The organism is Sphingobacterium sp. B29 (assembly GCF_001952815.1).
Classification (GTDB): domain Bacteria; phylum Bacteroidota; class Bacteroidia; order Sphingobacteriales; family Sphingobacteriaceae; genus Sphingobacterium; species Sphingobacterium siyangense.
The window spans coordinates 1211101-1268771 of record NZ_CP019158.1; the positions used below are offsets into that span (position 1 = coordinate 1211101).

General features: G+C 39.8%; 50 protein-coding genes and 1 other RNA gene (2 of these 51 only partly in view). 32 read left to right on the forward strand and 19 right to left on the reverse strand.

What is annotated here, in order from left to right; genetic code table 11:
• The 3 genes in view from BV902_RS05100 to BV902_RS05110 are tightly spaced (at most 50 nt apart) and all read right to left on the reverse strand, a layout consistent with a single transcriptional unit that may run on beyond the window.
• On the reverse strand, positions 1-1569 hold the 5' portion of the coding sequence (locus BV902_RS05100; RefSeq protein WP_157625888.1) for a SusD/RagB family nutrient-binding outer membrane lipoprotein. The gene continues 12 nt to the left of window position 1, outside the view; only the first 1569 of its 1581 coding nucleotides appear in the window; its start codon is at positions 1567-1569; its stop codon lies off the left edge, out of view.
• Positions 1570-1588: 19 nt separating this feature from the next.
• Positions 1589-4813: a SusC/RagA family TonB-linked outer membrane protein gene (locus BV902_RS05105; RefSeq protein WP_075991032.1), complete on the reverse strand. Its 3225-nt coding sequence runs from the start codon at positions 4811-4813 to the stop codon at positions 1589-1591.
• A gap of 50 nt (positions 4814-4863) precedes the next feature.
• Complete coding sequence (locus BV902_RS05110; protein ID WP_075991033.1) at positions 4864-6030, reverse strand: ROK family protein; 1167 nt, start codon at positions 6028-6030, stop codon at positions 4864-4866.
• A gap of 228 nt (positions 6031-6258) precedes the next feature.
• Between BV902_RS05110 and BV902_RS05115 the strand changes: the two genes are divergently transcribed.
• Both BV902_RS05115 and rpsO read left to right on the forward strand, forming a co-directional pair.
• Entirely contained in the window at positions 6259-7470 is a 1212-nt protein-coding gene (locus tag BV902_RS05115) for an acyltransferase family protein (RefSeq protein WP_075991034.1), read from the forward strand.
• 104 nt (positions 7471-7574) lie between these two features.
• Positions 7575-7853, forward strand: coding sequence for a 30S ribosomal protein S15 (rpsO, locus tag BV902_RS05120; protein ID WP_046674145.1), 279 nt, complete (start codon positions 7575-7577; stop codon positions 7851-7853).
• Between the two features lie 211 nt (positions 7854-8064).
• Here the strand turns inward: rpsO and BV902_RS27225 are convergent, their stop codons facing one another.
• The gene (locus tag BV902_RS27225) at positions 8065-8307 is read right to left on the reverse strand and encodes a hypothetical protein (RefSeq protein WP_139144929.1); all 243 of its coding nucleotides are present in this window, start codon (positions 8305-8307) and stop codon (positions 8065-8067) included.
• A gap of 170 nt (positions 8308-8477) precedes the next feature.
• Here BV902_RS27225 and pnp point away from each other — a divergent pair, with 170 nt between their 5' ends.
• Both pnp and BV902_RS05130 read left to right on the forward strand, forming a co-directional pair.
• Entirely contained in the window at positions 8478-10664 is a 2187-nt protein-coding gene (gene pnp / locus BV902_RS05125) for a polyribonucleotide nucleotidyltransferase (protein ID WP_075991035.1), read from the forward strand.
• Positions 10665-10748: 84 nt separating this feature from the next.
• Positions 10749-11696: a hypothetical protein gene (locus tag BV902_RS05130; RefSeq protein ID WP_157625890.1), complete on the forward strand. Its 948-nt coding sequence runs from the start codon at positions 10749-10751 to the stop codon at positions 11694-11696.
• 72 nt (positions 11697-11768) lie between these two features.
• Here BV902_RS05130 and BV902_RS05135 read toward each other — a convergent pair whose 3' ends face one another.
• The gene (locus BV902_RS05135; RefSeq protein WP_070563528.1) at positions 11769-12095 is read right to left on the reverse strand and encodes a DUF493 domain-containing protein; all 327 of its coding nucleotides are present in this window, start codon (positions 12093-12095) and stop codon (positions 11769-11771) included.
• 77 nt (positions 12096-12172) lie between these two features.
• Complete coding sequence (locus tag BV902_RS05140) at positions 12173-14455, reverse strand: GH92 family glycosyl hydrolase (RefSeq protein ID WP_075991037.1); 2283 nt, start codon at positions 14453-14455, stop codon at positions 12173-12175.
• A gap of 147 nt (positions 14456-14602) precedes the next feature.
• Between BV902_RS05140 and BV902_RS05145 the strand changes: the two genes are divergently transcribed.
• On the forward strand, positions 14603-15613 hold the full coding sequence (locus BV902_RS05145) for a LacI family DNA-binding transcriptional regulator (RefSeq protein ID WP_075991038.1): 1011 nt from the start codon (positions 14603-14605) through the stop codon (positions 15611-15613).
• Here the strand turns inward: BV902_RS05145 and BV902_RS27965 are convergent.
• Positions 15603-16046 carry a methionine-R-sulfoxide reductase gene (locus BV902_RS27965; protein ID WP_410528650.1) on the reverse strand — a complete coding sequence of 148 codons (444 nt, stop codon included), beginning with the start codon at positions 16044-16046 and terminating at the stop codon, positions 15603-15605. The genes BV902_RS05145 and BV902_RS27965 overlap by 11 nt on opposite strands.
• Positions 16047-16512: 466 nt before the next feature.
• Between BV902_RS27965 and BV902_RS05155 the strand changes: the two genes are divergently transcribed.
• The 16 genes from BV902_RS05155 to BV902_RS05230 all read left to right on the forward strand — a co-directional run bounded on the left by BV902_RS05155 (position 16513) and on the right by BV902_RS05230 (position 33815).
• Positions 16513-17775 carry a cytochrome c3 family protein gene (locus BV902_RS05155; RefSeq protein ID WP_070563536.1) on the forward strand — a complete coding sequence of 421 codons (1263 nt, stop codon included), beginning with the start codon at positions 16513-16515 and terminating at the stop codon, positions 17773-17775.
• Positions 17776-17812: 37 nt separating this feature from the next.
• Positions 17813-20827, forward strand: a complete 3015-nt coding sequence (locus tag BV902_RS05160; protein ID WP_075991039.1) for a TAT-variant-translocated molybdopterin oxidoreductase — start codon at positions 17813-17815, stop codon at positions 20825-20827.
• A 29-nt stretch (positions 20828-20856) separates the two neighbouring features.
• The gene (nrfD, locus tag BV902_RS05165) at positions 20857-22341 is read left to right on the forward strand and encodes an NrfD/PsrC family molybdoenzyme membrane anchor subunit (protein ID WP_046674137.1); all 1485 of its coding nucleotides are present in this window, start codon (positions 20857-20859) and stop codon (positions 22339-22341) included.
• 6 nt (positions 22342-22347) lie between these two features.
• The gene (locus tag BV902_RS05170; RefSeq protein WP_075991040.1) at positions 22348-22884 is read left to right on the forward strand and encodes a DUF3341 domain-containing protein; all 537 of its coding nucleotides are present in this window, start codon (positions 22348-22350) and stop codon (positions 22882-22884) included.
• Positions 22868-23506 carry a c-type cytochrome gene (locus BV902_RS05175; RefSeq protein WP_286833372.1) on the forward strand — a complete coding sequence of 213 codons (639 nt, stop codon included), beginning with the start codon at positions 22868-22870 and terminating at the stop codon, positions 23504-23506. Before BV902_RS05170 ends, BV902_RS05175 begins: the two co-directional genes overlap by 17 nt.
• A 19-nt stretch (positions 23507-23525) precedes the next feature.
• Complete coding sequence (locus BV902_RS05180) at positions 23526-24761, forward strand: quinol:cytochrome C oxidoreductase (RefSeq protein WP_075991041.1); 1236 nt, start codon at positions 23526-23528, stop codon at positions 24759-24761.
• A gap of 43 nt (positions 24762-24804) precedes the next feature.
• Positions 24805-26142: a cytochrome c oxidase subunit II gene (locus BV902_RS05185; RefSeq protein WP_075991042.1), complete on the forward strand. Its 1338-nt coding sequence runs from the start codon at positions 24805-24807 to the stop codon at positions 26140-26142.
• Positions 26143-26170: 28 nt separating this feature from the next.
• The gene (locus tag BV902_RS05190; protein ID WP_172462307.1) at positions 26171-28042 is read left to right on the forward strand and encodes a cytochrome c oxidase subunit I; all 1872 of its coding nucleotides are present in this window, start codon (positions 26171-26173) and stop codon (positions 28040-28042) included.
• A gap of 41 nt (positions 28043-28083) precedes the next feature.
• Positions 28084-29163, forward strand: coding sequence for a COX15/CtaA family protein (locus BV902_RS05195; RefSeq protein WP_237241971.1), 1080 nt, complete (start codon positions 28084-28086; stop codon positions 29161-29163).
• 73 nt (positions 29164-29236) lie between these two features.
• Positions 29237-30142, forward strand: a complete 906-nt coding sequence (gene cyoE, locus BV902_RS05200; RefSeq protein ID WP_070563553.1) for a heme o synthase — start codon at positions 29237-29239, stop codon at positions 30140-30142.
• A complete protein-coding gene (locus tag BV902_RS05205; RefSeq protein WP_075991043.1) occupies positions 30142-30723 on the forward strand; it encodes a cytochrome c oxidase subunit 3 in 582 nt (193 codons plus the stop codon). The genes cyoE and BV902_RS05205 overlap by 1 nt, the downstream gene beginning before the upstream one ends.
• Positions 30724-30732: 9 nt before the next feature.
• Positions 30733-31467 carry a cytochrome c oxidase subunit 3 gene (locus BV902_RS05210; protein ID WP_075991044.1) on the forward strand — a complete coding sequence of 245 codons (735 nt, stop codon included), beginning with the start codon at positions 30733-30735 and terminating at the stop codon, positions 31465-31467.
• A 26-nt stretch (positions 31468-31493) separates the two neighbouring features.
• Positions 31494-31871: a cytochrome C oxidase subunit IV family protein gene (locus tag BV902_RS05215; protein ID WP_075991045.1), complete on the forward strand. Its 378-nt coding sequence runs from the start codon at positions 31494-31496 to the stop codon at positions 31869-31871.
• Positions 31872-31880: 9 nt separating this feature from the next.
• On the forward strand, positions 31881-32609 hold the full coding sequence (locus BV902_RS05220; protein WP_075991046.1) for an SCO family protein: 729 nt from the start codon (positions 31881-31883) through the stop codon (positions 32607-32609).
• A gap of 7 nt (positions 32610-32616) precedes the next feature.
• The gene (locus BV902_RS05225; protein WP_075991047.1) at positions 32617-33162 is read left to right on the forward strand and encodes a DUF420 domain-containing protein; all 546 of its coding nucleotides are present in this window, start codon (positions 32617-32619) and stop codon (positions 33160-33162) included.
• Positions 33163-33359: 197 nt separating this feature from the next.
• Complete coding sequence (locus BV902_RS05230) at positions 33360-33815, forward strand: ABC transporter ATPase (protein ID WP_075991048.1); 456 nt, start codon at positions 33360-33362, stop codon at positions 33813-33815.
• Positions 33816-33941: 126 nt separating this feature from the next.
• Here BV902_RS05230 and mtgA read toward each other — a convergent pair whose 3' ends face one another.
• On the reverse strand, positions 33942-34628 hold the full coding sequence (gene mtgA, locus BV902_RS05235; protein WP_237241973.1) for a monofunctional biosynthetic peptidoglycan transglycosylase: 687 nt from the start codon (positions 34626-34628) through the stop codon (positions 33942-33944).
• A gap of 216 nt (positions 34629-34844) precedes the next feature.
• Between mtgA and mutS the strand changes: the two genes are divergently transcribed.
• The gene (gene mutS / locus BV902_RS05240) at positions 34845-37451 is read left to right on the forward strand and encodes a DNA mismatch repair protein MutS (protein WP_075991050.1); all 2607 of its coding nucleotides are present in this window, start codon (positions 34845-34847) and stop codon (positions 37449-37451) included.
• A gap of 201 nt (positions 37452-37652) precedes the next feature.
• Here the strand turns inward: mutS and BV902_RS05245 are convergent, their stop codons facing one another.
• Positions 37653-38810: a hypothetical protein gene (locus BV902_RS05245; protein WP_075991051.1), complete on the reverse strand. Its 1158-nt coding sequence runs from the start codon at positions 38808-38810 to the stop codon at positions 37653-37655.
• 97 nt (positions 38811-38907) lie between these two features.
• On the opposite strand from BV902_RS05245, the gene BV902_RS05250 reads away from it, so the two are divergent.
• The gene (locus tag BV902_RS05250; protein WP_075991052.1) at positions 38908-39615 is read left to right on the forward strand and encodes a tRNA1(Val) (adenine(37)-N6)-methyltransferase; all 708 of its coding nucleotides are present in this window, start codon (positions 38908-38910) and stop codon (positions 39613-39615) included.
• Positions 39616-39618: 3 nt separating this feature from the next.
• The gene (locus BV902_RS05255; protein ID WP_075991053.1) at positions 39619-40113 is read left to right on the forward strand and encodes a metallophosphoesterase family protein; all 495 of its coding nucleotides are present in this window, start codon (positions 39619-39621) and stop codon (positions 40111-40113) included.
• Positions 40114-40253: 140 nt separating this feature from the next.
• Here BV902_RS05255 and BV902_RS05260 read toward each other — a convergent pair whose 3' ends face one another.
• Positions 40254-40589, reverse strand: a complete 336-nt coding sequence (locus BV902_RS05260) for a MerR family transcriptional regulator (RefSeq protein ID WP_046674120.1) — start codon at positions 40587-40589, stop codon at positions 40254-40256.
• Between the two features lie 188 nt (positions 40590-40777).
• Between BV902_RS05260 and BV902_RS05265 the strand changes: the two genes are divergently transcribed.
• Entirely contained in the window at positions 40778-41113 is a 336-nt protein-coding gene (locus tag BV902_RS05265; RefSeq protein ID WP_075991054.1) for a hypothetical protein, read from the forward strand.
• A gap of 164 nt (positions 41114-41277) precedes the next feature.
• Here the strand turns inward: BV902_RS05265 and accD are convergent, their stop codons facing one another.
• From accD to dprA, 5 genes are all read right to left on the reverse strand, one after another.
• Entirely contained in the window at positions 41278-42120 is an 843-nt protein-coding gene (gene accD / locus BV902_RS05270) for an acetyl-CoA carboxylase, carboxyltransferase subunit beta (RefSeq protein ID WP_075991055.1), read from the reverse strand.
• Between the two features lie 222 nt (positions 42121-42342).
• Positions 42343-42440: signal recognition particle sRNA small type (gene ffs, locus BV902_RS05275), an RNA gene on the reverse strand.
• A 306-nt stretch (positions 42441-42746) separates the two neighbouring features.
• Complete coding sequence (locus BV902_RS05280) at positions 42747-42974, reverse strand: DUF6814 family protein (protein ID WP_075991056.1); 228 nt, start codon at positions 42972-42974, stop codon at positions 42747-42749.
• A complete protein-coding gene (locus tag BV902_RS05285; protein ID WP_075991057.1) occupies positions 42967-44472 on the reverse strand; it encodes an MFS transporter in 1506 nt (501 codons plus the stop codon). The genes BV902_RS05280 and BV902_RS05285 overlap by 8 nt, the downstream gene beginning before the upstream one ends.
• Positions 44473-44559: 87 nt before the next feature.
• Positions 44560-45678 carry a DNA-processing protein DprA gene (gene dprA, locus BV902_RS05290; protein WP_075991058.1) on the reverse strand — a complete coding sequence of 373 codons (1119 nt, stop codon included), beginning with the start codon at positions 45676-45678 and terminating at the stop codon, positions 44560-44562.
• 87 nt (positions 45679-45765) lie between these two features.
• Here dprA and BV902_RS27230 point away from each other — a divergent pair, with 87 nt between their 5' ends.
• From BV902_RS27230 to BV902_RS05300, 3 genes are all read left to right on the forward strand, one after another.
• A complete protein-coding gene (locus tag BV902_RS27230; protein ID WP_157625892.1) occupies positions 45766-45927 on the forward strand; it encodes a hypothetical protein in 162 nt (53 codons plus the stop codon).
• Between the two features lie 13 nt (positions 45928-45940).
• Positions 45941-46174 carry a hypothetical protein gene (locus BV902_RS05295; protein WP_075991059.1) on the forward strand — a complete coding sequence of 78 codons (234 nt, stop codon included), beginning with the start codon at positions 45941-45943 and terminating at the stop codon, positions 46172-46174.
• Between the two features lie 75 nt (positions 46175-46249).
• Positions 46250-46840, forward strand: a complete 591-nt coding sequence (locus tag BV902_RS05300; protein ID WP_075991060.1) for a hypothetical protein — start codon at positions 46250-46252, stop codon at positions 46838-46840.
• Here BV902_RS05300 and rsmG read toward each other — a convergent pair whose 3' ends face one another.
• On the reverse strand, positions 46841-47476 hold the full coding sequence (gene rsmG / locus BV902_RS05305; RefSeq protein ID WP_075991061.1) for a 16S rRNA (guanine(527)-N(7))-methyltransferase RsmG: 636 nt from the start codon (positions 47474-47476) through the stop codon (positions 46841-46843).
• A gap of 22 nt (positions 47477-47498) precedes the next feature.
• Positions 47499-48641, reverse strand: a complete 1143-nt coding sequence (locus BV902_RS05310; protein WP_075991062.1) for a glycosyltransferase — start codon at positions 48639-48641, stop codon at positions 47499-47501.
• Positions 48642-48916: 275 nt separating this feature from the next.
• On the opposite strand from BV902_RS05310, the gene tgt reads away from it, so the two are divergent.
• From tgt to BV902_RS05325, 3 genes are all read left to right on the forward strand, one after another.
• Positions 48917-50047 carry a tRNA guanosine(34) transglycosylase Tgt gene (gene tgt, locus BV902_RS05315; protein WP_075991063.1) on the forward strand — a complete coding sequence of 377 codons (1131 nt, stop codon included), beginning with the start codon at positions 48917-48919 and terminating at the stop codon, positions 50045-50047.
• Between the two features lie 26 nt (positions 50048-50073).
• Positions 50074-51150 carry an LptF/LptG family permease gene (locus BV902_RS05320; RefSeq protein ID WP_075994638.1) on the forward strand — a complete coding sequence of 359 codons (1077 nt, stop codon included), beginning with the start codon at positions 50074-50076 and terminating at the stop codon, positions 51148-51150.
• Positions 51151-51247: 97 nt separating this feature from the next.
• Positions 51248-52159 (forward strand): DMT family transporter, encoded by a 912-nt coding sequence (locus BV902_RS05325; protein WP_075991064.1) that lies wholly within the window; start codon positions 51248-51250, stop codon positions 52157-52159.
• 50 nt (positions 52160-52209) lie between these two features.
• Here BV902_RS05325 and BV902_RS05330 read toward each other — a convergent pair whose 3' ends face one another.
• Positions 52210-55251 carry a VIT domain-containing protein gene (locus BV902_RS05330; protein ID WP_075991065.1) on the reverse strand — a complete coding sequence of 1014 codons (3042 nt, stop codon included), beginning with the start codon at positions 55249-55251 and terminating at the stop codon, positions 52210-52212.
• Positions 55252-55590: 339 nt separating this feature from the next.
• Between BV902_RS05330 and BV902_RS05335 the strand changes: the two genes are divergently transcribed.
• Entirely contained in the window at positions 55591-56883 is a 1293-nt protein-coding gene (locus tag BV902_RS05335; protein WP_216640434.1) for an esterase-like activity of phytase family protein, read from the forward strand.
• Positions 56884-57034: 151 nt separating this feature from the next.
• On the opposite strand, the gene BV902_RS05340 is transcribed toward BV902_RS05335, so the two are convergent.
• Positions 57035-57671, reverse strand: the 3' portion of a protein-coding gene (locus BV902_RS05340; RefSeq protein ID WP_075991066.1) for a glutamate synthase subunit beta. The gene runs 824 nt beyond the window's last position; only the last 637 of its 1461 coding nucleotides appear in the window; its start codon lies beyond the right edge, outside the window — the gene reads right to left on this strand; the stop codon is at positions 57035-57037.

Genomic DNA, 57671 nt, shown 5'->3' on the forward strand with positions numbered 1-57671 from the left:
CCAGAAGATTTTAGTTGTTCTTGTATCGTTTGCTTTAACAGCATCGTAATTAGCACTATTATTTGAAATCTCTTGGGTAGGATACAGTAAACGTTTAGGAGGATTTGCGTAATTAGCCAATCCAGCCACAGGGTATGTCAATACTGGATATCCTGTACGTCTCAATTCAGCCCAAGCTTGTTGTGCCTGTAAGAAACCATAATGTAGCCATTTTTGAGTCCATATTAATTCTAGGTTCTTTGCTTGAGTTGTTGAGAAGCTGATAGTCGACATGTCTACAAAGTCATTGATGACGTCATCTGTAGGTTTTTTCTCTGTTTTCAGTCCTGAAGTATTTAAATTATTTAAATAATAATAGAAAGAAACGGATTGTTTAACAGCGACATCATAAGCATCTTTGGCCGCATTACTTGCTCCCCATCTTAATAGCGCTTCAGCTTTATTGAAATTGGTTTCAGAAGCGGTAATGACAATTCCTGGCAAAGCATTGTTGTCGAAGATAGTTGCCGAATCCAACACAGCGTAGTCTTGATAATTCTTCTCCATATCCGCCGAAGTAAAGGAAATTGGCATTGCTCTATACTCTTTGTTCTGAACGAACTTACCGTTTACTGTTTTTCCAAATTTATCATAAAGTACAGGGATACGTGGATCGTTCGCTGGCAACATTACTTTGTTCAACATATGATCTGTTGCGAATTGATTGGGACCTTCAATCAAGGCCTGTCTCAACGTTCCTGTATAGTTGGTTAGAGGCTGCAATAAGATGTCTTCATTTCTAGGGTTGTAGTTTGCCGTTGCGCCACCATCTGCCAATGGATATTGTGTGGGGTTATTCAGCATTTCGAGTACTTCAGTTCTTGCTTTTGCCTCATCAACAAAAGAAATACGCATCAATAGACGCAGGCGAAGTGAATTGGCATACCTACGCCATTTTGCAACATTACCGCTATTTAAGATATCGTATTTTGAAAAATCAGGATTGGTAGTTGCTGTTGATAAGTACGTGTTGATATTTTTCAATTCGCTGATGAACTGATTGTATAATTCTTTTTGCGCATCAAACTTTGGCTTAATAATCGTACTTGTTGTTGGTAGACTACCGGCTTCACTGAAAGGGATATCTCCAAAGTTGTCAACAAGTTTAGATGCTTCGTCAAACAAAACAATTTTGCCAGTCTGGATAAAGATCTCTTTACTTGCTTTCTCCGCTTCAGGAAGTTCAGCATATGCTTTTTCCATGCTTCTTGTAATACCTAGTACACCAGGGGCATAAAAATCCGTCCAATATGCATAAGAGTAGCTATCGTTCGGCTGATACATGGTATTTGACGGATAAAAAGACGCTGTCTGCGTATATACTGCCTGATTGGACAGGATAAATGTACGGTAGTGGTAATAAGCTGGTCTTACACGATCATTATTTAGCATTTCGGCAAAGAACGCCGGAATATTTGCTTTTGTCGATGCATCTGGGTTTTGAAACTTGTCGTCAAGTTGTGATTTACAGCCGACCATCGTCGATAGGGCCGAAACCAAAGTTAATATAGAAAGAAAAGTTTTTTTCATGATTCTCGTGGGTAAAAAATTAAAAATTAGCATTCAATGAAAAACCGAAACTTCGGGTAGCAGCAGATGAACCAACGTCTACACCTTGTGCCCACCATTTGTTTCCTACTGGAGCTTCAGGATCAAGATTTTTCAATGTGCGGTAGAAGTAGAATAGATTCCTGCCCAACAAAGAAACCTTTAAATTGTTAATTTTAAGTCTTTTGGTGAAGCTGTCCGGAATACGGTAACCAACAGACAATTCTCTTAATTTGATAAAGTTGTTGTCGTATACAGCACCTTTTTCAGTCCAAGAATCTGCACCCCATCCGAAAGTGTTCATGTAGTACTCTGCAGCACTCAAATGCACATCGTTTGCTTTTCCTGTATTGGCGTTAACCCCTTGCAAAGTCACCCCATTTTCGCGGTATGGTAAGGTGTTTTCATATAGACCCGCACTCATGCCGTATTTGAGGTTTTCGGATACCATTTTACCTCCAAAACGATAATCAGCAGTAAAGTCTAACATAAAGTTTTTATAGGTAAATGTATTGGTCCAGCCCCCGATCGCTTTTGGCATAATGTTGCCAGCATATTTGTACTTGGTTTTGTCGATTACATAAAGTCCATCGTCCGAAATCAAGTTATTGCCGTTTTGATCTTTTGCAATGTCATAAACGTAAATATTTCCTAATTTCTCACCCTCTTTTGCGGTAATCTTCAAAGAGTTTTCATCGGCAGAGTAGAATACCAATTCTTCAACACCTGGTGCTAGGGTTTTAACAGTCGACTTATTAAATGAATAGTTCAGTCTAGAATTCCAGGTAAAGTTTTCATTTTGAATTGGCGTACCGTTGATGGAAAGCTCCAAACCGTTATTGGCAATTTTTCCGATATTCAAAATTTGGGAAGTTGCCCCTGTAGAGGCTGGTGTTGTAAGTCCTAAGATCTGATCATCGATATAATTGTTATAGTAACTAACATCTAATCCTAATCTATTTTTTAGAAACTTCAATTCCATACCTACCTCAACCTCATATTTACGCTCAGGACGTAGATTGAGATTTCCATAATTGTTTCTGTAGGTCAATGATGGAACAGCTCCATTTATTGTCAATAATGGATTCTGGTTGTAAGCGATATTTGCTTCGTAGATTGCGGCATCATTACCAACAATACCGTAGGAAGCGCGAAGTTTACCGTAGGAGAACTTATCCGACTTGATATCGAAAGCATCGCTGAAAATAAAGCTACCACTAACGGAGCCATAGCGATAATTATTGTTCGATGAAGGTAGTGTAGAAGAGTATTCAGAACGATAAGTACCGTCTAAGTAAGCAAATCCTTTATAGCCAATATTCAAGGAACCGAAGTAGGCATATTTTAGCATTTCCTTTCTGCTATTTGAAGTTGTTGCCTGCGCGTAACTGTTGCTTAAGCTAAACCAATTTTCTGTGACAAGACCACCTGCTGTACTTGAAGATTGATCATCATAACGTTCTGATCTCGATTGGAAACCTACGCTCGCTGAATAGTCGAAATCAGCATTGATTTTGTTGCTATAGGTTGCCATTACATCACCATACAGAATTGAATAGACTCCTTTTGAAGTAGCAAATCCTCCGGAACTGCTGGTAGTTGAATTGTAAGCTGTTGCGTATTCGTTGTATTGTTTGTTGATGCTCGTTGCAGAAGTTAAGTCATTGCCGATTCTTCCGCGGAGTTTCAGGTGATTTACAACATCCCAGTTTAATGTGGCACTTGTCAAAATCCTATTTTCGGTCTCATCATAACTGTTTTTGTATTGATTCCAAAAATAATCTAAGAGGTTGGAAGCCCGCATCGTGTATTTGAAATCTTCAGGACGTCCTGTTCCAAATTTGGAATATTTGTAGCCATCAGTGGTTTGATACGCATTTTTCATTGCAGACATATCTTCTGTTCTGCTGAAAAATCCGTCAAAACTTCCAAGTACCTGACCCAACAGATAGGTTCTGTTATGGGTGTTGGTATTGATAAAGTTAGCGACGATATCGGTTGATAATTTGTCGCTAAGTTTTAGCGTGCTATTGAGATTGAAGGTATTTCTGTTCTGTTTACTACCAGGGCTTGTACTTTTATAGTCCATTCTGGTCGCACTCAAACGGTAGTTAATTTTCTCTGTTTGGTTTGAGATACCGACGTTAATATTGGAATTGTAGCCTTTGTCAAATACGTCGTAGTAGTTGTTTTCACGTGCTTTGTATTGACGTACCTGTCCGTCCCACCACATAACATCTTCGCCAGTGAATTTTGGACCAAAACTTCCGTAGGATCTATAGTATGGTCTTCTTCCTGATGGAGAATTAGCATCTGTAAACCAACCTTCGGCAGATGCGCCGTTAGCGATGTTTGTCGCGGCATCGTAGCCAGGTCCATAAATATTTTGGAACTTCGGTAAAAAGGCTGCTCTTTCGATTGATCCATTATAGTTGAAGTCAATTCCTAGACCTCTACCTTTTGTGCCTTTCTTTGTTGTAATAACAATTACCCCACTTGCAGCGTCCGAGCCGTATAATGCACTGGCTGCGGCACCTTTTAAGATGGAAATATTGTCGATATCAGCTGGGTTGATGTCCAGCATACCATTACCTCTAATACGTTGATCGTCCCAATAATTATTATTGTTTGCACCAGTCGCACCACCTTGTTGATCGTTACGGATGATGATACCATCGACAACATAGAGGGGTTGGCGTTGATAGTTTAATGAATTGATACCACGGATTTGAACGTTAACCGCACTGGCAGAACCACCCGGAGCAGTGGTAATTTTCACACCTGGGGCTTTACCGTATAGTGCTGATCCAAAGTTGGTGTTACCCGCTTTGGTAATTTCTTCTGCTTTGATATTGCTAACTGCATATCCTAGCGCCTTAGATTCGCGCTTGATACCCATCGCAGTTACAACAACTTCATCTAAAGCTGAAGCGTCCTCGGTTAAGGAGACTTTAATCGATTTAGCGGAAGTAACCGTAATTTCTTGCGTGTGGTAACCGACAATAGAAACACGTAATACTTCTCCCGGAGCGGCTTGAATCGTAAAGGTTCCGCTTGCATTTGTTTGCGTTCCTTTGGCAGTACCCTTAACAGAAACTGTCGCTCCTGAAACAGGACCTTTCGCGTCTGTTACTGTACCAGTAATGGTTTGTTGTGCGTAAAGCGAGGTGGCGCTAAATAGCGTACACAATGCTATACCTGTTGCTTTTTTGTAAAATAGACTCATTTTTTAATGATTAGTATGAATTACAATAAGTAAATGATTAGTGTGGTTATTTATTGAATTAAAATTTTATTGATATGGTTTTCGACTACAATTGCTGCAGTGCCTTTGATTTGTGCGTGTTTGTTTAAAGCTGACATCTGGATATTCGTTGTTTTTGCAATCTCGGGGATACAAAATTCATTGATGGCAATTTGTATTTGCGGATTCAGAATCCTTCCTAATTCTGCACCTCTTCCGCTGACAATAATTTGTTTTGGATTAAGAATATGGATGAGTGTTGATATGCCTTTACCCAGCATGTAACCTATTTTTCCTAAATTATTGATCGCGATTTGATCGCCTACATTCGACGCTTCAATTAAAGCATCTATTTTGTTGAGATTGCTTTTTACGAAGGTGCTGTAAATCGAATATTCGTTATTTTGGATATCAGCTTCCGTGCTTCGAATGGCAGCATCCAACGACGCTTCCACTTCAAGGCACCCTCTTTTTCCGCAAGAACATAAGGTGTTGTCATCCGAAAGTGGGATATGGCTAAATTCTCCCGCAAAACCAGACTCTCCTTTAAAAACGGAGCCATTAATAATAATACCCAATCCTACACCCCAATTTAGGTTGATAATCAGCGAATGATCAATACCCTTAGCCGCCCCAAACTCTTTCTCGGCTATAGCGATACATCTGGAATCGTTTTCTATGACAGTAGATAGCTGATATTTTGCTTCTATGCTATCTTTTATGCGATATAGCGGATGATTATGGGGATAAGATTCATTGACACCCAGCTCGGAGTTTACAAATCCTGGTATGCTAAGACCAATGCCAATTATTTTATTGCTATTGATTCCCGATAATTCTAAAATCGATTCAATTTCACCCAATAGTAAATCAGAAGAATTGCTAGCCTTTAATTCTAAAGGAATATCGCGGTGTTCGATGACTTTTTGCTGATTGAGATCGGTAATGGTAAATGTAGAGAAATGCTGATCGGCTGAAATCGTTAAAATATAAAAATTCAGCGCTGGATTAATTGCGAACTGTAAAGGACGTCTTCCACCAGTGGATTCCGCAAAACCACATTCAACAATTATCTTTTCTTCGAGTAAACGATTGATTATTTTTGTGATGGAAGGTGTACTCTTGGCGAGTTTTTTGACCAACTCTGCAATAGAAAGCGCAGAATCAAAATAAAGGTTTTTCAGTATTTCTTTTTCCATCAGTTTGTGTGGTTTCTAAAAGTTGATTAAACTTTTGTTAAAGATATGTTAAATCGTATATAAGATCAAAATACTTTTTAAAAAACTTTAAAAAGTTACCGTTACGCTTTGTTTTTTTTATTTTTTCTGTAACAATATACCTTCCTGTTTATGCCATTAAATTGTGGATTGCGCATAAAAATGAAGGGTAAATACGTTATATTTACCTTTTAATTATACAATCTGATTATGAAACAACGCTATTACTCCTTGGATGTATTTCGTGGAGCTACTGTGGCACTGATGATTATGGTTAATAATCCGGGTACATGGGCTCATATGTTTGCACCGCTAAAACATGCAGAATGGCATGGATGTTCACCTACAGACCTGGTTTTTCCTTTTTTTCTTTTCGCAGTAGGTAATGCCATGTCTTTTGTTATACCTCGTTTACAGGAGGCTGGACCTGCAGTATTTTGGCAAAAAGTAATTAAACGGACGATCTTGATTTTTGCGATTGGACTTTTCATCAATTGGTGGCCTTTTGTGAAATGGGATGGTGCGGAGCTGGTTTTTAAACAATGGGTGGACGGAACGGATCCGAGCCGGGGAATCCGGATTTTCGGTGTACTCCAACGCATCGCAGTTGCTTATTGTTTTGCTTCGATTTTAGCTTATTATTTTAAAGAAAAAACGATTATCTGGATCTCGGCAATCATACTGTTGTTATATTGGGCAATCTGTGCAATAGCTGGAGGAGCAGATCCCTATAGCTTGGAGGGCTGGTTCGGTACAAAGTATGATATAGCAATCCTAGGTTTACCGCATGTTTACAAAGGGGAGGGGGTGCCATTTGATCCTGAAGGGCTGATGAGTACCTTGCCGACAATTGTTCAGGTTGTCTTTGGCTATTTAGTTGGTGTATTTATTAAAAAGCAAGGTCAGGTGGATTGGCTGTGGACGAAAGTGCCGGCCTCAAGTGAGCCTCATTTTAAATTGCTGGCGGGAATGTTTGTGACCGGATTTATTTTGGTCGTATTGGCTTGGATATGGGCCTTGGGTTTTCCGATCAATAAAAAAATATGGACGAGTTCCTATGTGCTCTATACAACAGGTTTGGCAACCATGACACTCGGTGGTATGATCTGGTTTATTGAAGTGCAGGGTGTCAAAAATAAATTGACACAGTTTTTTGATGTTTTTGGTAAAAATCCGTTATTCATCTTTGTACTGAGCGGTATTCTACCACGCTTTTTGGGATTGTTCCGTATTCCTGATGGCGTAAAAGAGGATGGTACACAAAAATACCTCGACGCTTTTGTCTGGTTTTATAAATATATTTGCGCGAAAGTGCCTGGGATACCAGAAGTTGGTTCTTTTGTTTATTCGCTATGTTTCTTAACGTTGATGTGGGTAATCTGCTATTGGTTGGACAAGAAGAAAATCTACGTAAAGGTTTAGTAGTAGCTGAACCTTTGCTTATTAAATTATTTTGGCAACCGAAGATTTTTGCTATCTTTGCAGCCAATTAATAAAATTTTTAACGCTTTAATATTATTCAGGAAATGTATTTAAGTAAAGAGTACAAAGCTGATATCTTCGCAGAATTTGCTGGATCAGCTACAAACACAGGATCTACTGAAGGTCAAGTTGCTTTATTCACTAAGAGAATTGCTCACTTAACTGAGCACTTGAAAAAAAACAGAAAAGATTTCGGTACACAACGTGCCCTACAAATGTTAGTAGGTAAACGTCGTTCATTATTAGCTTATCTTTACAAAAAAGATATCAACCGTTACCGTGCGATCATTAAAGGTCTAGGTTTACGTGATATTATCAAATAAGCTTTAATACAAAGGTGTTAAGAAAGCCATCCAATTTTTGGATGGCTTTTTTTATTGTGTTTATCGTGCCCGAATTGTTATTGTATTTTTCGCGTCAGCATGGTCGTTTTCTGTTCGTCATGGCCTTTTGTAGTTGTTCAGGACTTTCTTAGGTTAGCGGACGACATTGGCCTATTTATCCCTTACTTCAGTTTCACTATTTAGTCTTTATTTAATCGCTTTTTCCTCGGAGCTTGCTCGCTATTTCTTCGCTTCCAACCGAAGAAGTACCGAACAAGCTCCGAACAAGTACCGAAGAAGCACCGAGGAATCTCCGAAAATGATAGCCATGTTTTATACTTGTCTTATATTGTTTTATACTACGCGACAGGCTAGATTCCTCGTTATAATTGATAAGCCTTTGGAAGCCTTTTTCGAGAAATAAGAGAACTTGAGAAGACTTCAATTGATTCATTGCTTGACAGATTAAGGCGGTTGCTGCCGTATTCCGATGGTTTGATGATTTAGCCTGCTGTTAATTGCACTAATCTTAATATTTTAATTTACCTTTGTGCTGAAATCTAATGTATTTAAAATATTGGCATGCTGCCAACAAGATGAAAAGCATGTCGCAAACAAGATTAAATGAATTACAACGAAATTAAAACGACCATCGATATGGGTAATGGCACCCAGATCGAATTGTCTACAGGTAAATTGGCAAAACAGGCTGATGGGGCTGTAGTATTAAAACAAGGTGATACGATGTTGCTTGCAACAGTTGTTTCAGCTAAAGAAGCGAAATCTGGCGTTGATTTTTTACCCCTTTCTGTAGATTATCAAGAAAAATATGCGGCAACTGGCCGTATTCCAGGTGGTTTCTTACGTCGTGAGGCTAGATTGTCAGATTATGAGGTATTGATCTCACGTTTGGTAGATCGTGCATTACGTCCTTTGTTCCCTGAAAATTATCACGCAGATACACAAGTTGCAATCAGCTTGATCTCTGCAGATAAAGATATTATGCCTGATGCTTTAGCGGGCTTGGCTGCTTCTGCAGCTATTGCTGTTTCTGATATTCCTTTCAATGGACCAATTTCTGAAGTGCGTGTTGCGAAAATTGACGGTCAGTTGGTCATCAACCCAAAATTGTCTGAGCTTGAAAATGCAACTTTAGAGTTTATTGTTGCTGGTTCTGCACAGGATATCGGTATGGTTGAAGGTGAAGCGAAAGAGATTTCTGAAGCTGAAATGGTAGAAGCAATTGCTTTTGCTCATGAAGCTATCAAAAAACAAGTTGCTGCTCAAGTAGAGCTGGCTAACTTAGTTGGTAAAACTGTGAAGCGTGAGTATAACCATGAGCCTGAAAACCTTGAATTGAGAGATGCTATTTTTGCAGCTACTTACGATAAGGTTTATGCTATTGCAAAATCTGCTTCTGCGAAACATGACCGTTCTGAGAACTTCGCAAAAATCGCGGAAGAGTACAGAGCAACAATGCCAGAGGAATTGGATGATGATACCGCATTCTTATTTAAAAAATATTTCCACGATGTTCAGTATGATGCTGTCCGTAACCTGGTTTTGGATGAAGGTATGCGTTTAGATGGCCGTGATGTACGTACTGTACGTCCGATCTGGTCTGAAGTGGATTACTTGCCTGCTGCACACGGTTCGGCTGTATTTACACGTGGTGAAACACAATCATTGACATCGGTTACTTTAGGTGCTAAAGACGATGAGCAAATGATCGATGGTGCTTTTATCAACGGTTATAACAAATTTATTCTTCACTACAACTTCCCTGCATTCTCTACAGGTGAGGTAAGACCTAATAGAGGTCCTGGCCGTCGTGAAGTTGGTCACGGTAACTTGGCTATGCGTTCATTGAAACAGGTACTTCCTGCAGACAGTGAAAATCCATATACGATCCGTGTTGTTTCTGATATCCTGGAATCAAATGGATCTTCTTCAATGGCTACGGTATGTGCTGGTACATTAGCACTTTTGGATGCCGGTGTGAAATTGAAAGCGCCAGTTTCAGGTATTGCCATGGGATTGATTTCTGATGAGAAAACAGGTAAGTATGCGATCTTATCGGATATCTTAGGTGATGAAGATCATTTAGGTGATATGGACTTTAAAGTAACTGGTACAGAAAAAGGTATCGTTGCTTGTCAAATGGACTTAAAAATCAATGGTTTGAAATGGGAAGTGTTGACGCAAGCTTTGGATCAAGCAAAAGAAGCGCGTTTACACATCTTAGGTGAAATGAAGAAAACAATTTCTGCTCCACGTGAAGATTACAAACCACATGCACCTCGTATCGTTCAATTGTTGATCGATAAAGAATTTATTGGCGCTGTAATCGGACCAGGTGGTAAAATTATCCAAGAGATGCAACGTGAGACCGGTGCTACAATTTCGATCGAAGAAGTTGATAACAAGGGTGTTGTTCAAGTATTCGCAGATAATAAAGCCGCTATCGATGATGCAGTAGGTCGTATTAAAGCAATCGCTTCTAAACCAGAGATTGGTGAAACTTACGAAGGTAAAGTGAAATCAATTATGCCATTCGGTGCTTTCGTTGAAATCATGCCTGGTAAAGATGGTTTATTGCACATCTCTGAAATCGACTGGAAACGTCTTGAAACAATGGACGGTATTTTCAAAGAAGGTGATAAAGTAACGGTTAAATTGTTGGATATCGACAAACAAGGTAAAATGAAGCTTTCGCGTAAAGCCTTATTGCCTCGTCCTCCAAAAGAAGACAAACCAAAGCAGGATAAACCTGCCGGTGAAGCTCCTGTAGCTGGTGCTGGACAAGAATAGGTTTATTCCTTTCAAATGATATGAAAAGCTCGCTTTAAGCGGGCTTTTTTTATGGAAAATAAGGCTTACCTTCATCTTTATCCTATGAAAAGTATACTTCGTTTGTTTCTGTTTAAACCTGGTCAGATTTTGGTGTTTGTCCTCATGCATGTGACCGTGTATGGTCAGCGGTCTTATGGGGATAAATTCCAGGAGCTATCTGCCACTGTACAGCATTATGCAGCTAAAAATAATATGATCTTGCCCAAGGGACGTTATGAGTTTTATAAACTGGATCGTGCCATTTTGTGGTCCTATAAACAGGATTTATTTTGGCCTCTTAATAGGTTAATCTTAAAGGATAAAGCTATCAGAGATTCAATGACAGATGAGCTTTACATTAATTTTGATCGGGAATATAACCGCTTTGTGATGGATGTGTATGAAAGCCCTTATAAATTTAACGAGGCGAGACCATTTGAAGCACTTTCCGTGCAGGGCTCATTCAGAGGTGGGATGTCACCGCTTGTGGAACATTTGTCCAAGTTTTTATTGGATCATCAAGGACGCTGGGGCCTCAATCTGTCTTCTTTTACCTTATATATGGATCGTGAGCTTAGTGCTGTGCCCTTAGCATACGATGGCGAGCCAGAAGTAGTGAAATTGCTTAAGGAATTTTTTGAGGAGGCCAAGATTCCCCATAAACCTGGTATTTACTATGGGAATCCAATGTATTGTTCGTATCGATTTGACTGGATGGCTAATAAAAATAAAGAGATTACGCTCGATTGCGCGGTATATAAAGACTATTTTAATATACTGTTTAGTGAAACGAAGTTATATGCGCTGGGAGGGACTTGGAATAGCATGGATGGACAAATGTCTTTTTTTTATGATCGAAAAAATAGCTGGAAACAGTTTGCTGCCCGGCGGGATGTCAAACGAATTTTGGATTTTTTAAATGAGGAGGCTGTTGTTAATCTATTCAAGCTACACCATGGTAATAAAAGATTTAGCGGCGATTATTGGCTTGATGTCGTTATGCTGAAATAGGGGAGTAGTAAGGTTTATATGTAGATCAGAAAACAAATCAGGCTGTCAATTCGACAGCCTGATTTTGTGGTTTTATAACATGATAACACCTTTTATCTTCGCCACTTCTTTGTAGAAGTAGATCACCTGATCGGCGTCTTTTACGTTCAAGTTTACCGTAATTGAAGTATACTTACCTGTTTTGGAATCCTTAAAATCAAACTGAGCACCTGTGTCATCAAATACGCTTTGGATCTGATTGAAGTGGTCCTGATCTTTTGGTAAGATAAATTTATACGTATAGTCCTTTGGGAATGTTTCTAAATCTTCTAAGCGCTCTTTAAAAGTTTCATAGAAGTCTTTTGGATTATCACCTCCGTCAGGGATGTCTTGTATATTGATGTTTTTGTAATCTGCCATGTTTTGTTTCTCCTTAAATATGTTATTAAGGTATTAACAAATATTAATCCAGTAATGTTTTACTGACAATATTTCAGTTAATTATTGTCAATGCTTGAAGGCCAATCGGCTTTGTTTTTACCAAAGTTTTTGTTTGGCGTAGCACTCATCTCGATTTCCATCTGTCCACCTTCTAAAAGCTGCGCATGTGTAATGAACGACTTAGCATAAGGTTTACCATTCAATTTGATCGATTTAATGTATTGATTTGCTTTACCTTGATTTTTAACATCGATCGCTAACGTTTTGCCATTTGGTAAATTGATGTTCGCATGTTGCATCATCGGGGATCCGAAGACATAAACACCACTCATTGCATTCAGTGGATAGAAGCCCATTGCTGAGAACACATACCATGCGCTCATTTGTCCGACGTCATCATTGCCACATAGACCAGCTGGACTGTTTGTGTAAAACTCCGTCATCGCCTTACGGGCTAGAGCTGCACCTTTCCAAGGTTGTCCAGCATAAGCATATAAGTAAGGGATATGATGGTTTGGCTCGTTCCCTTGTGCATATTGGCCGATTAGTCCTGAAATATCTGGAGAAGCTTCACCACCAAGATCCGATGACATGGTCGTAAAATAATCCAGTTTTTTCAAAAATTTCTCCTCGCCACCGAAAAGATTGATCAGACCTTTGACATCTTGAGGTACCAGCCAGGTATATTGCCAAGCATTTCCTTCGCAATAATCATTCTCGCGGTGTTTGGCCATCAATGGGTCGAAAGGTCTGCGGAATTCCCCATTGGCTTTTTTACCGACGAAATGACCTACTTCTTTGTCAAAATACTGCTCGTATAGTTTGTAGCGTTTTTTGAAATAGGCCGCGTCTTCTGTTTTACCGAGCTTTTCGGCAATTTTATAAGCACCAAAGTCGGCAATCGCATATTCTAATGCCCATGCTACAGATTCATTCGGCATGCTGTCGATCGGAATGTAAGTCAGTTCACGAGCATATTTCAGACCATGATCGTTGCCCATGGATGTGGTCTTAACAGCCTCCCAAACCAAAGGATAATCTTTCTCGTCAATAATTCCTTTTAAGAAAGCATCCGCAATGACTGGAATCGCAGGTAGACCCACCATCGTGTTGGTTTCATTACCTTGTAAGTGCCACATTGGCAATTTACCCTGTTGTTGATAGATAGCCAACATTGTCTTGATAAAATCCTGGTTGATTTTACGATCCTCCAAGATGGTCATCAACGGGTGAAGGCCACGGTAAGTATCCCAAAGCGAAAATACCGTATGGTTGACAAAATCCTGTTTCTCGTATACTTGTTTGTCAGTTCCCAAATAATCGCCATTTGCATCGTTAAAGATGGTAGGAGCGAAGTAGGTATGGTATAATGCCGTATAGAAGATTGTCTTCGTATCTTTGTCGGCTTCAAATTGAATCTTATTTAAGGTTTTGTTCCAACGTTGATCCGCTTCTTGTTTTACTTTATCAAAATTCCAGCCCGGGATCTCTGCATTGATATTGTTCAGGGCATTGGTCGAGCTTACGGGAGAAATACCGACTTTAAGTTCGATGGTTTTGTTTTTAACAGCATCAAAGAATAAAGCCGCTTTGATTGCCTGTCCTTTAAATGTTGTTTGGCCTAATTTTTCTTCTTTACCGTCGAAAAATCTTACTTTTTGTATCGGCTGGGAAGTTCTGATCGCAAAATACAATTTTTGGTCAGTTGCCCATCCTGTTGAAAAGCGATAACCAACAAAGGTCGAGTCGTTAACCTGTTTGATGTAGGTGTCTGTCGGTTTATCCCAATTGATATGGTAACCTAAGTCGACCAAAATATGTGCATTGTCTGTTTTTTCATAGCGATATTGATGATAGCCAACACGTTCGGTTGCCGTCAAATTGGCCTGTACCTGATAGTCATCTAAATAAGCGCTATAGAATCCGGGTTTGGCAACCTCATTTTCCTTTTTGAAGGAAGAGCCATAGCCTGTATTCATTTTATTGAATTCCGCTGGCGTTAATTGTAATTTTCCGTTGGCTGGAACGATCATGAGGTCGTTGAGGTCACCGATACCTGTTCCGCTCAGGTGGGTATGGGTAAAACCCAAAATTTCCTGGCTTTTGTAATTGTATCCACTGCACCAGTCCCATCCGTTGAACTTGTCCCAAATCTGTGGAATTTGGGTAGGCCCTAATTGTACAGCACCTAAAGGTACATTTGCACCAACAAAGACGTGACCATGATCCGCGGAACCAATAAAGGGGTTGACATATTGTGTAAGATTTTGCTGGGCTTGCGCACAAAATGGCAAAATTAGTGTGCCCAACACTGTTTTGAGTAGTTTATTTCCTGTCATAGGTTTTGTTCGGGTATTTGAAAACTGCTTAAAATTAGTAAATAAAACCTTTTAGCGCAATTTTATTATTATTTTAGTAAATTGTCGTTAAATTTTTTACTTTAGTAATCTTCGTAATAAAAAACTTAACAAACCTACTACTACTACATGAAGAAACGTATTCTGATCAGTGATATCGCAAAGGCGTTGGGGATTTCTGTAACTACTGTGTCCTTTATTTTGAATGATAAGGCAAAAGAAAAGCGTATTAGTGAGGCTTTGACTAAGCGGGTTTTGGACTATGTCAAAAAGGTCGGCTATAAGCCCAACGAATTGGCAAAAAGTCTCCGCACAGGGAAGACAAAGATTCTGGGTTTGATTATCGAAGATATTTCCAATCCTTTTTTTGGGAATATAGCACGTCTGATCGAAAGTAAGGTCTATGAGCAGGGCTACCGTATTATTTATTGTAGTACCAACAATGATGTAGAAAAGGCGAAGGAGTTAATCCAGATGTTTTACGATCGTCAGGTAGATGGTTTTATTATTACACCTTCCGATGGTTTGGAAGATACAGTAAAGCAGTTGCAGCAGAATAATATTCCGGTTGTGCTCTTCGACCGTTATTTTCCGGGGCTTGAAACAGACTATGTTGGTGCGGACAATTTTCAGGGGGCCTTTGATGCCAGTAACCATTTGTGTCAACAAGGTTATAGACGTATCGGGTTTGTATCGCTCTATTCGGATCAGACCCAAATGAAGGAGCGTTCAGATGGCTATATGAAGGCTATGGATAATAATAAGCAACAAAGTTTTATTCAAAAGATCCAGATGGATGCTTCGGATGAAGAAGCAATGGAACTATTGCGGGAGTTTATCTGTGAAAATAGGCTGGATGCCGTTTTGTTCTCTACGAACTATCTGGCGATTTCGGGTTTGAAGGCTTCCAAAAAATTTAATTTTACGATGCCGGCAGTAATTGCTTTTGACGACCATACGGTTTTTAAGCTGGTCGAACCTGCTATCACGGTTGTTTCGCAGCCGATCAAGGATATTGCTGAGAATCTGATCAATATTTTGTTGCTGCGTCTTCAGGGAAAAATAAAAGCAACACGTAGAATGGTGTTGCCTTGTGAACTGAAAGTTCGTGAGTCGACTAAAGTGAAAGTTACTTCGTAGTATCGGCCACAAATTTCATTGAAATAGAATTAACGCAGTGACGCGTGTTTTTTGTCGTAAAGCCTTCTCCGAGGAACACATGGCCTAAATGCGCGCCACATTTACTACACAGGATTTCAGTGCGGCGACCATCGGCATCGGTGATCCTTGTAATTGCCCCGGGAATTTCATCATCAAAACTTGGCCAACCACATCCAGATTCAAATTTTGACTCCGAACGGTATAGTGGGCTGTCACAACGGCGGCAGATATAAGTTCCTTTGAGCTTATTGTCTAAAAGTTCGCCGGTAAAAGGCCGTTCAGTTCCCTTATGTATAATAATGTATTCCTCTTCTTTACTTAACGGGTTGTATTTTTTGTTTGTTTCCATTGTTGTCGTGTGTTTGGTGTTGAAGCTGGCTTTACTAGGAGCTACCCAATAGGAACGCGTTATTCTTTCGATATAATGAGCTATTCCCTCTATAATAAAGACATCATCCAGATTTTTTTTATTGTTAGCTCGGGACCTGACCCTGGCCAGATCTCCATTTCTCTTGATAAAGTTCTCGATTCGTCTTATAAAGGTAAAGGTACGGAAATTAGGATGAAAAAAAACTTTTTGTGTCTTCTGCGATCCGCTATTTTGAGTATTATAAATTGTCATGGAATTGTCTTATATTTGAGTGGCTATCCAAATGAAAAGTTGTAGCGATGGAACCACTTTAATAGCTTAATGTTGTTTTTATCCTCGTTTAAACGCATTTGTTTAGAATGATTATAAATTGATATTAAAGGTCACAAAATTGTCAGCGATTTGTTAATAAATCATACTTTTGTGGCATTGTTAGGGGGGTAGTGGCTCCTTTAACCATGGGAGTTAATTTTTTACATTCACAAATAAATAGTATAAAGTGCTAAATATGAGAACTATCTCATCCGTTTTGGGAAGCCTTGCGAGGGTGGTGTCAACGAGTTTGATGCTATTATTTGCCGTTACGACGTTGCATGCGCAAGATGTCAAGGAAGGTGAAAAAATCTTCAAATCTAAGTGTACATCCTGTCACGCCATTGACAGAAAAGTGGTTGGTCCTGCTTTAAAGGGGATTCCAGAGACGAAAGACGAAGCTTGGTTAATCAAGTGGATCAAGAACTCTCAGGCTTTAATTGCGTCTGGCGATGCTGATGCAGTTAAAATCTTCGAAGAGAACAACAAGCTTGTGATGACTTCTTTTACTGATTTATCTGACGATCAGATCAAGTCGGTATTAGCGTATATCACAGATGCTTCTAAGGAGAAACCGAAAGAGGCTGCTGCTGGTGGCGCTGGAGCTAAAGATGATAACGCGTCTATGTTCATGATTTTGGGCTTGATCGCAGTTGTTGTTTTGGCTGTTGTCGTTATCGTGGTGTTGAATCGTGTGATCCGTACCTTAGAAAATGTAATTGCTAAAAACCAAGAAGCTATTGCTGCGCAACAAGAGCCAGAAGATAGCCAACGTTTTGTGAAGTTTGCGAAAGCATTCGTTAAGAACAAGAAGTTGGTTGGCTTTACAGTCTTGATGTTAGTTGCATTATTAGCTGTAGGTGGTTGGAAAACAATGTGGAACGTTGGTGTTCACCAAGGCTATCAGCCGGTTCAACCAATTAAGTTCTCTCACCAAATCCACGCTGGTGTTAACAAAATTGAGTGTCAATACTGTCACGGTGGAGCATTTAAATCTAAAAATGCGTCTATTCCATCGGCCAACGTATGTATGAACTGTCACAATACAATCACTGCCTCAGAACATTATGATGGTGAAATTTCTCCGGAAATTGCTAAAATCTATCGTGCATTGGATTGGAATCCTGATACACGTACTTACGGTAACAATCCGAAACCAATTCAATGGGTTCGTATTCACAACTTACCTGACTTTGCTTACTTCAACCACTCACAACACGTTGTGGTAGCTGGTGTTGAGTGTCAAACTTGTCACGGTCCAATCCAAAATATGGAAGAAGTATACCAATACTCTCCATTGACGATGAAATGGTGTGTTGATTGTCACAAAAAGACAGATATCAAATCGGATAACAAATACTATGAAGATTTGATTAAAGCACACGAAAGAATTAAGAAAGGTGAGAAAATGACTGCAGCCATGATCGGTGGTCTTGAGTGTGGTAAGTGTCACTATTAATAATTATTTGAAATACGCAATCTTATATACAGCTTAAATGGATAGCAATAAAAAATATTGGAAAGGTTTGGAAGAGTTAAATCAAACTCCTGCTTTCGTTGAAGGAAGCAAGGGTGAGTTTGCCGAATCTATTCCTGTAGAAGATGTATTAAACGAAGCAGGCTTGAGTACTAAAACTCCTCGCCGTGACTTCTTGAAAGCATTAGGATTTGGTTTGGGTGCTGTTTCTTTAGCGGCTTGTAACCGTACTCCTGTGCATAAGGCAGTTCCTTATTTGATTAAACCTGAAGAGGTAACTCCAGGTATCCCTAACTATTATGCTTCGACGTTCAACGGTCAAAGCATCTTGGTTAAAACTCGTGAAGGTCGTCCGATTAATGTTGAGCCTAACCCGAATGCAATTGGTTTGAACCAAGGTTTAGATTCAACGACTGCTGCTTCTGTATTGGATTTATATGATGAGTCCAAATTGAAACAGGCACAATTGAAAGGTCAAGATGTTGAGTGGTCTAAATTGGATGGGGAAGTTGTTAAAGCTTTGAATGCAGCAGCATCTTCTGGTAAACAAATTACGATCGTTTCTAACACCGTAAACAGTCCTTCAACGTTGGCGGCTATCGCTGCTTTCGCAACGAAATTCCCAACAGTTAACCATGTACAATACGATGCTGTTTCTTACAGCGGTATTATCGAGGCGAATAAAGCTTCATTTGGTAAAGCTGTTGTCCCTTCATACAATTTTGAAAAGGCAAATGTGATTGTTTCCGTTGCAGCTGATTTCTTAGGAACTTGGTTAGCAGGCGAGGAGCATACACAACAATACGCTAAAAACCGTGATTATAAATCGTTGAAAAACGGCAAAATGTCACGTCACGTGCAATTTGAGTCTGGTCTTTCCATGACGGGTACAAATGCGGATGCACGTATCGCAATCAAACCTTCGGAAGAAGGTGCTACATTGGTTGCTTTATATAATGCAATCACTGGTCAGTCTTTGGCTGGTGCTACTGCAAACAAAAAAGCACAAAAAGGTGTCGCTCTAGCGGCGAAAGAATTGGTGAACAGCAAAGGCGCAGCAGTTGTTGTTGCTGGATCTAACGATGTCAATGTACAAGTATTAGTGAATGCAATCAACGTTGCATTAGGTGCTTACGGTACAATCATCGATTTGGATAACTATTCTAAACAATACCAAGGTTCGGATTCTTCGTTCCAAGCTTTCTTAGCAGCAGCGAAATCAGGTCAAGTTGGTGTTGCGTTCTTCTTGAATAGCAACCCGGTGTATGACTACTTCAAAGCAGATGATGTAAAAGCAGCGTTGAAACAAGTTCCTTTCACCTTATCATTTTCGCAACGTGCGGATGAAACAGCTTCTGAATTGACCGCGATTGCTCCAGCAAGTACGTTCTTGGAATCTTGGGGTGATGCGAATCCAAAAGAAGGTTTGTTCTCTATCATTCAACCAACAATCAATCCTGTTTTCAAAACACGTCAAGTTGAACAAAGCTTGTTGACTTGGGCAGGAAATGATACCGATATGTACAACTTTGTTAAGAACTTGTGGTCTACACAAATCTTAGCAGGTTCTACGAAAAACTGGGATGCTGTATTGCAAACTGGTTTTGAATATAAAGGTGCTAAAGCGGCAACAGCTCCTGCTTTTACAGGAAATGCAGCAGCAGCGGCTTCTGCAATTGAAGCATCAAGCAAAGCAATTACCGGTGAGTTTGAGTTGAAACTTTACGAGCCTTCTGCACTTCGCGATGGTCGTTATGGAAACAATGCTTACTTGCAGGAATTGCCTGACCCGGTTTCTAAAGTAACGTGGGATAACTATGCTGCTCTTAACCCGAAAGATGCTGAGAAATTAGGTTTGGGCGAAGACGGTAAAGTAACTGTAAAAGCAAATGGTGTTGAATTGGAATTGCCAGTTGTACAACAACCAGGTCAAGCACAAGGAACAGTTTCAGTTGCTGTAGGTTATGGCCGTACAAAAGTTGGTAAAGCAGGTAATGAAGTTGGTAAAAACGCATTCCCTTTTGCTTCTATCATCAATGGTACAGTACAAGGTGTTGCTAAAGCAACTGTAGCGAAAGCGTCTGGTACTTACCAATTGGCACAAACACAAACACACCACACGATCGAAGGTCGTAACGTTATTCGTGAAACGACATTTGCGAAATATCTGAAAGATCCTAACTCTGAGGCAGGACGCTTTACAGATAATCACAAAACATACGATTTGTGGAACAAATATGAGCAACCTGGTCACAAATGGGTGATGGCGATCGACTTGAACGCATGTACTGGTTGTGGTGCTTGTATCGTTGCTTGTAACGTTGAAAATAATATTCCTGTTGTAGGTCGTGATGAGGTTCGCCGTCGTCGTGAAATGCACTGGTTACGCATTGACCGTTACTATACAATCGAAGGAAAAGATCAAGATCTTACAAAAGAGAAAGAAATTGCAAGAGCTTCGGCTGATTTAGATTTCGAAGATATCACTGTTGTTCACCAACCGATGTTGTGTCAACACTGTGGTCACGCACCTTGTGAAACGGTTTGTCCAGTATTGGCAACAGTACACTCTTCAGAAGGTTTGAACCATATGGCATATAACCGTTGTTTTGGTACACGTTACTGTGCGAACAACTGTCCTTTCAAAGTTCGTCGTTTCAACTGGTTTGCATACTGGAATGATTCACGTTTTGACAACTACCTGAACAATGAGTTCACACAATTGGTGTTGAATCCAGATGTTGTTACTCGTTCACGTGGGGTAATGGAGAAATGTTCAATGTGTATCCAACGTATCCAATCAGGTAAATTGCAAGCTAAGATTGAAAATCGCAAAGTTAAAGATGGCGATATCCAAATGGCTTGTCAACAAGCATGTTCTGCAAATGCAATTATCTTTGGTGATGCAAATGATCCAGAATCAGAAGTGTCTAAAGCATTACGCAACGAGCGTGTTTATTACGTACTTGAGGAAATCAATGTTCAACCGGGTATCGGTTATATGACAAAAGTTAGAAACACTTTTGAGGCGTAATCTTGTACAATATTTGAAATAAAAATACTATGTCATCGCATAACGAATCAATATTAAGAGAACCATTAATGACCGGTAAGGACATTACGTATGCAAAAATTACGGATGATATCTTACTACCGGTTGAAAATAAACCGAATAAAGCATGGTGGATTGGTTTTACCGTTGCTGTATTAGGTGCTTTATTATGGGTAGTTAGCGTTAGTTATACCTTTTGGACAGGTATCGGCGCTTGGGGTCTGAATAAAACTGTAGGCTGGGCTTGGGATATCACCGACTTCGTATGGTGGGTAGGTATCGGTCACGCGGGTACGTTGATTTCAGCTGTATTATTAATCTTCCGCCAGAACTGGCGTAATTCAATCAACCGTTCTGCAGAGGCGATGACGATCTTTGCGGTAATCTGTGCGGCTACATACGTTGTAGCTCACATGGGTCGTCCTTGGTTGGCTTATTGGATTTTCCCACTTCCAAATCAATTTGGATCACTTTGGGTAAACTTCAACTCTCCTTTGGTATGGGATGCGTTTGCGATCTCGACTTACTTTACAGTATCCTTGGTATTCTGGTACTGTGGTTTGTTGCCGGATATCGCGACAATCCGTGACCGTGCTACTGGATTAAAACAAAAAATCTATTCTGTATTATCATTCGGATGGAATGGTTCAGTGAAGACTTGGCAACGTTTTGAAATCGTGTCATTGATCTTGGCAGGTATTTCTACTCCGCTGGTACTTTCTGTACACACGATCGTATCCATGGACTTTGCAACTTCGGTTATCCCTGGATGGCATACAACGATCTTCCCTCCATATTTCGTGGCGGGTGCGATCTTCTCTGGTTTCGCGATGGTACAGACTTTATTGTTGATCTTACGTAAAGTAATGAACTTTGAGAACTACATCACGATGTTCCACATTGAATCGATGAATATCATCATCATGACAACTGGTTCTATTGTGGGGGTGGCTTATTTAACTGAGTTGTTTATCGCAATGTACTCTCGTTCAGAATACGAAATGTATGCTTTCGAGAACCGTATGTTGGGTCCATACGCGTGGGCTTACTGGTCAATGATGACTTGTAACGTAATTTCTCCACAGTTATTCTGGTTCAAAAAAATCCGTACAAGTATTCCTATCTCATGGATCTTATCGATTGTGGTAAACATCGGTATGTGGTTTGAGCGTTTTGTAATTATCGTGACTTCATTGCACCGTGATTACTTGCCTTCATCTTGGGCAATGTTCTACCCAACTTGGACAGACGTAGGTATCTTTGTAGGTTCAATCGGATTATTCTTTACATTATTCTTGTTGTTCTTACGTTTCTTACCAGGTATCGCTATCGCCGAAGTGAAATTGTTGTTGAAATCATCTTCATTACAACATAAAACTAAATTGGCTCAAGAAGGCGCATTCCCTGAGGAACAAGTGAAGTACTTCCAAGAGTCATTAGAGAAATATGATTCAGTGACAGAAGAAGAGATTAAAGAATTATCAGTTAGAAAATAATCAGCAATGAGCAATACAAAATATATATTAGGTAGTTTTGCGGATCCCGATGAAATGATGCATGGGATCGACAAATTGCAAGCAAACAATATAAGTATTTACGACTGCTTTACTCCGATGCCTATTCACGGCATCGAAGCGAAGCTGGGTGTGAAACCTTCTCGCTTGCCTATCGCAGCATTTTGCTTTGGAGCATTAGGAACGACATTAGGTTTTAGTTTGTTGTATTATACAATGGCTTATGATTGGCCGATGAATATCGGTGGTAAACCATCTTTTGGTATGCCGAACTTTGTTCCAGTTACATTTGAGGTTACGATCTTATTGTGTGCCTTGGGTATGGTTGCCACGTTTTTCTTCCGTAACCACTTATTTCCGGGACGTGCACCTCGTGTAATGGACTTGAGAGCAACAGATGATCGTTTCATCCTTGCAGTAGATGCCAAAGAAAATACAGATCACGCTTTGATCGATAGCTTATTGAAAGAAGCTGGAGCTGTTGAAGTTAAGTACAATGATAGAAAATATGTTAGCTATGAATAAGAAGAATTTACTTGGAACGCTATGCGCAGCTGTGGCATTGACAGCACTTGTTTCTTCTTGTGGTGACAAAACAACTCGTAGTACAGGTTTAGAGTTTTCTCGTAACATGTACGATCCGCTTGCTTTCAATCCGGATCAACCTAATGCGAATTTTGCTGATGGAAAAACAGCACAAACACCTCCTAAAGGTACAGATCCAATTGGTTTCACTCGTTTTGAATACGCCAATACATTAGAGGATTATGAACGTGCAGGAAGAGAAGTAAAAAGTCCTTTGGTCGTAAATGCCGAAAATCTTGAAAAAGGTAAAGCTTTGTTCACCACTTACTGCTCGATATGTCATGGAGTAGAAGGTAAAGGTGATGGTCCTATCACAAAAGACCGTAGCGTGACTGATTCAAGAGGTACTCGTCAATTAGAGAACTTTCCTCCGCCACCATCTTATCACAGAACAGATGCGGCGAGCTCTTCACGGGGTGGTTTGATGGCTGACTTGACTGATGGTAAAATTTACCATACAATTTATTACGGACACAACTCCATGGGATCACATGCATCTCAATTGTCTCCAGAGGAGAGATGGAAAGTTGTTATGTATGTTCACGAATTACAAAAGAAATAATCTAACATCAGATATATAAATGGGAACTCACAGTCATCATCACGATTATAATTTCAACGAGCGATACGAGTTTGCTGGCAAAGCTAAAATGGTCAGTATTGTCGCTGTTGTACTAGGCGTAGCTGCTGTAGCTTTCGGGTTGCTTTCGGGCGATCACGTTACTGTAGAGCGTACTTATGCCAACTTGTTATTGATGGGTTATTACTTTACATGTGTATGCGCAGCTGGAACATTCTTTGTTGCCTTGCAATATGTAACACAATCTGCATGGTCTGCAGGTTTGGTACGTATACCTCAGGCTATGGCGAGTGTTTTACCAATTGCATCATTGATTTTATTGGTTATTGTTGGTTTAGGTTTAACTACACATAACTTATATCACCACTGGAATGCAGATGGTATTACTGATCCGCATAGTACAAATTTTGACCCTATTATCGCAGGCAAATCTGCTTATTTAAATGTTCCATTCTTCTTGATCCGTCAGGTGGTATTTATGGGAACATATAGCATTTTTGCTGTTATTTTTGCGAAACTTTCTTATAAAGAAGATTTAGAAGGTGGATTGACTTCTTATAAAAAGTCATTCAAATTGTCGGCAATCTTCTTAGTTATCTTCGGTTTTACTACACCTATCTGGTCTTTCGATACAGTAATGTCTTTAGAGGCACACTGGTTTTCGACAATGTTCGGTTGGTATAACTTTGCAGCAATGTGGGTAAGCGGTATTTCGTGTATCACGATCATCGTTGTTGTATTGAAGAAAGCTGGTTATATGAACTGGGTAAACGAAAATCATTTACACGATTTGGGTAAATTGATGTTCGGTTTCTCGATCTTCTGGACTTACGTTTGGTTTGCACAATTCATGTTGATTTGGTATTCAAACATCCCAGAGGAAACAGTTTATTTCTACAAACGTTGGGAACCTGAATACAAACCTTGGTTTTGGTTGAGTATTATCATTAACTTTGTGGCACCATTGTTACTATTAGTGGATCGCGATGCTAAACGTAAACAAAATGTAATGTTGTTCGTAGCGATTCTATTATTGGCTGGTCACTGGCTAGATTATTATATCATGATCATGCCTGGTACTGTTGCTGAACATAGAGGATTTGGTATCATTGAAATCGGAACTGCACTTGGTTTCTTAGGTTTGTTCATCTTCTTAGTTATGAGTAAATTGAGTAAACAAGCATTGGTGCCTAAAAATCATCCTTTCTTGGATGAGAGTTTGCATCACCAGATATAGTTTCACTTTTAAAGGAAGGTTACGTAAAAACGTTATAAAAGAAATGAGCTTTAAATTAAATAATAGATTCAAATCCATCTCGGGTTTTGTGCTTGCACTAGGATTGCTTTTTGCGACTCCTATCCTAGCAAGTCAACAAGATACAGTAGCATCTGATTCTGCTAAAGCGGCGACTACAGCAGTAGCTGCCCCTGCAGCAACGGATTCGGTTGCAAAAGATACAACAGCGGCAGCAGGTACTGCTGCTGTTGCATCTGCTAGTTCTTCTACAGAAGCTAGCGCTGCTGCTCCTGCTGTTGAAGAAGTGAAGCAAATAGACCCTCAGGTTTATAAAAACTTCACGTATTATGTCTTGTTATTCTTGGTTATATGTACAGTTGTTGCCGTTATCGGTAAAGTACTTTCGATCTATGAATTGACAAGAAAGATGAACGGTAAATACAATCCGTTTGCGAATAACACGTTTCAATCGGCATTGTTATTCATTTTCTTGGTTGTATTCCTTTACGGTGTATATTGGTCATATGTACACTGGGGAGCCGCTTATTGGAGATCTGCAGTAACTGAGCACGGTGAGCGTATTGATACGATGTTTATCATTACGACAGCAATTACAACATTTGTATTGGTTATCACACACATCTTGTTGATGACATTTACATTCTTGTACCGCATGCGTGCAAAACGTCAGGCTTATTATTATCCTCATAACAATGCAATTGAGAAATTGTGGACAATTGTTCCCGCTGTTGTTTTGACAGTTTTGGTATTGTTCGGTTTCTTTACATGGAGATCAATCACAAATATTCCTGAGGATCTACAAAAGTCAGCATTACAAGTTGAGGTATTAGGCGAGCAATTCCAATGGAATGTCCGTTATGCTGGTTCAGATGGGATTATTGGTAAACGTAATTATAAAATGACGACACCAACCAACCCTTACGGTATTGACTTTAATGATAAAAATTCTTGGGATGATATTCAAGGATCTGAAATTTGGTTGCCTGTAAATAAACCAGTTCGTTTCCATATCGTTTCAAAAGATATTATTCACTCTTTCTATATTCCTGATTTCCGTGTTCAGATCAATGCGGTACCGGGAATGACAAATTACTTCCAGTTCACACCTACTGTTACAACAGAAGAGATGCGTGATCGTTTGGGTGATTATAACTATGACTTCGTAATGTTGTGTAACAAGATCTGTGGATCTGGTCACTACAACATGCAAAAGAAAGTGGTTGTCGTAACTGAAGAGAAATATAAAGAGTGGTTAGCTAAACAAAACAAATATTTTACTGAGGATTTGCAAAAAGAGTTCAGCGGTAAAACAGCTAACGTGAAAAAGGATAGCGTACAAGTTACAGCATCTTTGAACTAATTAAGAATTTTTGAATATAAAATCGAATATGTCAAGTACAGTAATATCGCATAGCGCTGAACATCACGATTCGCACGGCCATCATCACGAGGAGTCGTTCATCAGAAAGTATATCTTCTCGGGTGACCACAAGATGATTGCTAAGCAATTCTTGATCACTGGTATCATCATGGCAGTTTTTGCGATGCTTTTATCAGTATTATTCCGTATCCAATTAGCATGGCCGGATAAAGAGTTCCCTATATTAGAAGTATTCTTGGGTAAATGGGCTGAAGGCGGTCGTATAAAACCGGAGTTTTTCCTTTCCTTGGTAACCATTCACGGTACCGTTATGGTATTCTTCGTGTTAACGGCTGGTCTATCAGGTACTTTTAGTAACTTATTGATTCCATATCAAATCGGAGCACGCGATATGGCATCTCCTTTTATGAACATGTTATCTTACTGGTTGTTCTTTGTAGCATCAGTGATTATGGTTGCATCGTTCTTCGTAGAAAGTGGACCTGCTTCTGCTGGTTGGACAATCTATCCGCCACTATCGGCTGTTCCTACTGCAATCGCAGGATCTGCAACTGGTATGACTTTGTGGTTGGTGAGTATGGTTCTATTTGTAGCTTCACAGTTGATCGGTGGTATTAACTATGTAAGTACAATTTTGAACATGCGTACAAAAGGAATGGACTTATGGAAAATGCCTTTGACAATCTGGGCGTTCTTCTTGACTGCTATCGTGGGTATGTTGTCATTCCCAGTATTGGTTTCGGCGGTTGTTCTATTGATTTTTGACCGTGCTGCTGGTACGTCATTCTATTTGTCGGATCTTGTTGTTCAAGGACAAATTTTACCGAACGAAGGTGGTTCACCAATTTTGTTCCAACACTTGTTCTGGTTCTTAGGTCACCCTGAGGTATATATCGTTGTTATGCCTGCTTTAGGTTTAACTTCTGAGGTTATTGCGACCAACTCACGTAAACCAATCTTTGGTTACCATGCGATGGTTTATTCATTGATCGGTATCACCGTATTATCGTTTATCGTATGGGGTCACCACATGTTTGTAACAGGTATGAACCCGTTCTTGGGTGGTGTATTTATGATTACAACATTGATTATCGCGGTTCCTTCTGCTGTAAAAGCGTTTAACTATCTTGCAACGTTGTGGAAAGGTAATATCCGTTTCACTCCAGCGATGATGTTTGCTATCGGTTTGGTATCGTTCTTTATCTCTGGTGGTTTGACAGGATTGTTCCTAGGTAATGCAGCGTTAGATATCAACTTACACGATACGTATTTTGTTGTTGCCCACTTCCACTTGGTAATGGGATCGGCGTCAATCTTCGGTATGCTTTGTGGTGTTTACCACTGGTATCCTAAGATGTTCGGTCGTATGATGAACACAAAATTGGGTTATTTACACTTCTGGTTGACTTTCATTGGTGCTTACATGGTATTCTTCCCAATGCACTTTATGGGTATCGATGGTGTGCCTCGCCGTTACTATGCATTTACAGAGTTTGCTTTCATGGCGAAATGGGTTTCTGTCAACAAATTGGTAACATGGGCTGCAATCATCGCTGCTTTAGGTCAGGTAGCTTTCTTGTGGAACTTCTTTACATCGATTTTCTTCGGTAAAAAAGCCCCACAAAACCCTTGGCAGTCAAACACATTGGAATGGACTACTCCGGTAGAGCATATCCATGGTAACTGGCCAGGAGAAATTCCAACTGTACACCGTTGGCCTTACGATTACAGTAAGCCAGGTCATGGTGAGGATTTTATTCCTCAAAGTGTTCCTTTCTCTGAAACAATGAGCTCTAATTTGCCTCATGATTTCGAAGGAGACGAGGAAGCTGAGCGTATCCAGGCAGAATGGAATGCTCAAAATGGTAGAAAAGACTAATAAAATCTTATAAAATAGAGTAGGAATTCCTACTCTATTTTATGGAAGTTTGTATTTTAAGAGGTAGGGGTAGTATTATGTTTCCAGCAGCTGAGAAGCGATTTATAAAGACCAATTTTATAACGATCATTGTGTTGTTTTTGGTCATTATTGCTGGAGGAGTTGTTCGGAGTACAGGGTCAGGAATGGGATGCCCGGATTGGCCAAGATGTTTTAACCGTATTATTCCTCCAACAGATATCTCCCAATTACCTCAAGGATATGAACAGCATTATATTGAAGGAAGAGCAAAGAAGAACGAACGTTTCGCGAAAATTGTAGAATTTTTCGGCGATAAGGAAATGGCTTACAAGCTCCGTACCGATAAGAGTATTTTGCAGCATGAAGAGTTTAATGTTGCGAAAACTTGGACGGAATATATCAATCGGTTGGTAGGCGTTGTTTCCGGATTCTGTTTGTTATTTACAGCTATTTATTCTTTCACCTATTTAAAATCAAAAAGCTCGATCGTTGTTTGGTCAGTGATTAATCTTTTTGTTGTCGTACTTCAGGCTTGGCTGGGATCGATCGTTGTATCGACAAATCTGATGCCCTGGATTATTACGGTACATATGCTCTTAGCCATTGTAATTGTTTGTATTAGTATTTATACATATTTCAAAGCAGTTACTTTGCGAAACAAGACCTTACTGGTCAATCGTTCTTTGGGTATATTAAAAGGACTTGCAATTGCTTCAATTTTATTGATGCTAACACAGGTAATTGTCGGAACGGGAGTTCGAGAGGAGGTTGATTTATTAACCGGTTCAACGATAGCCCGGACTGATTTTATAACAACTATTGGCCAACAGTTTGAGTTACATCGCTGGTTGGCATATTGTTCTTTGATTTTAGTTATTGTATTATTCTTTTTGGTCCGCACGAGTTTTAATACGGGTTCTAAGCAATATAAATTTGCTTTAATCGCATTGATTCTAGTGGGTATCCAAATGCTATCAGGAATCATCTTAGCTCGATTTGCAATACCTGCATTTGCACAGACAACGCATTTGGTGGTAGCTACGCTCTTATTTGGGGCACAGTTCTACCTGTTGTTATTGTTAAACAAGCAAAGGCACTAATCTTGGAATTCGGGATGTTTATGTTTAAAAGTACGTGTTTAATTACACTGATAGTAGGAGGTCTCTTTTAGTTATGAAAGAATTTATTTCAGATTTCAAAAAGCTTGTTAAGTTGAGACTTACATTGACGGTCGTATTTTCCGCGTCAATTGCTTTTCTGATAGGATCAAAACAACAGGGTGATATATTCTGGTTCAATTGGTTATTGTTGACTATAGGTGGTTTTCTGGTGACAGGTTCTGCCAACGGTTTTAATGAGATCATTGAAAAGGATTTGGATAAACTGATGAAACGTACGGAGGACAGACCGTTGCCATCAGGCCGCATGACAACAGGACAGGCTTTGGTATTGAGTGTCTTTATGGGCATTTTAGGAACCTTGGTGCTTGTTCGTTTAAATTTTGTCGCTGGTCTGCTGTCGGTTTTTTGTATCCTTCTTTACGCCTTTATCTATACACCATTAAAAAGAAAATCACCAATAGCAGTGTTTGTCGGCGCGTTTCCGGGTGCATTTCCGCCATTAATTGGATATTATGCAGCCTTTTCGCAAGACGATTTAGCCTACTATAGTGGACATAACGAAGCGGCAATTATTATTATTCCCTTTGTGTTGTTTGCTATTCAGTTTTTATGGCAGTTTCCACATTTCTGGGCAATTGCCTGGGTTGTGGATGATGACTATAAATTAGCGGGTTTTCGCTTATTGCCTACGACAAAACGTGATAAGATATCTGCGTTTATGGTATTCATTTCAGGTTTGTTTATGATACCTGCAGGTTTTATACCTTATCATTTTGGCTTTGGTGGAATTTGGTTTACGATTGTATCCGTGGTCGGTGGAATAATGTTTGGTTATTACGGTTATTTGCTGTTTAAGAATTGTGATATTCCTTCAGCGAAGAAAGTGATGTTTACCTCATTTATTTATTTACCTGTGACACAACTCGTATTATTGCTTAACTTTATTCCGTTGAAATAATGTTAGATATACAAGCACAAACTGACGAGAAGTTAGTACAGAGAAAAGCCCAAAAGTTCAACCTATGGTTGGGTATGTTGGGTATGTTCATGATGTTTGCGGCGTTATCCAGTGGTTTCATTGTATATACAGCGAGCGGCGTGGACAAAGGGATTAAGACCCTATTGCCAAATGCACTTTTATATAGTACCTTGGTGATTGTGGTTAGTAGTCTAACGATGTTTTTAGCACATAAAGCGGCTAAAAATGGCGAGTCTTCCAAACAGCGGTTGTTTTTGATAGCAACTTTTATTTTGGGAGTTGTATTTTTTGCCTTGCAAGTTCATGCTTGGAATGTATTGATCGATAGGGGTGTTTATTTTGTGAATAACAATGCATCGCAATCTTTTATTTACGTTTTTATCTGGATGCACTTGGCGCATATTATTGCGGGGTTGATCGTTTTGATTGGCGCGATTATAGGAATTAACAAACTTCCTAAAGACGGCAATCTTTTCCGCATGGATCTTGCCAGTATTTTTTGGCATTTTCTCGATCTTTTATGGATTTATATATATGTTTTCTTACTTTTGAATCAATAATAGTAAACAATGAGTACAACAGTATCGCAATTGGATAAGGTAAAAACTGGTCCATGGAATGGTGGGAAATCACCTTGGAACTTAGAGTATGGAAAAATCATGATGTGGTTTTTCTTGGTAGGGGATGCCTTCACATTTTCTGCATTTTTGGTTTATTACGGCGCACAACGCTTTTCTCATCCAACATGGCCTGATCCTGATAAGATCTTCCAATCTATCCCAGGAATTGCAGAACATGGTCAACCGTTGGTATTTGTCGGTTTAATGACCTTTATTTTGATTATGTCATCTGTAACTATGGTTTTGGCCGTGGAAGCTGGTCACCGTAACCAAAAGAATGAAGTTGTTAAATGGATGCTTTGGACTATTTTGGGAGGTATCTGTTTCGTAGGTTGTCAGGCTATCGAGTGGACTCACTTACACCACATGGGTTTCTGGTTTGGTAAAAATCCAGCAACAGGTTTGGAAGGTGATGCCATCAAAACAGCATTAACGCCATATTTCACACATGACATTTCTTACACTTCGGCCTTGCAATTTGCTAACTTGTTCTTTACAATTACTGGTTTTCACGGTTTCCACGTTACTGTGGGTATTATTTTGAATATCATCATTCTATGTATGACATTAAATAATACATTCGAAAACCGTGGTTCTTATCTTATGATCGAGAAAGTAGGTTTATATTGGCACTTTGTGGATTTAGTGTGGGTATTCGTATTTACGTTCTTCTACTTAATCTAATTCCGAAATAATAAATTTAGATAGCTATGTCACAATATCAAGATAATATCGCTCATGGCGAGCACGCTCACGAAGGTGGGATGGATAAGAAGGCCATCTGGAGAGTATTTGGTGTACTTTTAGCCCTTACTTGTCTAGAGTTTTTAATTGCATTGGGCTTCGTACACCATTGGCAAATTTTAGCTAAAGGTGCGTTAGTAAATACCATTTATATCGTGCTTACTTTAGTTAAAGCTTATTATATCGTTGCATTCTTTATGCACTTGAAATTCGAGAAGTCGAGTTTCATTGTTACCGTTGCAATTGTGTTTATTTTTATTATTTATTTTATTGTTTTGATGCTTGTTGAAGGAGGGCACTTGGCATCTGCTTTTCAAGAACATCAATTGTTTCCAAATAAATAGATAAAGTGAATGGATAATAATACTGGACAAAAGAAAGGTATTAAAACTATATTGATCCTGGCAGTAATTCTTTTATTGCCAGGATTTTTATATTTTGTACTAAATAAAAGCGGTTCTAATAGCTACGCCTCTTTGCCAATTTTTGGAAAGAAAGAGGTTCCGGGAACTACCCATCGTAAATGGGGACGTGATATTCCCGATACCATCTACCATACTGTACCACCAGTTGATTTTGTGAATTTCGATGGCAAGAAAGTGCATCTATTGGATAATGATACAACACTTTCTGTCGTCCATCTGATGTACTCTAGAGATGCTTCATTATCGCGGACGATGATTAAGCGTTTGGATCAAATCGCTAATCGATTTATTCAGAATAAGAAGGTCCGCTTGTATTCGATTACGGTTGATACGGCATACGATACACCAGAAGTGTTAGCCAGATACGCAAAAGTTTACAAACCTTGGACCAAATCTTGGTTTTTTGTGACAGATCCTTCTGTTGATATCTTTAAATTTGCCCAGGAAAGTCTGTTGCAGGATGCACTTGTCAACAACGAAGGCAGCAAACCATTTATTATTGGTTCTAACTATCTTTTACTTGATACAAAAGGACGTATAAGAGGTATTTATGACATTAATGTCAAAACGGATGTTGACCGCCTTGAGGATGAAATCAAATTATTATTGGTCGAGGAAGTCCGGAACCATCCAGCTACAATAGAACAAAAGAGATAATTATATCATGGAAGAGAGTCTTAACAAGGAGAAAAAGTATAGTAAATGGATTTGGGTGCTATCTATTGCTATCCCGATAGTGGTTGCTATCCTTTTCACAGTGAATTTACAAAAGCTGGGTTATGATGTAAAGCCGCTAACATTTTTGCCTCCCATCTACGCGGCGATCAATGGGATTACGGCTGTACTGCTTTTTTGGGCAGTGGCTGCGATAAAAAAGGGCAATAAGCCCTTGCACGAACGTTTGATCAAAATGTGTATTGCTTGCTCCTTAGCTTTTCTGGCGATGTATGTCGCTTATCACATGACTTCAATCGAAACGAAATATGGCGGCGTGGGAATTTTAAGACCAATCTATTTCTTTATCCTGATCACGCATATTTTGCTTTCCATTATCATCATCCCTTTTGTACTCTTTACATTTGTTAGGGGTATATCGGGTTCTTATGAGCGTCATAAAAAGCTTGCACGCATAACTTACCCGATGTGGCTTTATGTTGCAGTTACCGGCGTGATCGTTTATTTGATGATCTCTCCGTATTATATTGGTTAGCGATAGGGGGAAGCAGATCAAATCATTGTGATAAAGCACAGGTGTGCGCCGGATTCGATGTGTTGAATCTGGTTTAATTTTTAAACGAAATCGGATGCAATGGGGGCGATATTCCATGTATTCGGGAGTATAAACAGTATAGAGATTAATCAGCCGATTCTTATCGGCTAGATGAATCTGTAAAAAATCATTTGCAAATGAAGCGTATCTGGATTTATCAGGCAGACCGCCTATTAACGGCGACAGAGGGACAGGAGATTGTTACTGACCTGAAAGCTTTTGCCGAACAGTGGAAAGTGCATGGAAAGCCACTTTCGGCTTCCGCAGAATTGCGGGATAATCTTTTTATTATCCTTAAGGTGGACGAGGAAGTGGCGGCTGCATCAGGTTGTTCTATTGATAGTTCGGTTCGATTTTTAAAAGGAGTTGAATCGAAGTACGGTATTCAACTATTTGATCGCATGCAATTTGCATATAAAGGGGATCAGGGAATAGGCGTGGTTAACCGTGACGGATTTGAGAAGCTACTGGCAGACGGTACCATCAACGATAATACCTTAGTATTTGATAATACCATTACTCATGAGCATCAAATGGAAGACGCTTGGGTAATACCCTTCCATCAGAGCTGGCATAAACGACTTTTTAAATAGGTTGTAAAACGAGTTATATAAGAAAGGCCATAGTTACATATGGCCTTTCTTTTTGGTCTATAGATTTTATCTATAGACCTGTATTGCTTTTCTTCTGGTCGATCCGCCGAATAGCGATGGTTTCGCTTATTCAGGAATAGTATAATGATGCATATATTTTGCTATCGCATTTGCACGTCTATTAACATAAGCAGAAGGGTTACGCGCATCCCATTCTCTTGGGTTTGGCAATATGGCTATAATCAATGCGGCTTGTTTTTTGGAAAGATTGCTGCCTGTTTTGCTAAAATAATACGAAGCTGCCGCATCGGCACCATAAACTCCCTGTCCCATTTCAATCACATTGAGATAAACTTCGAGGATGCGTTTCTTGCTCCAGAATGTTTCGATAAGAATGGTAAAGTAGGTCTCGAAGCCTTTTCTTAACCAGGAACGCCCTGGCCATAGAAAGACATTTTTAGCCACCTGCTGACTGATTGTACTTCCGCCGCGTAATTTCTTTCCCTGTGCATTTTTTTTAATGGCATTCTGAATTCCTTGCATGTCGAATCCCCAGTGTGTCATAAAGTGAGCGTCTTCTCCGGCAATGGCCGCTAACTTTAGGTTGTCCGAAAGTTCATCGTAATCCAGCCAGTTTTTTTCCAGTTTAAATCCCTTGCCCTGTTCTTTTAGCTCAAACCCACGTTGAATCATCAACCAAGTAATGGGAGGATTAATAAACCGCAGGCTAATGACCCAAAAGAGTGAAATACCAATAAAATAGAGGACTACCCGTGTCACAATGCGCAGGATAGGAGATTTTATGGACCTCAATGGGTTGAAGGATTTTTTTTTTGAAGGTATTTTGTTGTTTGCTGGACGTATTTTGTTTACCAGATCTTTTGATGGCCATGACTAATTTTTTTCGGATACAAACTTAGCTTATATTCTTGTTTAATGGAAATGATTTTGTCGAGAAGTTGAGTGTATCGTTTGCCAAAGCGACGATATTATCCTATTTTTACGCTTCATAAAAATTGATTTTAAAAGTTGGCAAAAGAAAAGAAAGTGACCCCATTGATGCAACAGTACAATGCGATCAAGATTAAGTATCCTGGAGCGTTGTTGTTGTTCCGTGTTGGCGATTTTTACGAGACATTTGGTGAGGATGCGATCAAAGCTGCCCAGATTTTGGGCATCGTTTTGACAAAGCGTGGCAATGGCTCGGAATCGGAAACTGCATTGGCAGGTTTTCCCCATCATTCATTGGAAACCTATCTTCCGAAACTGGTGCGTGCGGGCCAACGGGTGGCAATCTGTGATCAGCTGGAGGATCCGAAGACGACAAAAACAATTGTTAAGCGCGGTGTGACCGAGCTAGTGACACCTGGAGTCTCCTACAGTGACAATATTGTTCAACAGAAATCGAATAATTATTTAGCATCAATTTTTATCGAAAAGGAGCGGATCGGTATTTCTTTCTTAGATATTTCAACTGGCGAATTTCTGGTTGCTCAAGGTAGTGTGGCCTATATCGATAAATTGCTTCAAGGTTTTAAACCGAGAGAAATTATTCTTTCCAAAAAACAGAGCAAGGAGTTTACAGAGCAGTTTGGATCACAATATTACACCTATTTTCTTGACGAGTGGCCTTATACGGGTGATTATGCCACTGAAACGCTATTGAAGCATTTTGAAGTCTCCTCGATGAAAGGATTTGGTGTGGACCGCATGACAGCAGGAGTTGTTGCTGCTGGTGTAGCATTGCATTACCTCAATGAAACCGAGCATCGTAATCTGCAACACATTTCTACGCTTTCCCGTATTGAGGAGGACCGTTTTATGTGGCTGGATCGTTTTACGATTCGCAATTTGGAATTAATCGGATCGTTGAATGAAAATGCGGTAACGCTATCCGATGTATTGGATCATACATCCAGTCCAATGGGAGCGCGTCTGCTCAAGCGCTGGATCGTGATGCCGCTCAAAGACAAAAAGAGTATTCAGGAGCGATTGAATGTGGTCGATTTCTTTTTCACTAACCGTGATTTGCGGGATGAGCTGATTGGTCAGATCAAGCAGGTGGGCGATCTGGAACGTTTAATTTCCAAGATCGGACTGCAAAAAGCGAATCCGCGGGAAATTGTGCAATTGAAGCGCGCATTATATGCTATTGAGAAATTGAAGGAACTTACGGATCGTAAAGATGCTGATGCTCTTCGGACAATCTCAGATCAGTTAGATGCTTGTGCTGTTATACGTGAAAAAATCGAGCAACAGGTTCAGGCGGAGCCTCCTGTCGCAATCAATAAGGGGAGTGTAATCGCGGAAGGGGTGGACCCTGAATTGGATCGATTGCGCAAGATCGCTTTTGGTGGCAAGGATTATCTGCTTGAGATCCAAAAAAGGGAAGCGGAACTCACAGGGATTCCTTCTTTAAAAATAGCGTTCAATAATGTTTTCGGTTATTATCTGGAGGTCACTAATACACACAAAGATAAGGTTCCGACGACATGGATCCGTAAACAGACACTGGTGAATGCTGAACGTTATATTACGGAGGAACTTAAAGAATATGAAGAACAGATTCTCGGTGCAGAGGAGAAGATCCAAGCGCTTGAGAATAGATTATATGCTGAGCTATTGGTTGCCATTGCTGAATACATCAAACCTATTCAACTCAACGCCCAGCTCATAGCTAAGTTGGATGTACTGCTTAACTTTGCTGTTGTAGCGGAGAAAAACTATTATGTAAAACCCGAAGTCAGCGAGAGCAAGATTTTGGATATTAAAGGTGGAAGACACCCTGTCATTGAAAGAAACCTGCCGATAGGTGAGGATTATATTACCAATGATACTTTTTTAGATCCGAAAACACAGCAGATTATTATTATTACGGGCCCTAACATGGCGGGTAAGTCTGCATTGCTCCGTCAGACTGGATTGATCGTGTTAATGGCGCAAATTGGTTGTTTTGTGCCAGCAAAAGAGGCTAAGATTGGCCTGGTTGACAAAATTTTCACCCGCGTAGGTGCTTCGGACAATCTTTCTTCGGGTGAATCTACGTTTATGGTGGAGATGAATGAAACGGCGAGCATCATGAATAATCTATCGGACCGCAGTCTTATTCTTTTGGATGAAATCGGTCGTGGTACAAGTACTTATGACGGTATTTCTATTGCCTGGGCTATTGCCGAGTTTTTACATAATCATCCTGCTGCTAAGGCCAAAACCTTGTTTGCCACGCATTACCATGAATTAAACGAGCTGACTACTTCGCTGGATCGTATAAAAAACTATAATGTAACGGTGAAGGAGGTTAATAACAAAGTTATTTTCTTGCGTAAACTTGTTCCAGGAGGCTCAGAGCATAGTTTCGGAATCCATGTGGCAAAGCTCGCTGGAATGCCGCAAAAGTTGCTTAATCGGGCCAATCAAATTTTGAAAAGGCTGGAGCAGGAGCGCACAGGTGGTGAGCAGATTAAAGATAGCATGCGCAAAATCCAGAAACAGGCCTACCAATTGCAGATGTTTTCTATTGATGATCCTGTCTTGAATAAGATCAGGGATATGCTGAATAATCTGGATGTTAATTCGCTTACTCCGGTTGAAGCATTAATGAAATTGGATGAGATACAACGCCTTTTAAAGAATTAAATCTTCCTTTTGGCTTGGGAAATTGATCTCAAGCGGAATTTTTTTCGATTTATATACGCCAGATGATGTTTTTTAAGATAGACATCATCTGGCGTATTTTTTTCTGAAAGTGTCTGATCTTATTGGCCAGAAAGAACCTTCAGCTCGCTTTCATTACTGTTGGTGTCTGCGAAGTCATGCAGGTTTTTAAGGGCTATTTGCTTAAAACCTGAAGAATAGCTCCAAGCTTCCGTAATTTGCCTGTATCGGGATCAATACCTTGCTGCTTGCATCATAAGGCGTGTAATGATAGCCGAATTCGAAACCAATGTACTTTTGGTTTTTCATGCGAAATAGGGATGCGAGACCAAGTCCTAAGTGCACATTATTGATGGTTACCATACGATCGGTGTATCCACCATCATAATAATAACCATCCGGATCATAATAACCAGAGGAATAAGCGCTTTCTGTAATGCCGGTATCTGTAATATCTATGCCAAGGATACCTTTTGGAATCAGTATAAATTTGTCGTTGTCAAAAACTTTGTAACCTACAGCACCGCCCATAAATGCGGTCGCTGAAGAATTGACCGAAACAGTGGAGCCCTCGTAATTGTAATCAATATTGCGGTCGTTTGAGTTGATGCGCACCTTGAAGCCACCTTCGAAAATAAATTTTCTTTCCAGCGAGCTCATCAGCATAAATCCAAAGTTTATGTTGGTTCCGAAAATTTTGTTGGCTCCGCCAAGTGGAGTGACTACGCCGATTGAAGGAACATAGCCCAGTTTGGCTTTCTGTCTATCTCTGTACACTTTGGGGACTGGAAACCGCTGTTGATTATCTTGTTCGTTAGCTTGTTGGTCTTGTACGGCATTGGCAACTTCAGTATCTGAAAAAAGCTCTAAAATAGTTTTTTCCTGATCGGTTAACGTATAACTATCGGAAGCAAGCAGGGCTTTGGCTCTTACTTTTATCAGGCCGTCCAGGGGATGTCTTAATGGCACGAAATTGTATTTTTCCTTATGCTGTTCGTATTGTGTTGAAAAATCGTCCTGGTCTGCCGCATCCAGTCTTTGTAGAAAATTTTTATCGAATTGATTGTCTATATAATGTTTGATCTCTGTTGTGGTATTCTTTTTTTCAATGATGTATATAAGAATACGTAAACGCTGTACAAACTCATTGGTACCACAGCTAGCTTGTATACTATTGAGTAGGGGATCAATTTTGTCAAAGTCATTGTTGTTCAATGTTTTTGTCAATAAGGGAAGTATTTCAGTTGTATGCCGGTCACAATTCTCTTGTGCATGCAATAGTTTTGTAGGAAGCACAGCAAGGATGATCAATATCATAAGAGCAAGCTGACGGATATTCATGGCTTATATAGATTTGTTGCTGACTAAATTAGCAAATAAATTGCAGGATACACTGGTTTGTTTGTACCAAAGGTTCTAAAAGTTTTATCTTTGATGTATGGCGTCGATATTTCGGTTTAAACAGTTTGAGGTTGATCAGTCTGACTGTGCAATGAAAATTAACACAGATGGCGTACTGCTGGCTTCCTTGCTGGAAGTAGAACCTGTGGACCGGGTACTGGACGTAGGTACAGGTACGGGAGTCATTGCATTGATGTTGGCTCAACGGCTAGTAGAAAGTAGGGTAGAGGCTGTCGAAATTGACCCTTTGGCTGCTGCGATGGCTGACAGAAACTTCCGTAATTCCATTTTCCAGGAACGTTTAGTGCTGCATGCTTCCTCCTTTCAACAAATGGATGTACAAGGGCATTACGATCTGATCGTATCAAATCCACCCTTTTATACAGATTCCTTACATAACCCGGATAAACGCAAGAAGCTGGCGCGACATACCGATCTGGATTTTTTTGCTGAACTGCTGGATTTCGCCGCTTTACGTTTATCGGATCGGGGAAAATTAGTGTTGATCGTTCCAACGGCATTAGCGGAAACGTTGACTAAAATTTCGGCGGAAAGGAAATTATATTGTTCCAGTGAAGTACAAATAAGCTCCTTTGAAGGGGAATCGGCCATTCGGAAAATCGTTACATTTGAACGCTTACGCGTCGAACTGCTCGCTCAACGTACGTTTGTTATTTATGCCGCCAAGGGTATTTATTCAGAAGCTTATCGAAATGCCTTGGCACCTTATTTTTTAGCTTTTTAAGTGATGACAAAGATCGGATTACTCTCAGATACACATTCTTTTTTAGATGAAGCTGTATTTACTCATTTTGCAGCCTGCGACGAGATATGGCATGTGGGCGATTTTGGTGATCCTGATGTTGCGGATCGGTTAGCCGCTTTTAAACCACTGCGCGGAGTATACGGAAACATTGATGGTCAGGAAATTCGTTTACAATTTACAGAAGATTTGAGGTTTAGGTGTGAGGAAGTGGACGTCTTTATGACACATATTGGTGGTTATCCGGGGAAATATGCTGCACGCATAAAAGGGGAATTGATGAAAAATCCACCTAAATTATTTATTACTGGACATTCACATATCTTAAAGGTTATCTTCGACCCCAAGATCCATTGTCTCCATCTCAACCCTGGGGCGGCAGGTAAGCAGGGCTGGCACAAAGTAAGGACATTAATGCGGTTTGAGATCAATAAAGATAAAATTGAGAACCTGGAGGTTATTGAACTCAAAGACCGTTAAGTCACCTAGATTCTTCTTTAGTCTTTTTTATGAATAGACAGCCGGACGATACTTTGGGTAATGGCAAAGACGGGAAGAAGTTGATCAAAACGATGGAAAGTTTCCTATTACGGAAGTTTTAAAAAGAAGTTTCTCAGGTACTATAGTGAATCACGAACTTCAAGAAGAAAGTTCTTCAAGCGCTCCAATGAATCTACAACACGTTGATTTTCTTTTGCCTCAGATTTGTTGTCACGCAGGTAATCACGTGCACCCTGTAGGGTATAACCTTTATCTTTAACCAAATTGAAGATGATCTTTAAATTGGCAATATCTTCTTGCGTAAATAAGCGGTTACCTTTTTTATTTTTCTTAGGTTGTAGAATGTCAAATTCACGCTCATAAAAACGTATTTGGGACGCATTTACATCAAACATTTCTGTAACTTCTCCCATTGTATAATACAATTTATTTATTTCACGCTCTTTGTACGGCATATCTTCACGATTAATCTATAGCAAACTTAATAAAAATTCCAATTCAAAAAGAAATTTTTGCGATCTCTTATCTGATTAGAGACTGAAAGAGAGAGATATCGTACAATCCATGAGAAGCCAATAATAATTGTGTATAAAGGTAAATTTTTCTAAGTTTGACTAGTTTGAAAACGGTCTAAACATCATATATGATTATAGTTAGCAAATTTTGGACGAATTTCTTCTCTTTTGGAAAAGCCAATGCAATTACTATTTATCCTTTTATCTTTCTGAAAAATACCTTCTTTAAACAGCAGGACGACTTGATTCGTCATGAGCGTATACATTTGCGACAGGCGCTTGAATTAGGTATTCTCTTTTTCTATGTATGGTATCTCATAGAATTTGTCGTTCATTTTATTCAATTAAGAGATTTTGATAAAGCTTACCGGCGTATTTCTTTTGAGCGGGAAGCGTATGACAGGGAGGGCGAAACGGATTATTTGTCCAAAAGAAAAATATGGGCTTTTTGGCATTATCTTTAAAAGGATGGTCCATTCAACCTTGTTATAAAACCGTCATAAGGTCGCAGGCCTAACAGATGAGATGAATTGAAGATGCTTTCTAGCGGATAAAAGAGATACCTTCAAAAAAGAAAGCGGTGCCAAGAATATTCTTGGCACCGCTTTCTTTTTTATTTTGAGGATGATTATCCCACTAATTTAAGATAAGTAGCTACTTTGTTTTTTAACTGTCTACGGTCTACAATGAAATCCAAAAATCCATGCTCAAGAACGAATTCTGAAGTCTGGAATCCTTTTGGAAGGTCCTTTTTGATTGTTTCTTTAATGACACGTGGTCCTGCAAATCCGATTAATGCTCCCGGTTCTGCGATATTCACATCACCTAACATCGCGTAAGATGCTGTAACTCCTCCTGTGGTAGGGTCTGTCAATAAACAAACGTAAGGAAGTCCTGCCTTTGCCAATAATGCTAATTTAGCCGAAGTTTTAGCCATTTGCATCAATGAAAATGCGGCTTCCATCATACGTGCACCTCCTGATTTGGAGATTAGCATAAATGGAATTTTATGCTCAATACAGTAATCTATTGAACGTGCGATTTTTTCACCAACGACAGATCCCATTGATCCGCCGATGAAACTAAAGTCCATACAAGCAATAACGATGTCTTCACCATTCATTTTTCCATGGCCAGAACGTAAAGCATCTTTCAGGCCTGTTTTGGCTTGACTTTCCTTTAAACGCTCAGGGTATGGCTTTGAATCAAAAAATTCTAATGGATCACCAGAATTTAGATTAGGAAATAGTTCTGTAAATTCGTTATTGTCAAATAAAATTGAAAAATATTCTTTGGAGCCAATTCTTAAGTGGTGGCCACAATATTGACAAACATAGTCGTTTTCTACTTGTTCAAGATGCAATAATGGTTTTTTACATGTGGGACATTTGTTCCACATACCATCAGGTGCTTCTTTTTTATTAGCGGTAGCTGTGCTAATACCAGCTTTTTCTCTTTTAAACCAACTCATACGATAGTTCTTATTCGATTACAAACTTATATAAATTTGCTTTTATATACAATTATAATTGTGTTGAATGTACATGCCAAGCGATTAAAACTCCTTGTGTAACAGGGCTTCTATAAATAGGGGAAATGCGGGTAACAATTGGGATATATAAGATATTTAGCTGATTATTAGGTTAGAATTGAATTTTGGACCGGAGCATTAGTCAAAAAAATGGGCATAAAAAAAGGGTAAGCTACTCCTATCGCACCGCTCAACCAAATACCCTTGCTTTGTTCCCAACCTGGGGGAGTCAATGGGAGCTGGTCGTAGAAGACTTACCCGCCACAAAAGTAGAAAAAAAAAACAGTTTTAGGAAAGAAAAAATGCTGTTTTATCTTATGTTGCTGATTATCATTGCAATAAATTGTAATTGGTAGCTGTTCTTAGCTCTATTTTATGGTGAAAAATAGTTGGTATCTGTGTAAATCCGCTAAAAATGGCGTAAATTAAGTGCTTGGCGAAGTCCACTGGCTGTAATTGTTCTTTTGGAAACGTCGGAAGTAGTATAATCTAGCGTATAGGAGATCGACTTTGAATAGGCTGAATAGTCTAGTTTCCCTTATTCAAAATCGATCTCATTTTTTGGACTACATTTTTTCTTGATTGTATTCACCCAATAAGGAATAATAGCCAAATAAGCCGAGTCCTATGGAGATTATGGGAGTTAAAATGCACAGGATAATGATGCCAAATACCAGATCTTCCTGATGTCCCGTTGAAATCTTTGGCAGGGCCAGTTCAAAAATGGAGAAATAGGCAGTAAACAATGCTAAAACGATCCAAAGTATGCCGAGGAATTTTTTGAGATTATTCATGTGTTGGGGGAGTTGATTTGTTGTTGATATAAATACTACCAATGATAAAACATACAATGGCAATGATAATAGGGTACCATAAACCTGCAAGATAGAATTGCGGAGTATTGGATGCTTCGGCATTTGTCGTTAAGTATGTCGATACAGCTGGTAGGAGCCCGCCGAATATTCCATTTCCAACATGATAGGGCAAGGACATGGAGGTGTAGCGGATCTTTACAGGGAATAATTCAACAAGAAATGCCGCAATGGGCCCGTACACCATTGTAATATAAATCACTTGTATAAAGATCAGCAGGACGAGCAGCATATAGTTCTTCCCTGCAAGATGAACTGTGGTTTTGGTCATTGGCTGTCCCTTGAGTTTTCCTGATTGATGTATCATGCTGGTTCTTGTAACTTCTGTCTGGTCCTCATATTGAGTCTTGGTGATCGAAATAGTTCCCGTTGATTGCGGCCCGCGGGGGACCTCCGTTGTTTCGTTCACCTTGACTTTCTGTTCTGCATTGGAAAGTTGGTACATGGATTCGTAAATCGGGCGGTAAGTCAATACAGCAAGTAACATCCCGCCGAGCATGATCCATTTTCGTCCAACTTTGTCACTAAGCCACCCAAATACGACAAAAAATGGAGTTCCCAACAGTAGTGCGATGCCGAGGATGGTATCGGCCTGGTCAGATTGAAGGTGCATGACCGTTTTCATGAAACTCATCGAATAAAACTGTCCAGTGTACCAAACAACGCCCTGTCCCATGGCTGCACCAAAAAGTGCGAGCAGTACAAATTTGAGGTTGTAGCGGTTGCCAAAGCTTTCTTTTAGCGGATTTGTACTTGTTTTTCCTTCCGCTTTGGCCTTGCTAAATTCGGGTGATTCCTTCATCTTCTTACGAATAAGATAGGAAACGTATACCATGACTAAAGATAGGAGGAAAGGAACCCGCCATCCCCAAGAATCAAATTGTGATTCACTGAGAAAGCCTTTGGTCAGGAGGATAACAACGAGTGATATGAAAAGGCCAAAGGTAGCTGTTGTTTGTATCCATGATGTCCAATAACCCCGTTGGCCCAATGGAGCATGTTCAGCTACGTAAGTTGCTGCACCTCCATATTCTCCTCCTAGGGCAAGACCTTGCAAGAGACGAAGGATCAACACCAGCAGCGGTGCCCAAAACCCAATAGTGTCATAGCTGGGGATACAACCTATGAGAAATGTTGCTCCGCCCATGAGCATTAAAGTAACCATAAACGTATATTTTCGACCGATAATATCGCCTAGTCGGCCAAAAAATAGGGCGCCGAATGGCCGGACGACAAATCCAGCGGCAAATGTGGCTAAGGTGGACAGAAAAGCCGCTGTTGGATTTTCTGCCGGAAAGAATTTGGTGGAAATGACAATGGATAGGCTGCCAAAAATGAAAAAGTCATACCATTCGATAAGTGTTCCCATGGAGGAGGCTCCGATGACTTTCCAGATACTTTTTGTATTGTTTTCGTTCATTAATTCTTGGTTTTTGGTTGGGTATAATGGTGAATTTTTATTGCGCTCCGAATAGCATTTCGGCGCTGTTGCATGCTATGAAATGAGCTAATTTTTTTGAATTTCCGCCTGTCCGGCAGTTTTATACCTTTTTCCGGGCAGGGCGTGAATGAGTGACTGCATTTCAAGTTCCAATAGGATTAAGGCCAATTTACTTTGTGGCCATTTTGTGAGGTCAATCATCTGGTCGATTTCTAATTGTCCTTTTTGCTGAATGAGTGTAAAAAGGAGTTGTTGGTCTTTTGTCAGTGTCAAAGGAAGACTAAGCTGTTGGTCAACAGCTTTTATGCTGACTTCCCAATTCATGAGGTATTCGAGATCCTGAAGTCCTCTAATCATATGAGCACGGTTGGTTTTGATGAGGTAGTTGGTGCCTTCAGAGCTTTTTTCATAAACGGCTCCTGGAAAGGCGCATACATCGCGGTTGTAGCTGTTGGCAATTTCGGCAGTAATCAATGCGCCTCCTTTAATTGCAGCTTCTACGACAATGGTGACATCTGCCATACCGGCTATGATGCGATTGCGCATAGGAAAATTACTGCGCTCAGGTAATGTGTTGGATGTAAATTCTGTCAATAAACCGCCTTGTTCTAGCATTTTTGTGGCAAGTTCACGATGGGATGCAGGGTAAATTCGATCGAGACCATGCCCTAATACAGCAACGGTTGGAATATTATTTTTTAGTGCGTTGCGATGTGCTAAAGCGTCAATACCATAAGCAAGACCACTAACGATTAGGGTGTCTTTGGTGCAATTCATGGCATCTAGCAAATCTTCGCATATTTTCTGGCCATAATAGGTCGCATGTCTAGTGCCGACGATACTAATAACTTTTGCACTGTTGAGTGGTTGGTTCCCTTTATAATAGACAACAAGCGGAGCGTCTTCACATTGCCGCAGCCTATTGGGGTAATTTTCGTCTTCCAGCCATAACGCTTGTATCTGATGTTTTTCGATAAAAGCGAGTTCTTTTTCACAGGCGGGCATATAGCTTTTATTGTATATTGCTTCGGCGATTGACTCACGTATCCCAAGAATTTGCATCAAATCTTTTTTTGAGTATGCAAATATGTCCGCTAAATCGTGACCTTGGTCAATGATGTGACGCGCTGTTCTAGGGCCAATCCCCTTGATTTTCGTCAAAGCTATGGGATAAATTAGTTTCATAATTGGGTTTATCTAAATATATGAAAAATATAACGAGCTGTTGTACTTTTTGTTAGAATTGCTCAGGCTTGTTGTATTTTTAGTGGAATGACGAAGTTCTTAATCGGAGGAGATCACGTGCCTGCTGGAAAATTTGTGGATTGCTCTAGAATGAATGCAATTTTCCCGAGCTTATTTGAGATCTCTTGGGATGAAATATTGGTCAATTATGGAAAGAAAGAAGAGGAATTGGTAACTTTGAGCGATTAATGATATTTTAACTATGGAAATGAAAGAACCTTTTGATATAGAATTGGGGGATGTAGTTTATTCTGTTTTCCCTGAGGAAGAAGATACGTATGTTATTTTTAAGGATGGTGTGGAATACGTAAAGATTATTAAAGATAATGATACAAACTGGTTGAAACTTAATCCAGAAACGGACCTTCCTATGTTCGGTATGGATGAAGAAATCAATCTAATTGGCGTAGAAATTAAAAAGGAATTGGGTCTTTAGTCTCTTAATTTAAAGATAGTTAAATACTTTTTAATTTTATTTATAGTTGGTTATTTTGGTTTGTCAATTATAAATATGGTACGTATCGGATTTCTATCTTTATTGTTTTTCTGTGTCTACTTTTCATTTTATCGGCCGGGAGTTTTTGCTCATCCAGCGGAATTTTATTGTCAGGATACCATTGGAAAAAAAGGAAGTCAAAAAGATACTTTGCGTTTGGATACTGTTTCGATCAAACGTAAATCAGCAGCGGATAAATGGGAAGAAAAAAAGGAGGAGTATAAGTCGATCTTTTTCTGGGGTGATACGAAAAATATGGTGACCTTGCCTCATCAGGGCGGAATTGCTGTCAATCTGAACAAGCTTTACAATAAATTCAGTCGAAAGGGACGAAATTCGAGAAAACTTCAACGTCAGTTTGAAAAAGAATACCAACAGGATCTGATTCGCGAGGAATGGTATCCGCTGACACAGGAATACAGCAAGTTGTCGGGAGATTCGTTGCGCAAATTTAGGATATACTATGAGCCTTCCTTAAAATGGCTTCGTGAGAATGATCGCTATGAGAAGATCGCTTATATCCATAAGTGTTTAACGAACTACCTCGATTCTGTAGACATTATCCATAGGCGACTTCAGTTTCCTATGGGTAATGCCAAACTTTAACTACATAGGTACGTATACCAGATATTTTGTATCAAAGAAATCTTCTTTAAAGTAATCTGAAAGTGGGTGTAATTCTGCTTTGAGTTTAGATTCTTTGATCTCTTCGGTGAGATCTCCGCCTTTTAAGTAAAGAATTCCATTAGGGATCCCATTTTTATCTTTTTTTGCGAATTTATTCTGTATCCAAGGCGTAAATTCTCCAAGTCTTGTCACCGCACGTGATATGACAAAATCATATTTGTCGTCGAGTTGTTCTGCGCGAATATGATCTGCTTCAACATTCTGGAGACCGAGTCCAGCTGCAACTTCACGTACGACCTTAATTTTTTTGCCGATAGAATCGACCAAATGGAATTTGACTTCAGGAAACATAATGGCCATTGGGATACCTGGAAAGCCTCCTCCGGTTCCCACATCCAAAATTTGTGTTCCTGGCGTGAGCTCTTGGACAAATTTAGCGATACCTAGCGAGTGTAACACATGGTGAAGGTAGAGGCTATCAATGTCTTTACGCGAAATAACATTGATTTGGCTATTCCAAAATGTATAGAGGTCGGCAAGTTTTGCAAACTGTTCTTTTTGAATATCCGTTAATTTTGGAAAATAGTTATAGATGATATCAACTGTTGGATTCAAAGCTTCGTGTTTTAAAAGTGAATTATTTCCAGCTTATTTTTTTCTTTTTTCTGCTGAAGATGCCATTGATGCAAATATAGAAATAGTAGATGAAGTCTACCAAAGGCAGCCACCAAATGAGTTCCTTTACTTCTAGTTTTTTATAGATGTTGGCAAATATTATCCATTGTGCGATCAGCCTTAGGAGGTAGGCTGTAACAGGAACATACCAGTACATTGGAAAGGCGATCGCTGTTGCGATAAGTGCTATGTAAAAGAAGACTGCCGATACCAGCTGGGTGCCCAGCATGCGCTGATGTCGCTTTTTGTAAATGGTAGAGGCGCCTGAGTGTCTTGCTTTTTGCTTGTAATAGCTCCTCCAGGTCGCTTTGGGTTCCGAATAGACAATGGCTTCGGCTGCCAGTGCAATGTTAACGTTGGTCGGATTTGCATTTTGGTTGACAAAAAGATCATCATCGCCGGATTTAATATGCATATGTGCTGCAAATCCTTTGTTACGAAAGAAAAGGTCTTTTTTGTAAGCCATGTTACGCCCTACTCCCATATAGGCATCGCCCTTTAGTGCATAGGAGAAGTAACTCATGGCAGTATGGCTGGTTTCAAATCGAATCAATAGATTTAGCAAGCTTTTTTTCTTGAAATAAGGAGAATAGCCTAGTACAATTTCTGTTTCCGGTCTGAAAGCTGCGGCAATTTCTTTGAGCCATTGATCGGATTGTGGCGCACAATCCGCATCGGTAAACACCAGTGTCTGGTGCTTTGATGCTTTGATCCCCATACTAACGGCAAACTTTTTACCATGTTTCAAGCGAATATGCTCTTTGATATCCACAATTTTTAAATTGGGATATTTTGCTTCGAAATCATGCAATATCCAAGGCGTATTGTCTGTTGAGAAGTCATTGACAACAATTACTTCAAAATTGGGATAGTCTTGATTCAGTACACTCGGAAGGAATTCAGGAATATTATCCTGCTCATTGTGCGCACAAATAATAACGGATAGCGGTGGGAATTCAGTTCCTTCTTGTACAGGTTCAATTTGATAACTACTCAATTTACTATATACAAATAAGATGTAGTACAATTGTATCAATAGGAAAAGACCCAATACTCCGAAAGCAATATATGGAAGATTGGCCAAAAATACGTGAAGGTCAAGCATAGCTCACAAAGATAAGTGCTTTCCGCAACTTTTTTATAGGGGAAAAATGATAATTTATTTTTGAAACATCCTGTTTGCAAATCTTTTTATAGTATTTTTGCAACGTATTCTAGGGATGAATCCGAGCTTGGGTGGAAATTAGGGAAGCTATAACGACTTTTTAAGTTGCAACTAGTTGAAAATGAGTTTTTAATTTTTCACTCCAAATGCCGATATCGCCATTTCCATGGCAAATCATTCTTTAAAATAGAAATAGTCTCAGAGGAAAAATATTAATGAAATTTACGCTACAAGCACAAGATAAGTTGTCAAAAGCACGTGCAGGTGTTGTCGAAACTGCACACGGTCCCATTCAAACACCTATTTTTATGCCTGTTGGTACGGCAGGTACAGTGAAAGCAATTCATCAACATGAATTGAAGAACGATATTGAAGCGCAGATTATTCTGGGTAATACGTACCACCTCTATTTACGTCCAGGGTTGAATGTGTTGAATAAAGCCGGCGGATTGCATAAATTCAATGGTTGGGATCGACCTATTTTAACAGATTCTGGTGGTTATCAAGTGTATTCGTTGACAGAAGTACGTAAGATCAAAGAAGAAGGGGTTACCTTTCGTTCCCATATCGATGGATCAAAACATCTATTTACACCAGAAAATGTAATGGATACACAGCGTATTATCGGTGCAGACATCATTATGGCATTTGATGAGTGTACGCCTTATCCATGTGATTATGGGTATGCACGTCGTTCTTTGGATATGACCCATCGTTGGTTGAAACGCTGTGTGGATCGTTTTGATAGCACAGATCCGCTATATGGATATGATCAGACTTTGTTTCCGATTGTTCAAGGATCTGTTTACAAAGATTTAAGAATAAAATCTGCGGAGACTATCGCTTCGTTTAACCGCGAAGGAAATGCGATCGGTGGATTATCGGTAGGCGAACCTGCGGAAGAAATGTATGCTATGACCGAAGTTGTCTGTGATATCTTACCGCATGACAAACCACGTTATCTTATGGGAGTAGGAACACCGGTAAATATTCTTGAAAATATTGCCTTAGGGGTGGATATGTTCGATTGCGTTATGCCAACCCGTAATGCTAGAAATGGCATGCTTTTCACACAAAATGGTATTATCAATATCAAAAATGAAAAGTGGAAAGACGATTTTTCACCAATAGAAGCGGAGAGTGATTTGCATGCAGATCAATTTTATTCGAAAGCCTATCTAAGGCATTTGATTAAATCACAAGAAATTCTTGGGGCACAAATTGCTTCTTTACATAATTTACATTTTTACCTTTGGTTGGTTAATCAGGCTAGGGAGCGAATCATTGATGGAACTTTCTACGATTGGAAAAACAAAATGGTGAAAATATTGGATCAACGTTTGTAGAACTAAATAGCTCAAGTAAAAAAATGCTGTCGTTAATCGATCGTTACATTATCAAAAAGTATCTAAGTACTTTTTTATTCACTATGGCGATATTTACTGTTGTCATGGTGGTTTTTGACGTGTCCGAACGATTGGATGATTTTTTAAAATATCATGCACCCCTCGATAAGATTATTTTTGAGTATTATGCGGGGTTTATTCCCTTTTACTTAAATTTTCTTTGTCCGCTGATCAACTTTATTGCGGTTATTTTCTTTACCTCCAAGATGGCGGACCAAACTGAAATTGTCCCAATTCTAAGTGCCGGGTATAGCTTTAACCGTTTGCTTCGTCCTTACATGATCGCTGCAACCCTGATATTTGCCATTTCTTTGGTATTCAACATTTTTATTATTCCGAATACGAATAAAATGAAGGTTGATTTTGAAAATATCTACGTAAAGCCACCCAAGGATAACTCGAGGGTTTCTACTCACATGCAATTGGACAAAAATAGCTATGTTTATATAGACAATTTTGATAATACAACCAAAACAGGATACGGCTTTGTACTTGAAATTTTCAAAGGGGATACCCTCAAGGAAAAAATGATGGCTGACCGTATTACTTGGGACTCGGTGGCAACAAAATGGAAGATCGAAGGATATACCAATCGTATTATCAATGGACTGCATGAACGCATGGACAAAGGAGCCGTTAAAGACACGACTTTGGATATGAAACCTTCGGATTTTGAGGTACGTGATAACATGTTTACCGCCATGGATACACGCGAATTAAATATCCGTATCCGTAAGGAGGAGATCAGGGGAACCGGAGTCATGAACGATTTATTACTTGAGAAATACAAGCGTTATGTGTATCCATTTTCAGCTTTTGTACTGACCTTGATGGGCGTGGCACTGTCCTCCAAGAAAGTGCGTGGGGGGATAGGATTGAGTCTTGGTATTGGTATCGCGCTAAGTTTTACGTATATCGTCTTTATACAATTTGCAACGATGTTTTCTTTGAAAGGGGGACTGCCACCGTTGATAGCCGTATTAATTCCGAATGTTACCTTCTTTTTGGTAGCATTATACCTGGCGATAAAAGCGCCAAAATAATTTTTTGTTCAGTTTTCAATAACTTCAGTGAGCTTGCCTTATAAAGGGAAATAATAGGTATTGCTCATCATTTCTATACAAATGTATTCTAGAGAATATGACTAAAATTCAATTAAATCGGAATATTCTAATTCTGCATTTAACAATACTTATTTGGGGGTTTACCGGAATTTTGGGTAGTCTGATTTCCGTATCTGCCCTTCATTTAGTGTGGTATCGTGTTGCAATAGCGTCTATCGCGCTGTTGATCTATTTCTTGGTAACCAAACAATCGATTGTAGTTTCGCGGAAACAGTTTCTCCAATTTTTTATGGTGGGGGCCGTTGTTGGACTGCATTGGGTATTATTTTTTTATTCGATCAAAGTATCTACCGTATCAGTAACATTGGTTACGCTATCCTCTGTAACTTTATTTACGGCAATATTGGAGCCTATTGTGAATAAAAAGCGCATTGCGCTATTGGATATTGTAGTTGGTTTGGTAATTATCATCGGTATTTATACGATCTTTTCTTTTGAAACACATTACCTCGTTGGTCTATTGGCGGGGCTTGGTTGTGCGTTTTGCGCGAGTATATTTTCTATCGCCAATGCGCGCATGGTTAAAAAATCGAGCCCAACCCTGATTACGTTCTATGAGATGATGGGGGCATGCTTCTGGATCAGCATATTGATGTTGTTTACAGGAGATTTCAATGCTGAAATGAATTTGGGGCAGCAAGATTTAATTTATCTGCTGTTGTTAGGTGTGGTTTGTACGGCGGTGGCTTATGTTATGGGCGTTGCTGTTATGAAGGAATTATCTGCTTTTACTGTTGCGCTAACAACCAACCTGGAGCCTGTTTATGGTATTCTGTTAGCGATGTTGATATTTGGGCAAAAGGAGACCATGAGCGGCGGATTTTATCTTGGAGCCTGTATTGTTCTGGGGGCTGTATTCACTTACCCTTATGTAAAGACCAAATTGGAAAATAGACAAAAAGATCTTATCGTCCGGAAATTACATTAAACAAAATAGGCAAGTCAAATGACTGGCTTGCCTATTTTGTTGACTATAGGTTATTGAAATGAAAACTCGCCAATCCCTACACTGCGTTCTTTATTGCGGTCCAGATAGATCGTAACAATTTTTCGTTCCTGCTTTCCACTGCTATAGTAGGTATAGATTTCAGCCATGACCGCTGCTGGACCTGCTAGGGTCAGGGAACCATCGTTAAAGAAATCAACTTCAATTTTATATTTTCCTTTTAGTGCTTTTTTCAATAAAAATTGTTCAGGGCCATAGCCGCCAGTAAAGTCATTGCTGAGTCGACCCCCAATCGCTGTGGCTGGATTACTATAAAAGCATTTTTCTTGATTTGGATCAGTTACCCAAAGGTCTATATCGGTATTTTGTGAATTCCAATTGATAACAACACGAATGTCAACCGGTAGGTCCGCAATCAATTTTTTGTTCACGGTAACTGTGGAGCTTGCAGCTTTGTTTGCTTTAATGAGATTATTGATTTCCATAACCAATGTTTCTTCAATACCGTCATCGCGGTCGGCGGCTTCCGGGGAGTAGCTCTGGGTCAAAATCCCATATAATTGTTCTAGTGCTTCCTTGAACATACCTTTGTCTTGTAAGACAAGGGCATAATCGCGGTGGCTTTGTGGATCCATTGGCCGCCATTTTAATACCTTAGCTGTAATGAATAGTGCATTGTCGTAATCGCCCCATTCCCGTAACTTATAAGAGATGGTTTTGTAGAGATCTGCATTTTCAATTTGTAAGTCTGCGAGTGCACTTAAAATGAGTAAGGCTTTGTCTCGATCTCCTCTATTGAAAAAGAAGTTTGCGACATCAAAATAAAAAGTTGGCGTTCCCATATACTGATTCCGAAGTTGGAGATAGCTTTTGTAAGGATCTTTGGATTGAATAAGGTCCTGTAAATAGGCTTGGTCTTCTTTGATTTCGGGGATGCTGATTTTTCCACGTATGTTGTTCATGGTGCTTGGCATTTGTAGGCCAGCTACACGTCCTTCTAAGGATTGAACAACAGCGAATTCCTGAAGAACGTCCTCAGATGCGGCCGCCCTCGCCAGTTCGCTGGTTGTTGCATGGGCAGTGCTTGCATTGCCAGTTGCCGAGATGCTTTTCGCTGAGGTTCCGTCAGATGAACGCGATTCTAAGGCTAGTGTAGGAGCTGCAGGACTAGCTGCGGGACGCGACGGAATGGGTGTAACAGGAGCAGCACCGGTAGCCATCTCTTCAGCAACGGCAGGTTCTGGAATGCGAATTAATCTTTTACGCTCTGGATATTTCTTTTTTTGCTGAAAATCGGTGTTCCACCAGGACTGAAGCTGTTTGGTAATGTCTTGAGCCTGATCCAACAAGTCTGCTACACGTTCTTCCTTTGCTATACGTTCTTCTTTTATGAGCCGATTAAATTCGGAAAGCAATTCGGCAGGTGGAGTTATTGCATAACGTATGTAATCTTCTGCAGTTTCCAGCACAATTAAGCTGGTATTTCGGGTAACAATACCGAACTGTTTACCAAGGGTTTCAATTTCTTCACGATTGTCTTCGTACTGAAGATCCAGCGCTTCAATTTTCTTTTGTGCCCAGATTTGCTGTAGATCAATTTCACCATGGTCAGGTTGCAGCGCTATACTAATCTCTTGTGGTGCTTGCTGCCCATCTCCTACAAGTACTGTGAGCTGCTTCAGTCCTGGAAGTTTCCCTATGCCTGCGATAGAAAAATTGGTTTGTATCGGGGCGCCTTTTTGAGGATAAACTTCCTCAAAATCATTTTTTTCTTTTATCCCAAGGTAAATAAGGTCTATTGTATTTAGATTATGATACGCTTCAGTTATTGAGGTATTGACTAAATTGATCATCTTTCCAATATGTTTCTGGGCGATTTGTTTTAGGACACCATAGTCCGACCCACTGGATGAAGTAATGCAATAGACTGGATTGTCAAGGCTCATTTTACTTTGACCAAATGTAGAAAGGCCGTCGCTAAACAGCAGGTAATTGCTGGCCTGTATTACACCGGCCTTTATTTGGCTATAATCTGTACCGCCATCGTAATCAATTCCTTTGATGTAGTTTTTGAGATCATTCCAATTACCTTGACATACCTGAAACGTATGCCCTTTTATAAAGCGGATGTCCAATAAGCCCAGATCAACAGTCATATTGGGGTTTTCTTTAAAAAAGAGATCTAATAGCGCGAGTTCCTTTTCTATATCTCTATTTTTACTGCTGAGCGAACGGTCCCATATAATTCCAATGCTGTGTCCCCATTTTTTCTGAGCAGGTTTTACGGAGTTGACGCTTGCATTGGCAAGAAAATAAAAGGTATTGTCATTATTTGCCTGAAATAGACCTGATGTTTCCCTGTTGTCTGTCGGCAGTTGAATGACTAAATTTCGCTGGGATTTAAACTGTTGTTTATGTAAAGAAGCTGTGTAATTGCTGTTATGTTGTGAGAATGCCAACGAACCATCTGGTTTCTCTGTGAAATCTGGCTTATGTGTGTCTTGAAAGACATGAATATCCAAGGCGAAATTTTCAATGGGGGACGTATAGTTTAAGGGTAGATGGTAGTAACGAGCCTGATCGGATGCTGTTGTCAGATTTTCCGAATAGCTGATCTGAACGGTGCGCCTCCCATTCGCTGGTAATGGGTAAATCCGAGTTCGAAAATTATTTCCTTCGACTTTTTCCAATAGGCCCGGGTCGACCCTACGTGTTTCTATACTTTCAAATACTTCGATACCTTTATTTTTATCGACTGGAACTGCCTGGCGTAATTTACCGTTGATATCTAGGGCGTAGCCGCTCACGGAGACACCTTCCGGCATAGGGAATGTCAGTTCGCCCTCGAGATCGCGATTGGTCTTATTGTCGAAAATCATTGTCATCGTCGTTTTGGCAATATTTCCAAAGATGACGACATCTACTTTGAGGTCTGCCAACATCACCTTGTTTTGCTGGCCATTGTCATTTTTAATTTTTAAGCTGGGTATTTCGCGTGTAGTTCTGATCTGAGATTTCGTATCCACATGGGAAAATACCAAAATTATGAAAAGGGCAATTATGATCTTTTTCATCTTTCTATGTTTAGTAGGTGAGGTCCGTGAATACATCAATGGTTCGCGGCACAATTAGCTTTTATTTTTCTAGTGATGCAGGAAAATTCAAAATTCCATAACCGCGGGTATTTAATTTTTATAGGGTGCTTTTTGCGATAGATGTAGTTTATTTAAACTTATGTTAATGATTGGCTAATATCTGGCAATTATGTTTGCATCAGTATTCGGACAGCCGGCCAAGCATAGATCGTTTAGATTAACCGTACTGTTTTATTAGGCATGCAAGGTGAGAGGAATAAAATTTGGTTATTCGAATAAACCTGAACAGCAGTAAGCATTATTTAAAAATTTGAACAGATGAAAAAAATATACAGTGTACTGGGGATGGCCCTATTGTGTGCTTCATGTAGTAAAGATGATGTGTCGCAGATTATTGACCCGATTGTGGAATTGATCTATCCCCAAAAGGCAATAGCAACAGATCCAAAAGTATTAAGTGATATTAATGGTGTAAAAGTGTATAATGGAGGCTATGGGTCATCGATGGTTCAAGATCCTACTGATAAATCCATATTTTATCTTTTAACTGATCGGGGACCGAATATTGATGGAACTGAAAGTGATAGCAAAGTATTTGCTACTCCAGCATTTGCACCACAGATCGGTAAATTTAGGTTAAAGGATAATACGCTAACATTAGAGTCTGTTATCGAATTAAAAAATAAAGATGGCGTGAAATTGAATGGTCTGCCAAATCCTGAAGGAAAGGGTGGTTCTGGGGAAAAAGCATTGGGGGTTGATGGTAAAGATCTAGGGAAAAGTGAGGATGGAATCGATTCCGAGGGACTAGCAAGGGCGGCGGATGGTTCTTGGTGGGTCAGTGACGAATACGGACCACATATCGTTCATTTTGACGCTTCGGGAAAAGAAATCGAACGGATTAATCCTTGGTCTACGGGTAAAAAGTTACCGTTAGTATTTGCCAAACGTCGCCCTAATCGCGGAATGGAAGGATTGACGCTTACACCAGACGGTAAAACACTGGTCGGAATCATGCAATTTCCACTGTATAATCCCTCTAAAGATGCGATTAAAAATTCGTTGGCAATCCGTATTGTTACGCTGGATATTGCGAGCGGCGCCACGAAACAATATGTCTATATGATGGAGCGTACCGATTTGCAGGCTGTGAGTGAAATCGCTGCCGTGAGCAATTCAACATTTATTGTCTTGGAACGTGATGGGGAATACGCGACAGAAGCAACTCGTTCTACTGTATTTAAGAGAATTTATAAAATAGATCTTTCTGGCGCAACAGATATCTCGGATGCGAATAATACCGCAACTGGGAAATTATTTGACGGTAAAACTGTCGAGGAACTCAAAGACGCGGCTACATTGGCTAAATATAATATTAAACCAGTCAATAAAACGTTGGTTGCCGATTTAATGACTGACATCAAGGAATTGTATCCGCATGATAAAGCAGAAGGCTTGGCTGTTATTAATCCATCCCTGATTGCGGTATGTAATGATGATGATTTTGGGGTAACCGGAAAAGGTTTCTATGAGTCGAAAATATTACCTTACATAAAGACTGTAGATAAAAACAGCATTTATTTCGTTAACCTTAAGGACCCACTGAAATAGGGACTAATGACTGATTATAAAAAGGTCCGTTGAATTCTCAACGGACCTTTTTATAATTTTATACTGTTCACGCTTTTGCTCTTATCGCTAAAGATTATACGATGGCTTGGTGTACCACTTGTATGAACTCTCTGTTGAGCGCGGCCTACTTTTAAGCATTTATTGTGGTCAGGAAGTCTTTGCTTTCAAGCTCTGAATAACCCATTAGGTATTCATCGACTTTTCGAGCACATTCGCGTCCTTCGGAGATGGCCCAAACAACAAGTGATTGGCCTTTACGGCAGTCTCCGGCTGTAAAGATATTATCAATTGTCGTTTGGTAGTCTTTGTCATTTGCAAGGATATTTCCTTTTTCATCTACACGAACACCTAACTGTTCTAAGAGCGTATGTTCAGTATGTTGATAACCAATAGCCAGTAATACGAGGTCTGCCGGTATTTCACGGATCTCGGATTCTCCTAAGCGGGTTCTTTTTCCAAATTCATCAACTTCGTATTGAACTTCCTTGATTTTTACTCCCTTAATATGACCATTTTCGTCTTGGACAAATTCCTGGGTTTCTGTAGCCCAAAGTCTTTCACAGCCTTCTTCTTGGGAAGAGGAGGTTCCGAATGTGAGCTTGTCCATCGGCCAAGGATTGTTCTTTAGGCGATGTTTAGATGGTGTAGGTTTGCGGGCAATCTGTGTAATACTTTTTGCACGATGACGATTGGATGTACCAATACAGTCTGATCCGGTATCACCGTCACCGATGACAACAACATGTTTGTCTGTTGCCAAGATGCGG

Coding starts and splice junctions, on each gene's coding strand:
- BV902_RS05105 (WP_075991032.1), bottom strand. CDS start 4,813: ATGAGTCTATTTTACAAAAAAGCAACAGGTATAGCATTGTGTACGCTA.
- BV902_RS05110 (WP_075991033.1), bottom strand. CDS start 6,030: ATGGAAAAAGAAATACTGAAAAACCTTTATTTTGATTCTGCGCTTTCT.
- BV902_RS05115 (WP_075991034.1), top strand. CDS start 6,259: ATGAAACAACGCTATTACTCCTTGGATGTATTTCGTGGAGCTACTGTG.
- rpsO (WP_046674145.1), top strand. CDS start 7,575: ATGTATTTAAGTAAAGAGTACAAAGCTGATATCTTCGCAGAATTTGCT.
- BV902_RS27225 (WP_139144929.1), bottom strand. CDS start 8,307: ATGAATCAATTGAAGTCTTCTCAAGTTCTCTTATTTCTCGAAAAAGGC.
- pnp (WP_075991035.1), top strand. CDS start 8,478: ATGAATTACAACGAAATTAAAACGACCATCGATATGGGTAATGGCACC.
- BV902_RS05130 (WP_157625890.1), top strand. CDS start 10,749: ATGAAAAGTATACTTCGTTTGTTTCTGTTTAAACCTGGTCAGATTTTG.
- BV902_RS05135 (WP_070563528.1), bottom strand. CDS start 12,095: ATGGCAGATTACAAAAACATCAATATACAAGACATCCCTGACGGAGGT.
- BV902_RS05140 (WP_075991037.1), bottom strand. CDS start 14,455: ATGACAGGAAATAAACTACTCAAAACAGTGTTGGGCACACTAATTTTG.
- BV902_RS05145 (WP_075991038.1), top strand. CDS start 14,603: ATGAAGAAACGTATTCTGATCAGTGATATCGCAAAGGCGTTGGGGATT.
- BV902_RS05155 (WP_070563536.1), top strand. CDS start 16,513: ATGAGAACTATCTCATCCGTTTTGGGAAGCCTTGCGAGGGTGGTGTCA.
- BV902_RS05160 (WP_075991039.1), top strand. CDS start 17,813: ATGGATAGCAATAAAAAATATTGGAAAGGTTTGGAAGAGTTAAATCAA.
- nrfD (WP_046674137.1), top strand. CDS start 20,857: ATGTCATCGCATAACGAATCAATATTAAGAGAACCATTAATGACCGGT.
- BV902_RS05170 (WP_075991040.1), top strand. CDS start 22,348: ATGAGCAATACAAAATATATATTAGGTAGTTTTGCGGATCCCGATGAA.
- BV902_RS05175 (WP_286833372.1), top strand. CDS start 22,868: ATGTTAGCTATGAATAAGAAGAATTTACTTGGAACGCTATGCGCAGCT.
- BV902_RS05180 (WP_075991041.1), top strand. CDS start 23,526: ATGGGAACTCACAGTCATCATCACGATTATAATTTCAACGAGCGATAC.
- BV902_RS05185 (WP_075991042.1), top strand. CDS start 24,805: ATGAGCTTTAAATTAAATAATAGATTCAAATCCATCTCGGGTTTTGTG.
- BV902_RS05190 (WP_172462307.1), top strand. CDS start 26,171: ATGTCAAGTACAGTAATATCGCATAGCGCTGAACATCACGATTCGCAC.
- BV902_RS05195 (WP_237241971.1), top strand. CDS start 28,084: ATGGAAGTTTGTATTTTAAGAGGTAGGGGTAGTATTATGTTTCCAGCA.
- cyoE (WP_070563553.1), top strand. CDS start 29,237: ATGAAAGAATTTATTTCAGATTTCAAAAAGCTTGTTAAGTTGAGACTT.
- BV902_RS05205 (WP_075991043.1), top strand. CDS start 30,142: ATGTTAGATATACAAGCACAAACTGACGAGAAGTTAGTACAGAGAAAA.
- BV902_RS05210 (WP_075991044.1), top strand. CDS start 30,733: ATGAGTACAACAGTATCGCAATTGGATAAGGTAAAAACTGGTCCATGG.
- BV902_RS05215 (WP_075991045.1), top strand. CDS start 31,494: ATGTCACAATATCAAGATAATATCGCTCATGGCGAGCACGCTCACGAA.
- BV902_RS05220 (WP_075991046.1), top strand. CDS start 31,881: ATGGATAATAATACTGGACAAAAGAAAGGTATTAAAACTATATTGATC.
- BV902_RS05225 (WP_075991047.1), top strand. CDS start 32,617: ATGGAAGAGAGTCTTAACAAGGAGAAAAAGTATAGTAAATGGATTTGG.
- BV902_RS05230 (WP_075991048.1), top strand. CDS start 33,360: ATGAAGCGTATCTGGATTTATCAGGCAGACCGCCTATTAACGGCGACA.
- BV902_RS05245 (WP_075991051.1), bottom strand. CDS start 38,810: ATGAATATCCGTCAGCTTGCTCTTATGATATTGATCATCCTTGCTGTG.
- BV902_RS05250 (WP_075991052.1), top strand. CDS start 38,908: ATGGCGTCGATATTTCGGTTTAAACAGTTTGAGGTTGATCAGTCTGAC.
- BV902_RS05255 (WP_075991053.1), top strand. CDS start 39,619: ATGACAAAGATCGGATTACTCTCAGATACACATTCTTTTTTAGATGAA.
- BV902_RS05260 (WP_046674120.1), bottom strand. CDS start 40,589: ATGCCGTACAAAGAGCGTGAAATAAATAAATTGTATTATACAATGGGA.
- BV902_RS05265 (WP_075991054.1), top strand. CDS start 40,778: ATGATTATAGTTAGCAAATTTTGGACGAATTTCTTCTCTTTTGGAAAA.
- accD (WP_075991055.1), bottom strand. CDS start 42,120: ATGAGTTGGTTTAAAAGAGAAAAAGCTGGTATTAGCACAGCTACCGCT.
- BV902_RS05280 (WP_075991056.1), bottom strand. CDS start 42,974: ATGAATAATCTCAAAAAATTCCTCGGCATACTTTGGATCGTTTTAGCA.
- BV902_RS05285 (WP_075991057.1), bottom strand. CDS start 44,472: ATGAACGAAAACAATACAAAAAGTATCTGGAAAGTCATCGGAGCCTCC.
- dprA (WP_075991058.1), bottom strand. CDS start 45,678: ATGAAACTAATTTATCCCATAGCTTTGACGAAAATCAAGGGGATTGGC.
- BV902_RS27230 (WP_157625892.1), top strand. CDS start 45,766: ATGACGAAGTTCTTAATCGGAGGAGATCACGTGCCTGCTGGAAAATTT.
- BV902_RS05295 (WP_075991059.1), top strand. CDS start 45,941: ATGGAAATGAAAGAACCTTTTGATATAGAATTGGGGGATGTAGTTTAT.
- BV902_RS05300 (WP_075991060.1), top strand. CDS start 46,250: ATGGTACGTATCGGATTTCTATCTTTATTGTTTTTCTGTGTCTACTTT.
- BV902_RS05310 (WP_075991062.1), bottom strand. CDS start 48,641: ATGCTTGACCTTCACGTATTTTTGGCCAATCTTCCATATATTGCTTTC.
- tgt (WP_075991063.1), top strand. CDS start 48,917: ATGAAATTTACGCTACAAGCACAAGATAAGTTGTCAAAAGCACGTGCA.
- BV902_RS05325 (WP_075991064.1), top strand. CDS start 51,248: ATGACTAAAATTCAATTAAATCGGAATATTCTAATTCTGCATTTAACA.
- BV902_RS05330 (WP_075991065.1), bottom strand. CDS start 55,251: ATGAAAAAGATCATAATTGCCCTTTTCATAATTTTGGTATTTTCCCAT.
- BV902_RS05335 (WP_216640434.1), top strand. CDS start 55,591: ATGAAAAAAATATACAGTGTACTGGGGATGGCCCTATTGTGTGCTTCA.